The 57,671-nt window shown below is 48.7% G+C and carries 47 protein-coding genes and 1 tRNA gene (1 of these 48 only partly in view); 10 read left to right on the top strand and 38 right to left on the bottom strand.

Features of this window, described 5'->3' with window-relative positions; translation table 11 throughout:
* The first annotated feature begins 205 nt into the window (after positions 1-205).
* Both ACFYU8_RS14475 and ACFYU8_RS14470 read left to right on the top strand, forming a co-directional pair.
* Positions 206-1,918, top strand: a complete 1,713-nt coding sequence (locus tag ACFYU8_RS14475; RefSeq protein WP_390300355.1) for a LytS/YhcK type 5TM receptor domain-containing protein — start codon at positions 206-208, stop codon at positions 1,916-1,918.
* Positions 1,893-2,636 (top strand): LytR/AlgR family response regulator transcription factor, encoded by a 744-nt coding sequence (locus ACFYU8_RS14470; protein WP_390300357.1) that lies wholly within the window; start codon positions 1,893-1,895, stop codon positions 2,634-2,636. The genes ACFYU8_RS14475 and ACFYU8_RS14470 overlap by 26 nt, the downstream gene beginning before the upstream one ends.
* 125 nt (positions 2,637-2,761) lie before the next feature.
* Here the strand turns inward: ACFYU8_RS14470 and ACFYU8_RS14465 are convergent.
* Positions 2,762-2,837 (bottom strand) — tRNA-Ala (locus tag ACFYU8_RS14465).
* A 170-nt stretch (positions 2,838-3,007) separates the two neighbouring features.
* Positions 3,008-5,599, bottom strand: a complete 2,592-nt coding sequence (locus tag ACFYU8_RS14460) for an Ig-like domain-containing protein (protein WP_390300359.1) — start codon at positions 5,597-5,599, stop codon at positions 3,008-3,010.
* 183 nt (positions 5,600-5,782) lie between these two features.
* Here ACFYU8_RS14460 and ACFYU8_RS14455 point away from each other — a divergent pair, with 183 nt between their 5' ends.
* Positions 5,783-6,424 (top strand): YdcF family protein, encoded by a 642-nt coding sequence (locus ACFYU8_RS14455; RefSeq protein WP_390300361.1) that lies wholly within the window; start codon positions 5,783-5,785, stop codon positions 6,422-6,424.
* Here ACFYU8_RS14455 and dnaI read toward each other — a convergent pair.
* The 3 genes from dnaI to nrdR all read right to left on the bottom strand — a co-directional run bounded on the left by dnaI (position 6,401) and on the right by nrdR (position 9,422).
* On the bottom strand, positions 6,401-7,333 hold the full coding sequence (gene dnaI / locus ACFYU8_RS14450; protein ID WP_390300363.1) for a primosomal protein DnaI: 933 nt from the start codon (positions 7,331-7,333) through the stop codon (positions 6,401-6,403). The two genes, ACFYU8_RS14455 and dnaI, sit on opposite strands and share 24 nt — an antisense overlap.
* A gap of 15 nt (positions 7,334-7,348) precedes the next feature.
* The gene (locus ACFYU8_RS14445) at positions 7,349-8,788 is read right to left on the bottom strand and encodes a replication initiation and membrane attachment family protein (RefSeq protein WP_390300365.1); all 1,440 of its coding nucleotides are present in this window, start codon (positions 8,786-8,788) and stop codon (positions 7,349-7,351) included.
* Positions 8,789-8,942: 154 nt separating this feature from the next.
* Entirely contained in the window at positions 8,943-9,422 is a 480-nt protein-coding gene (gene nrdR / locus ACFYU8_RS14440; RefSeq protein ID WP_106841730.1) for a transcriptional regulator NrdR, read from the bottom strand.
* 137 nt (positions 9,423-9,559) lie between these two features.
* Here nrdR and ACFYU8_RS14435 point away from each other — a divergent pair, with 137 nt between their 5' ends.
* On the top strand, positions 9,560-10,693 hold the full coding sequence (locus tag ACFYU8_RS14435; RefSeq protein ID WP_390300367.1) for an HD-GYP domain-containing protein: 1,134 nt from the start codon (positions 9,560-9,562) through the stop codon (positions 10,691-10,693).
* A 61-nt stretch (positions 10,694-10,754) separates the two neighbouring features.
* On the opposite strand, the gene ACFYU8_RS14430 is transcribed toward ACFYU8_RS14435, so the two are convergent.
* The 5 genes from ACFYU8_RS14430 to polA form a co-directional block, all read right to left on the bottom strand.
* Entirely contained in the window at positions 10,755-11,801 is a 1,047-nt protein-coding gene (locus tag ACFYU8_RS14430; protein WP_390300369.1) for a glyceraldehyde-3-phosphate dehydrogenase, read from the bottom strand.
* A gap of 176 nt (positions 11,802-11,977) precedes the next feature.
* Positions 11,978-12,541 (bottom strand): lytic transglycosylase domain-containing protein, encoded by a 564-nt coding sequence (locus tag ACFYU8_RS14425; RefSeq protein WP_390300371.1) that lies wholly within the window; start codon positions 12,539-12,541, stop codon positions 11,978-11,980.
* Positions 12,538-13,146 carry a dephospho-CoA kinase gene (gene coaE / locus ACFYU8_RS14420; protein ID WP_390300373.1) on the bottom strand — a complete coding sequence of 203 codons (609 nt, stop codon included), beginning with the start codon at positions 13,144-13,146 and terminating at the stop codon, positions 12,538-12,540. Before coaE ends, ACFYU8_RS14425 begins: the two co-directional genes overlap by 4 nt.
* Positions 13,147-13,248: 102 nt before the next feature.
* Positions 13,249-14,079 (bottom strand): DNA-formamidopyrimidine glycosylase, encoded by an 831-nt coding sequence (mutM, locus tag ACFYU8_RS14415; protein WP_390300375.1) that lies wholly within the window; start codon positions 14,077-14,079, stop codon positions 13,249-13,251.
* A gap of 48 nt (positions 14,080-14,127) precedes the next feature.
* Positions 14,128-16,776, bottom strand: coding sequence for a DNA polymerase I (gene polA / locus ACFYU8_RS14410; RefSeq protein ID WP_390300377.1), 2,649 nt, complete (start codon positions 16,774-16,776; stop codon positions 14,128-14,130).
* Between the two features lie 111 nt (positions 16,777-16,887).
* On the opposite strand from polA, the gene ACFYU8_RS14405 reads away from it, so the two are divergent.
* Positions 16,888-17,700 carry a divergent polysaccharide deacetylase family protein gene (locus ACFYU8_RS14405; RefSeq protein WP_390300379.1) on the top strand — a complete coding sequence of 271 codons (813 nt, stop codon included), beginning with the start codon at positions 16,888-16,890 and terminating at the stop codon, positions 17,698-17,700.
* Here ACFYU8_RS14405 and ACFYU8_RS14400 read toward each other — a convergent pair.
* Complete coding sequence (locus tag ACFYU8_RS14400; RefSeq protein ID WP_390300381.1) at positions 17,671-18,414, bottom strand: N-acetylmuramoyl-L-alanine amidase family protein; 744 nt, start codon at positions 18,412-18,414, stop codon at positions 17,671-17,673. The genes ACFYU8_RS14405 and ACFYU8_RS14400 overlap by 30 nt on opposite strands.
* A 130-nt stretch (positions 18,415-18,544) precedes the next feature.
* On the opposite strand from ACFYU8_RS14400, the gene ACFYU8_RS14395 reads away from it, so the two are divergent.
* Positions 18,545-19,489 (top strand): DMT family transporter, encoded by a 945-nt coding sequence (locus ACFYU8_RS14395; protein ID WP_390300383.1) that lies wholly within the window; start codon positions 18,545-18,547, stop codon positions 19,487-19,489.
* Between the two features lie 168 nt (positions 19,490-19,657).
* Here the strand turns inward: ACFYU8_RS14395 and ACFYU8_RS14390 are convergent, their stop codons facing one another.
* The 12 genes from ACFYU8_RS14390 to citZ form a co-directional block, all read right to left on the bottom strand.
* Positions 19,658-21,232: a DHA2 family efflux MFS transporter permease subunit gene (locus ACFYU8_RS14390; RefSeq protein ID WP_390300385.1), complete on the bottom strand. Its 1,575-nt coding sequence runs from the start codon at positions 21,230-21,232 to the stop codon at positions 19,658-19,660.
* Between the two features lie 15 nt (positions 21,233-21,247).
* A complete protein-coding gene (locus ACFYU8_RS14385; RefSeq protein WP_390300387.1) occupies positions 21,248-22,477 on the bottom strand; it encodes an efflux RND transporter periplasmic adaptor subunit in 1,230 nt (409 codons plus the stop codon).
* Between the two features lie 6 nt (positions 22,478-22,483).
* Complete coding sequence (locus ACFYU8_RS14380; protein ID WP_390300389.1) at positions 22,484-23,143, bottom strand: HlyD family secretion protein; 660 nt, start codon at positions 23,141-23,143, stop codon at positions 22,484-22,486.
* A gap of 9 nt (positions 23,144-23,152) precedes the next feature.
* Complete coding sequence (locus ACFYU8_RS14375; protein WP_390300391.1) at positions 23,153-23,581, bottom strand: MarR family winged helix-turn-helix transcriptional regulator; 429 nt, start codon at positions 23,579-23,581, stop codon at positions 23,153-23,155.
* A gap of 671 nt (positions 23,582-24,252) precedes the next feature.
* Positions 24,253-25,197, bottom strand: a complete 945-nt coding sequence (locus ACFYU8_RS14370; RefSeq protein ID WP_390300393.1) for a VanW family protein — start codon at positions 25,195-25,197, stop codon at positions 24,253-24,255.
* Positions 25,198-25,289: 92 nt separating this feature from the next.
* On the bottom strand, positions 25,290-26,378 hold the full coding sequence (locus tag ACFYU8_RS14365; RefSeq protein ID WP_390300395.1) for a PRK06851 family protein: 1,089 nt from the start codon (positions 26,376-26,378) through the stop codon (positions 25,290-25,292).
* Between the two features lie 146 nt (positions 26,379-26,524).
* Positions 26,525-27,181, bottom strand: coding sequence for a phosphate signaling complex protein PhoU (gene phoU / locus ACFYU8_RS14360; RefSeq protein ID WP_390300398.1), 657 nt, complete (start codon positions 27,179-27,181; stop codon positions 26,525-26,527).
* 107 nt (positions 27,182-27,288) lie between these two features.
* Complete coding sequence (gene pnpS, locus ACFYU8_RS14355; RefSeq protein ID WP_390300400.1) at positions 27,289-29,052, bottom strand: two-component system histidine kinase PnpS; 1,764 nt, start codon at positions 29,050-29,052, stop codon at positions 27,289-27,291.
* A 13-nt stretch (positions 29,053-29,065) separates the two neighbouring features.
* Positions 29,066-29,761, bottom strand: a complete 696-nt coding sequence (locus tag ACFYU8_RS14350; protein WP_007725334.1) for a response regulator transcription factor — start codon at positions 29,759-29,761, stop codon at positions 29,066-29,068.
* Between the two features lie 709 nt (positions 29,762-30,470).
* Positions 30,471-31,409, bottom strand: a complete 939-nt coding sequence (mdh, locus tag ACFYU8_RS14345; RefSeq protein WP_390300402.1) for a malate dehydrogenase — start codon at positions 31,407-31,409, stop codon at positions 30,471-30,473.
* Positions 31,410-31,459: 50 nt separating this feature from the next.
* Complete coding sequence (gene icd / locus ACFYU8_RS14340) at positions 31,460-32,743, bottom strand: NADP-dependent isocitrate dehydrogenase (protein ID WP_390300404.1); 1,284 nt, start codon at positions 32,741-32,743, stop codon at positions 31,460-31,462.
* 151 nt (positions 32,744-32,894) lie between these two features.
* Positions 32,895-34,007, bottom strand: a complete 1,113-nt coding sequence (gene citZ / locus ACFYU8_RS14335) for a citrate synthase (RefSeq protein WP_390300406.1) — start codon at positions 34,005-34,007, stop codon at positions 32,895-32,897.
* A gap of 424 nt (positions 34,008-34,431) precedes the next feature.
* Between citZ and ytvI the strand changes: the two genes are divergently transcribed.
* Positions 34,432-35,562, top strand: coding sequence for a sporulation integral membrane protein YtvI (ytvI, locus tag ACFYU8_RS14330; protein ID WP_390300408.1), 1,131 nt, complete (start codon positions 34,432-34,434; stop codon positions 35,560-35,562).
* A gap of 77 nt (positions 35,563-35,639) precedes the next feature.
* Here the strand turns inward: ytvI and ACFYU8_RS14325 are convergent, their stop codons facing one another.
* The 11 genes from ACFYU8_RS14325 to ACFYU8_RS14275 all read right to left on the bottom strand — a co-directional run bounded on the left by ACFYU8_RS14325 (position 35,640) and on the right by ACFYU8_RS14275 (position 50,534).
* Positions 35,640-36,035 (bottom strand): FxsA family protein, encoded by a 396-nt coding sequence (locus ACFYU8_RS14325; protein ID WP_390300410.1) that lies wholly within the window; start codon positions 36,033-36,035, stop codon positions 35,640-35,642.
* 2 nt (positions 36,036-36,037) lie between these two features.
* On the bottom strand, positions 36,038-36,469 hold the full coding sequence (locus ACFYU8_RS14320) for an acyl-CoA thioesterase (protein ID WP_390300412.1): 432 nt from the start codon (positions 36,467-36,469) through the stop codon (positions 36,038-36,040).
* Positions 36,470-37,076: 607 nt separating this feature from the next.
* Positions 37,077-39,338: a ribonucleoside-triphosphate reductase, adenosylcobalamin-dependent gene (gene nrdJ, locus ACFYU8_RS14315; protein WP_390300414.1), complete on the bottom strand. Its 2,262-nt coding sequence runs from the start codon at positions 39,336-39,338 to the stop codon at positions 37,077-37,079.
* Between the two features lie 441 nt (positions 39,339-39,779).
* The gene (gene pyk, locus ACFYU8_RS14310) at positions 39,780-41,534 is read right to left on the bottom strand and encodes a pyruvate kinase (RefSeq protein ID WP_390300416.1); all 1,755 of its coding nucleotides are present in this window, start codon (positions 41,532-41,534) and stop codon (positions 39,780-39,782) included.
* 39 nt (positions 41,535-41,573) lie between these two features.
* Positions 41,574-42,533, bottom strand: a complete 960-nt coding sequence (pfkA, locus tag ACFYU8_RS14305) for a 6-phosphofructokinase (protein WP_390300418.1) — start codon at positions 42,531-42,533, stop codon at positions 41,574-41,576.
* A 222-nt stretch (positions 42,534-42,755) separates the two neighbouring features.
* Entirely contained in the window at positions 42,756-43,712 is a 957-nt protein-coding gene (accA, locus tag ACFYU8_RS14300) for an acetyl-CoA carboxylase carboxyl transferase subunit alpha (protein WP_390300420.1), read from the bottom strand.
* Positions 43,679-44,623 carry an acetyl-CoA carboxylase, carboxyltransferase subunit beta gene (gene accD, locus ACFYU8_RS14295; protein ID WP_390300422.1) on the bottom strand — a complete coding sequence of 315 codons (945 nt, stop codon included), beginning with the start codon at positions 44,621-44,623 and terminating at the stop codon, positions 43,679-43,681. The genes accA and accD overlap by 34 nt, the downstream gene beginning before the upstream one ends.
* Positions 44,624-44,643: 20 nt before the next feature.
* Entirely contained in the window at positions 44,644-44,826 is a 183-nt protein-coding gene (locus tag ACFYU8_RS14290) for a hypothetical protein (protein WP_007725347.1), read from the bottom strand.
* An 81-nt stretch (positions 44,827-44,907) separates the two neighbouring features.
* Complete coding sequence (locus ACFYU8_RS14285; RefSeq protein ID WP_390300424.1) at positions 44,908-45,579, bottom strand: FadR/GntR family transcriptional regulator; 672 nt, start codon at positions 45,577-45,579, stop codon at positions 44,908-44,910.
* Positions 45,580-45,685: 106 nt separating this feature from the next.
* A complete protein-coding gene (gene ystJ / locus ACFYU8_RS14280) occupies positions 45,686-46,930 on the bottom strand; it encodes an NADP-dependent malic enzyme (protein ID WP_390300426.1) in 1,245 nt (414 codons plus the stop codon).
* A 169-nt stretch (positions 46,931-47,099) separates the two neighbouring features.
* A complete protein-coding gene (locus ACFYU8_RS14275) occupies positions 47,100-50,534 on the bottom strand; it encodes a DNA polymerase III subunit alpha (protein ID WP_390300428.1) in 3,435 nt (1,144 codons plus the stop codon).
* Positions 50,535-50,701: 167 nt separating this feature from the next.
* Here ACFYU8_RS14275 and ACFYU8_RS14270 point away from each other — a divergent pair, with 167 nt between their 5' ends.
* A complete protein-coding gene (locus ACFYU8_RS14270; RefSeq protein ID WP_376894542.1) occupies positions 50,702-51,013 on the top strand; it encodes a YtpI family protein in 312 nt (103 codons plus the stop codon).
* A 244-nt stretch (positions 51,014-51,257) separates the two neighbouring features.
* On the opposite strand, the gene ACFYU8_RS14265 is transcribed toward ACFYU8_RS14270, so the two are convergent.
* The 4 genes from ACFYU8_RS14265 to ACFYU8_RS14250 all read right to left on the bottom strand — a co-directional run bounded on the left by ACFYU8_RS14265 (position 51,258) and on the right by ACFYU8_RS14250 (position 55,104).
* Positions 51,258-51,887, bottom strand: coding sequence for a DUF2087 domain-containing protein (locus ACFYU8_RS14265; protein WP_390300430.1), 630 nt, complete (start codon positions 51,885-51,887; stop codon positions 51,258-51,260).
* 80 nt (positions 51,888-51,967) lie between these two features.
* Positions 51,968-52,309: a hypothetical protein gene (locus ACFYU8_RS14260; RefSeq protein WP_390300432.1), complete on the bottom strand. Its 342-nt coding sequence runs from the start codon at positions 52,307-52,309 to the stop codon at positions 51,968-51,970.
* Positions 52,310-52,382: 73 nt separating this feature from the next.
* Entirely contained in the window at positions 52,383-53,693 is a 1,311-nt protein-coding gene (locus ACFYU8_RS14255; RefSeq protein WP_390300434.1) for a DRTGG domain-containing protein, read from the bottom strand.
* A gap of 253 nt (positions 53,694-53,946) precedes the next feature.
* Positions 53,947-55,104, bottom strand: a complete 1,158-nt coding sequence (locus ACFYU8_RS14250; RefSeq protein ID WP_390300436.1) for a DUF445 domain-containing protein — start codon at positions 55,102-55,104, stop codon at positions 53,947-53,949.
* 91 nt (positions 55,105-55,195) lie between these two features.
* Here ACFYU8_RS14250 and ACFYU8_RS14245 point away from each other — a divergent pair, with 91 nt between their 5' ends.
* A complete protein-coding gene (locus ACFYU8_RS14245; protein ID WP_390300438.1) occupies positions 55,196-56,641 on the top strand; it encodes a YheC/YheD family endospore coat-associated protein in 1,446 nt (481 codons plus the stop codon).
* Between the two features lie 5 nt (positions 56,642-56,646).
* Positions 56,647-57,671: the 5' portion of a YheC/YheD family endospore coat-associated protein gene (locus ACFYU8_RS14240; RefSeq protein ID WP_390300440.1), read on the top strand. 64 nt of this gene lie beyond the right edge of the window; the window shows 1,025 of its 1,089 coding nt (coding positions 1-1,025); it begins with the start codon at positions 56,647-56,649; its stop codon lies off the right edge, out of view.

Below are 57,671 nucleotides of genomic sequence, written 5' to 3'. Positions count from 1 at the left end.
GCATTGTTTGCTTTGAAAGGGGTTACATATTGACCCGGATGGATTCTCGAAGAACTGTTCTTATTCTAAGTTGTTTGTTTTGCTAGAATCTATTGAATACTTCCGAATATGCAAAAACGGCATCTGAACTGCCGAAAAACCCAGTTGAGTTACATTGATTTTTCGACCGGATCGGGCTACCCTTTTCCATAGGGAGGCGGCTGTTATGACAATCACTATGCTTCTGGGACTACTTGAAAACATCTCTGTAATCGCAGTCATCGCCCTTATCATCGGCCAACTAGATTACTTTCGGAACATCGTGTACGGGAAAAACAACTGGATGCGGATCGTCATCCTCTCTACGCTGTTCGGGTTTCTGTCGGTAATCGGTACGGAGAAGGGGGTACGGATCGATGACGCACTCGCCAATACGCGCATTGTCGGTGCCGTCGCGGGTGGGTTAATCGGGGGGCCTGTCGTCGGCTTTTTTGCCGGTCTTATCGGAGGTGTTCATCGCTATTCGATAGGCGGATTTACCGCATTCGCCTGTGCCATCTCCACCGTAATGAACGGCTTCTTGGCCGGGATCGTAAGTACGAAAATGAATATGCTGCGACTGAAATGGCAGCATATCGTACTGATTGGCGTTGCAGCCGAGCTCATTCAAAAAGTGTTGGTGCTTCTCATGGCCAAGCCTTTTTCTGCGGCACTCGAACTGGAAGTAAAAATCGCAATCCCGACCACCATTATGACCATTGCAGGACTGCTGCTCTTCACGCGCGTTTTCCAAAATCTCAAAATGATGCAAGACCAGTCCGGCGCATTGGGGGCAAACCTGGCCTTGTCAATTGCAAGCCAGACGTTGCCTCATCTGCGGACGGGGCTAAATGAATATTCTGCGAAAAAAACCGCTGAAATCATCCGTGAAATGGCCAGGGTGGATGCAGTCGCCATTACCGACCGTGAAAAACTGCTCTGTGCAAAAGGCCATGAACTGGAGAAACATTTGCAGAAAGAGACGCTGTGCGCACAAGTAGCAGAGGCTGTTTTGACCCACCCTACAGGGGTATGGCACGACAAAGATTTTGCTCTTCCGCGTCCGCCTCGCCTAAAATCGATCAGCGCCGCATCGTTGTATCATCAAAACCAGAAAATCGGGACGTTGCAATTCTACTATAAAACCTCTTCCTCCAAGACGTCCCAGACCAACGAGAAGTTAGTGGACGGCCTGGCCAAGCTGCTGTCGGTCCAAATCGAACTGGCGGAGATCGAGCATCAAGCGAAAATGCGGAAGCAGGCTGAAGTGAGCGCCCTGCAAGCACAAATCAACCCGCATTTTCTGTTCAACACCTTGGGGACAATTATGTCCTATTGTCGTACAGACCCTGATCAGGCGAGAAACTTGATCGGTCATTTAAGTGATATCTTCAGGCGCAATTTGAAAAGCAAGGGAAATCATCACAGCTTGCAAGAAGAACTGGACGGAATCAAGTCGTATTTGGAAATCGAGAAGGTCAGATTTAGTAACCGATTAAAGGTGAACATGGAGATCGACGAATCTCTGTTGGAGCGCAAATTGCCTGTCCTAACTTTGCAGCCGATCGTAGAAAATGCCATTCATCATGGACTTTTTCCAAAAATTAGCGATTGTCTACTCACGATTCGAGTGGAACCGTACGACCACGAAGTGAAGATCAGTATTGAAGACAATGGAGTTGGAATCAGTGAAGAGCGTTTGGCCGATATCTGGAACAGCCAATCGACAGGGATCGGCCTTGTCAATGTCCATTCACGACTTCGATCCGTTTATGGCAAAAAATATGGCCTCACGATTCAAAGCAAGCCTGGTTTGGGAACAGTTGTATCCTTTGTCGCTCCGCTATCCGAATATGAAAAGGATGTGCATCCAGATGCTCCTGAAGACGATCATCATTGATGACGAGCCAGCCATTTGTTCCGAATTGGAATATTTGCTGAAAAAATATATTGATATCCAGGTGGACGCAATCTATACCAATCCGCTGGAATCATTGCCCCATATTCTCAATTCCGAGCCTGATTTGCTTATGCTTGATATTCAGATGCCCGGGATGAATGGGCTTGAATTTGCCAAAACATTGAGTCAGATGTCCAAACCCCCAATGATCGTTTTTTCGACTGCCTATCATGAACACGCTCTGGAGGCTTTTTCCACGCTGGCTGTGGGGTACTTGACCAAACCGATCATGGAATCGAAATTGGACGATGTGATTCAAAAAGTGAGGACACTGAGGAACCGATCGGCCATGAATGACCGCACCCCGACGGTTCCCCCGATGGAAGAACATGTCTGTATCCGGAAGACCAACAAGATCATCCCGATCCCTGTAGGGCAGATTTTCTTTGCGTTTGTACGGGAGAAAGATTTATATGTTGCAACAAAAGAGAGTATCGACAAGTGCGACTTGTCCTTAAATGAGCTGGAGGAGATTTTGAACCGGTCCCGCTCTTTCTTTAGAAGTCATCGAAACTATATTTTGAACGTGAAGCATATTAAAGAAATCATTCCTTGGTTTAATAATACGTATTTGATTAAGATGAACGATGATAGTCAGACTGATATTCCTGTTAGCAGAGGGAAAATGAAAGCGTTTCGGGGTTTGATGAATTTGTGAGTTTGGGGGAAGAAGATTGATGGACGGAGCGGGGAGAGAGTATCTTTTCGCTCCTTTTTTCAGAGAAGCGCGGTATATTACAAAAAAGAAAAAACGGCATCTCTGCCGTTTCCGTTGTTATTATATGGTGGAGCATAGCGGGATCGAACCGCTGACCTCTACACTGCCAGTGTAGCGCTCTCCCAGCTGAGCTAATGCCCCATATGTATGTGACTTCCAGCGTTTACCGCCTCAGTGAAATCAGTATAGCACACGCCCGGCGTACACTGCAAGCGAAAAAATCTGATAAATCCCCGTCCCTGCTGAAAAAAACCGAAGAAAAAACCAACCGATCCCAACCGGTTGGCTTCCTCTTATTCCCTATCAATCTACTATCTCACCGTCACCACAATCGGTGTCTTCTTCCCACCATACTGTACATAAATCGTCGCTTTACCCGAACCTGTCGCCTTGATGACGCCGTCTTTCACATCGGCTACCAACAGGCGAGTAGTGGTCCAGAGAGCTGGCTTGGTGACATTTTGCTCAGAGCCATCCATGTACGTCGCGAAAGCGCTCACTTGCTTCACTTCGCCTTTGCTCATAACGAGCTGAACAACATCTGTCTTCAAGTACTTCAACGTATCGACATCGACTGGGATCGACACGCTCTTGTCGTTGTACTTCGCTATAATCGTCGCTTTTCCGTAGGCACGTCCTGTAATGAGGCCTTTGGTTACGTCTGCTATCTTGTAGTTGCCCGTCTTCCAGTCAGCCAGATTGGTTACATCCATGGTACGGCCATCGGAGAAGGTAGCTGTCAAGGTTACTTGTACGTTGCTGTTCGACTTCGTAGATACAAAGCGCTTGTTTGCTTCCAGCTTGCTCACGATTCCTACTTCTACCGGGATGCTGATCGATTTGCCGCCGTATTTCGCTGTGATCGTCGCACGTCCGTTTGAGAGACCTGTTACGCGGCCGTTTACCACATCCGCTACCTTAACCGAGGTCGAGGACCATTCTGCGTCGTTGGTTACATTGTCCGAGTTGCCAGCGGAGTCTGTTGCTGTCAGCTTGATCTCTTTTGATTCATTGATGTTCAGGATCAGTAGGCGAGGATCAACGGAGAGGTTGGTCGCTTGGTCTACTTCTACTGCAATCGTAACCGACTTGCCATCGAAGGTCCCTGTTACAGTTGTTTTCCCTGCTCCTGTCGCCGTGATCTTTCCGTTCATTACCTCTGCGACAGCAGCAGAAGCCGTGCTCCATGTCGCTGTATCTGTTACATCCTTAGTGGTTCCATCTGCGTAAGCTGCTGTCAGCTTCACGGTTTCGGACTTGCCATTGCCAAGCACGATCTTTTTCTTGTCTACCGTCAATGTCTGCATGACACCAACCGATACGGAAATGTTCACTGTGCGTGTTCCGTATGTAGCTGTCACAGTCGCTGCACCTGTTGACACACCAGTGATCAAGCCTTGACGCACGCTTGCTACGTTAGGTGCACTGGATGACCAAACGACTTTTTGCGTGACATCTTCAGCAGAGCCTCCATCTGGATACGAAGCCTTTACCGTCACCTGCTTTGCGCCACCCACTGGGATCGCTACTGTCGTGATATCTGCGGTCAAGTTTTGCGGTATATCTACATCGACAACCAGTGTCGCTGTTTTTCCGCCGTATTTAGCGGTTATATTCGCCGTTCCAGCCTTATAGGCGGATACGGTCTTGCCGCTTGCAAATACAACATCTGCATTGTCTGAAGACCACTCTACTTTTGAAGTGATATCTTCACTTTTACCATTCGCGAAGGACGCGTTTACAATTACGTCTTTCGTATCCCCGCTTTTCATCGGCAAGTAAGCAGGAACGATATACAAGGAACGGGGAACTTCTACATCCACTCGTACCTCAACGGATTTGTTTCCGTATTTCGCCGTAATCACGGCTTCACCGGACTTGACTGCGTGGATCTTACCATTGCTGTAATACGCAACATCCTCGCGATCAGAAGACCATTCAGCCTTGTCGTTCACGACAGTGGAAGCACCACCATTAGCGTAAGTCGCTTTCAGCTCGATGTCTTCTGTTTTGCCTACATTCAAGAAGATGTTTTGTTTGTTTACTTCCAGCTTTTGCGTCGTATCTACATCGACCTTGATCGTCGCTGTTTTTGTTCCATACTTCGCAGTAATCGTCGCTGTACCTGCTCCATAAGCCTTGATGTTTCCTTTGAGCGCATCGGCTACAGCTGTATTGTCTGAAGACCATTCTGCCTTGTCAGCAACGTCTTCCGTTACACTTCCATCCGGGAAAATGGCTTTGAGCTTGATTTTCTCTTCGCCGTTCAGCAAAAGTGAAACCTGGTTTTTGCTAGGCTCCAGTCTGTGTGCAATCTCGACATTGACAGAGATAGTCGTCGTCTGGCTACCGAATTTTGCTGTCACGGTACCTGATCCTGAATTCAGACCTTTGATTGCTCCATTTACTACTGTCGCAATCGCAGGCTTATCGATGGACCAGTCTGCTTTAGTCGTTACATCTTCTGTTGTCCCATCGCTGTATACAGCTGTCAGCTTTACGTTTTCCGTGCCGCCGATCCGTACGTTCAACATTTGATCTTCTGTTGTCAGTGCCTTTACCTTTTTCGTTACGGTTACACCTACTACAACAGGCTTACCCATGTAAGTAGCTGTAATGGTAGATTTCCCTACCGATTTGGCTGTGATCTGTCCGGCATAAACAGAAGCGATATTCGCATCCTGTGTCGTCCATTCTGTCTTGACGGTGACGTCTTCCGTTTTTCCGCTCACATAAATAGCGGTAGCCGTCAGGTTGGTAGAATCTCCATTTTCCAGTGTTACCTCGTTCTTGGACAGAACGAGTCGGCTGATTTCATCGGCAGCCAATCCTACCCCTGCGTTTCCAGTCCCCACTAATAGCAGGACGGCCAGAAACAAGAGCATCGTTTTTTTCCAGAACATTGCTAGCCTCCCTCGCAAGTATGAAATTTGCTGTTCTTCGAAACCATTCCACCATTACTATATCGGCACAGAGCAAGAAACAATTTACTAGTTTTTCGTGTCAGGCATGTGTCAAACTTTGTAACTTGCCCCCATTTCAAACGTCTAAAGTAAAGAGAGCGACTACGAGGGAGATTTCGAAGAATGAAAAATCGAACGACAAGTGTACAGCGTCCTTGCTGGCGCGGTATTTTGATAGGATTGGAGATTATCATGCTGCTCGGTCTAGTATGGTCGGGCTACAACTGGTACCGCATCGAACAGACGATTAAGGGGGCCAACGCCCGGCACGCAACTGTCGGCATTGTCCTCGGTGCAGCTGTCTGGGGTGAGGGGCCAAGTCCTGGTCTGCGCGAACGTCTCGAGCAGGCAGTGACTCTGTATGATGAAGGTTATGTATCGAAGCTGTTGGTCACAGGCGGCCTCGGTGAAGGCAAAACGATCACGGAAGCTGCTGTGAGCAGAAATTACTTGGTTGCCAAGGGAATTCCCGAAGAGGACATTTTGCTAGAAAGCAAGTCTACCAGCACATACGAAAACCTGCTGTACGGCCAGCAGGTCTTGGAGGAACATGATATACAAGACGCCCTGATCATCAGCCACGACTATCATTTGGCCCGTGCAATGGTCATGGCCGATTCACTGGGAATTGTCGCCTCTCCTGTAGGGACGACGTCACACGTCCTGTTTGGACCGTACCATAAGGCGAGAGAAGTACTCGCCCTTACGTATTGGGAGTTCTCTCGCCTCTGGAATCAAGCGCTAGGTACGGTGGTTCTCGCGTAAAATTTCATACACATCGACAAAATGGCGGATTCGCTCCATGATGCGAGCCGCTTTTGTTTGTTCGATCCGATTTCCGTTGGAGATAGACAAATGCTCTTGCAGTTCGTTCAGTGCGTAGTTGGAAGTAAACAACGTAGGCAAATGGTTGTTTGCACGCTGATTCAATATTACTCCCAAAATCTCGTCCCGCACCCATGGTGTCAGGTTCTCCGCACCGATATCATCGAGGATCAGTACAGGCACTTCTTTCAGTAGCCCCAGCTTCCCTGCGTACGATTGATCCGAGATCGAGTCCTTCATTTCCCGGATAAAGTCAGGCACATAAACTAACAAAGAAGCGACATTGCGCTCAGAGAGCTCGCGACCGATTGCACCCATGATATAGCTTTTTCCAACCCCAAACGGCCCGTGCAGATAAAGCCCTTTTACCCGCTCGCCTGTTCCGACTTTTTCACAGAACTGAATCGCGGCATCTACGATAGCCAGATTCCCGGAATCAATGACCAAGCCTTCGAAACTCGCGTTCAAGGTCTCTTCGGAAACGTAATAGCTGCGCATCAGTCGGCGGCGGCGAATCTCTTCCTCGTGCGACAGTTGCTTGGAACAGGGCGTAATCGAGGTGATAATATGATGGTGAGCCAGCTCCAAATGAGTGCTATGCCCCTTGACCAAATTCGGGCATTCGCCAAGACCCGGACAGCGCTCACACCAATACTGCTCCTTGACCGCCGTATAGATGTTGGAGAGCGAGCGAAGGTAATCGTCTCGAGTCAATTCGGGATGCTCTTGTTGAAATGCTTTTAAATACGCTGACGAACGGAACATTTTATCTAACTGCTGATCCGGTGTCAGCAACTGACGCGGTGTTCGTTTGGCGAGCTCTTGCATGAACTCACTGATAGATTCCACGTTCCCTCACACTCCTTATTTCCGTTTTCGCAAGGTTTCCAGTCTTTTCTGCAAGTCTGGAAAATCCTGAATGGACTGTTTCTTTTCAGCGTCCGATGCGGTTTTCTCCTGCGACAGCTGCCACTCGACAGATGCAGGCAGCTTGTCCTGCAAGATGGCTCGACCATTCCGTCTGACAGGGGCAGATTCCTTCTTGCCCGTTTTTGCCTTCTCAGCTGTTTGTGCCCGTTGATCCGCACGTTCGAGGATCTGCTTGACTGCCTCGTCGACTGTTGCGATCCGCTTGGCTTTCCAGCTGTCACGAATCGTCTCCATGTACGCTTTTGGCAGCTCCATTTGCATGCTCGCTAGCGTATGAAGCAGCAGCGCATTGACGACATCTGGCTGCATCCCATCTGCAAATACAAGCGTTTCAGCCCGTTCCAAAAACACCTTGCTGATTCTGCCACCAACGACCTTTTCTAACAGGGTCACCGGTGATAGCTGGCGACAAGCACGGATAAAGGCTTCACTGCCAGGCTCAGGCAAGCGACCAGGTCCCCAGCCTTCCTCTGCCGTGTCAGTTGCAGGCACCGTTCGGTACAGCTTGTCTTCCGTGTAGCGTTGTACCAAACGCTTGCGCAAAACTTCTCCGTCCAGACTCCGATCCGACTTGTACAGCGTCCAATCACGCAGCTCCTGCCCCATCCCCCAGCTGTCCAGCTGATAGAAATGGCAAAGCGAGAACAACAGCTCCATGCTCTTGCCTTCCAAAACTTTGGCCGAGTCGGCATTATCCGGCAAGTACAGGCGCAAGGATGATACACTCAACGAATGGTTGACTTGTGCCTCGTAGCCAGATTTCATCGGCGCTTGCGGGAAATTGGTGTCCATCTCGGTTAAAAACTGATCCCGCTCCGATCCTTTTTTCACTTCCAGCTCCGATGGTTTCAACGACTGGAAAACATCATGGAAGTCTTTCGTAACGTTTTCCACAATGGAGTATTCTTGATCCAACTGACTGCCAAGCGTATCTGCATAATGCTGGCGCAGTTGCGAATAGCGAACGTTTTCGATTTTGTTTAACAACATCAACGACAGTACATAGTCTGCAAAAAACTCACCCGGACTAAGCGGCGGTTTGATCAAGTACTCGTAATAATAGTCACGCTGCTGATTTTCCCTGCGGCGCACCTCGACTAGACCAATAGCCTCCAGGCGTTCACGCGCATTTAATAGCCGATCCAGAGAAAGCGAAGTCGTCAGCATCAAACTGCGATGGGTCCCCTCTGAGGAGGCTCCGCTCACCTCCTGCACGCCATGGACGAGCAGTTGGTAGAAAGCGTACGATTCGACACCGATGATCGGCAAGTATAGCTGCGTAACAAAGCCCATTTCGGCGAAGCCAATCGGTCTTGCCATCCGCACCAGATAACGATCCTTCGGCAACAACTCGTTCCAAACTAAACGACGCATCAGATCTTTCCTTCCTGACAAAATTCGATTCTTTTATTATAGCACGACTACCCATTCATTCGCGGAAAAATCAGCTGGAAAGCCAAAGAAGCCCTGGCGGATCGGCCGCAAGAGCGTGGGAGAGAAGTTGCGAGTCTGGCATCAAAAAGCTTATCTATTCTTTTGGAAACGAGCTGTTGCGCGCTTGAGCCAAAAGCTCCTCCAGCTCTTTCATAAATACATTGATATCTTTGAATTGGCGGTATACAGAGGCGAATCGCACATAGGCGACCTCATCGACATGGTATAAACGCTCCATGACCTTCTCCCCAACGTCATTGCTCGGGATCTCTGCTTGCCCGCAGCTGCGCAATTCTTTTTCAATGTCGTTCACTACATTTTCAAGCACTTCCAATGGTACGGGACGCTTCTCGCAAGCACGCACCAGCCCGCGCAATATCTTGTCTCGACTGAATTCCTCGCGCGTTCCTTCCTTTTTCACAATTAACAAAGGGGTTTCTTCTACCATTTCAAAGGTAGTAAAACGGCGCTCGCAGGCTTCGCACTCACGGCGACGACGAATGGATTTATTATGATTGAAAGGACGTGAATCCAGGACTCTAGTCCCATTATATTCGCAAAATGGACAACGCATATCAGAATCAACTCCAATACTGACAATACTTGTCTACAGTGTCCCTCATCTTCCCGTCATAAGTCAAGTCAATCCTTGTACCTATTTAAAGCATAAGTCGAATGGAGTACAATTATAGTACTGTTGGAGGGATAGTCATGCGTTTAGTATCTTTAAGACACCTACAGCCTGGAATGAAATTGGGACGTACGGTCTTCACAGAAGATGGAAAGGTGCTGCTTGGAACCGGTATGCAATTAACGGAACGACTCATTTCCGGATTAGAGCGAGCTGGTGTTGATTCGGTATATATCGATGATCCCCGTACCAATGACATCGTTGTGGAAGAAGTGATTCGCCCACAAACCAGGCAAATAGCTGTGGAAGCTATCGAGAAGACGATCAAACAAATTACAAACTCAAACAAGCTGGCCCGGAAAATCTCCTTAAAAGAAATGGGCCTTCATTTTCAGCGTGCCTTTAGTTCGATTTTGGACGACCTGATGCAAAACAAGCAAATGGTTGGGCATTTGACAACGATCTCCACTCATTCGCCATCCTTGTACCATCATTCTGTGAATGTGGCTGTGCTGGCGACTGCTGTGGGCATGTCACTGGGCTACAATCGCACACAGCTCATGAACTTAGGGATAGGTGCCATGCTACACGATATCGGCAAGGTAAATCTGCCAGAAGAGCTGTTGCTAAAAACAGAGCGTTGGACGGACGAAGAGAAGGAAATCGCCAAAGAGCATACGATGCTTGGCTTTAATTTGTTGCGAAAGCAGCATGACATCTCGCTTTTGTCCGCCCACGTCTGCTTGCAGCACCATGAACGGATAAATGGAAGCGGCTATCCACAGGGATTATCTGGCAAGCAAGTACACGAATTCGCACAAATCGTCGGCCTCTGTGATATCTATGACTCCTTGACTTCCCCGCGTCCATGGCGCAAGCGGTACATGCCACAGGATGCTGTGGAATACCTGTTTGGATCTGGCGGTACGCTGTTCGAGCATCATCTAGTAAATGCCTTTATCAAGCACATTGCCATCTTCCCAATCGGAAGCAGCGTCGTTTTGAATACCGGAGAAGTCGGGGTAGTGAGTCGGGTTGATCCAGACTATTCGCATCGTCCTACTGTACGTGTGATAAGAGACGGCCGAGGAAACAACGTCCCTAGCCCTTATGACCTCGATCTCAAGGCGAACATCCGTCTGTTTATTGTCGGCTTTGAAGATGATGATCTATTTAACGTGAACTCATTAGACGAATCTTCTTCCTCATCGTAACATACGAAGGAACGAAAAACCCCTTTGCTCGAAATCGGCAAAGGGGTTTTGTTTATGCTGCTTATTTTACACCAACGGCAGCTGCTTCTTTTAGTGCAGCTTGATTGTGCTGCTCAGATACGTGGCGAACCAGGTCTACGACACGGCAGGAGTAGCCCCACTCGTTATCGTACCAAGCAATCACTTTCACTTGATTGTCTCCCATTACCATCGTAGACAGACCGTCGATGATCGAGGAGTGATCGTTGCCATTGAAATCGCTGGATACCAGCGGCTCGTCGCAGAACTCGAGGTAGCCTTTCATGCTGCCTTCACTCGCTTCACGCAGGACGCGGTTTACTTCGTCCAATGTAACTGATTTCTTCGTATTGATTACCAAGTCTACTACCGAAACGTTTGGAGTTGGTACGCGCAAGGCAAAACCGTTCAGCTTGCCATTCAATTCTGGCAGCACTTTTCCTACTGCACGAGCAGCTCCTGTCGTCGTTGGAATGATGGACTCGCCAGCTGCACGCGCACGACGCAGGTCTTTGTGCGGGTTATCGATGTTCACTTGGTCGTTTGTGATCGAGTGAATGGTCGTCATGAGACCTTGCTCGATTCCGAATGCTTCATTGAGAACTTTCGCCACTGGAGCGAGACAGTTTGTCGTGCAAGAAGCATTGGAGATAATATGGTGGTTAGCATGGTCGTAGATGCCTTCGTTTACACCCATCACAATCGTGACGTCTTCTTCTTTCGCTGGTGCTGTAATGACAACTTTTTTCGCACCGCTTTGCAGGTGCTTGCCAGCGCCTTCGCGATTGTTGAATTTGCCTGTAGCTTCTACTACAATCTCAACTCCGAGGTCGCCCCAAGGCAGTTTCAGCGGATCACGGTCAGACAGTACGACCGTTGCTTTTCCGTCTACGATAATCTTGTTGTCTTGGACTTCTACTTTATTTTGCAGGCGTCCGTGAATGGTGTCATATTTCAACAAATGTGCAAGCGTTTCCGCTGGATAGCTGGCATTAATTGCAACGATTTCAATGTTGGGGTCCTGAATAGCGCGGCGGAATACCATGCGGCCAATACGTCCGAAACCATTAATACCGATTTTAATTGTCATATATAGAAACCCCTCTCGAATTGAGTTACGCTTATCTGATACTTTTATTATAATAAGTATGACACAATTATCAATGTGTTTTACTGAAAAATAAATATTTGGACGATTTCCCCTACCCAAAAAAAGAGGAAAAAGCCGCCCTCTTGTCAGCAAGAGAAGCGGCTTTTCAGGTTTTTTTAACGCAATTGAAAGTCGTAAATATTTTTGTAACGATCATGATAATAGAGCACTCGCTGAACATATTGACGGGTCTCTCCGTATGGAATGTCCTCAATCGTCTCTCGTTGTCCGTTCCATTGCTCACTCGCAAGCCATCCGTTTACTTTTCCCGGACCGGCGTTGTAGGCTGCAATGACTTTGACGATATCCCCATCATAGCGGGACAGCAAAAAATCGAGATACCATGTCCCAATCTCGATGTTCATGACAGGGTCGTACAAGTATTGACTGTCCTTAGGACGGAAGCCTGCCTCCTTGACGATCCACTCCGCTGTTTCCGGCATGATTTGCATGAGCCCTACTGCACCTTTTTTCGAAACGCGATCTGTCGCAAACCCACTCTCGGAACGAATGACTGCCAATACCAAATGAGGGTCCACCTTGTATTTCAGTGCAGCCGTCACAATCTGTTGCTCATATTTAATCGGGTACATCCATTTCCACACCAATGGCGTGTTTAGCAGCAGAAATACGCTCACCAAAACGAGCAGAATTAATGCTGCACGCTTGCCAAAACTCATGATTGACGCTCCGATCGAATCGCGGCTAATACCGCCTCCACTTGACGCTCGGTTTCTTCACGCGAACCAGAATTATCGATCAAAAAGTCTGCTTCCTGCTTCTTCTGATCAATGGGAAACTGCGCCCGCAGTCTTTTACGTCCTTGTTCTTCTTCCAATTCGTCGCGCTCCAGCATTCTCGCCAATTGCATCTCGTAGGGCGCATAGACGACCACGATTTTTTCTACCATATGTGTAAGCTTGCTCTCATACAGCAAAGGAATGTCCATAAAGACGATCTCGGCTCCATTCGCTTCCGCTGCTTCGGCCTCTTCCCGCATAACGCGGCGTACCTCGGGATGGACAATGGCGTTTAGCTTTTGACGCTCGGACTCGTCCGAAAACACGATCTCACCTAGCTTTTTCCGATCAATCTGACCGTCTTCCAATAGGATTTCTCGTCCAAAATGGCGCACGATCGCTTCATAGGCCAGTTTACCTGGTTCTACAACCTCTCTGGCAATCTGGTCGGCGTCAATGACAGGAATTCCGCGCTCTCTAAGCATACCTGTCACCGTGCTTTTCCCAGTGGCAATTCCGCCTGTTAACCCTAGTATCATGCCCATCCTCCTCCCTCGGTAGAAATGTTATATTTGCTTTGTGAAAAACTTCTCGAAGTTTTTCATGAAAATACGATGACCGCTTGCGGTCGCCAAAAGAAACGGTCACTACCGGTTCTTTTGGCACTGAGGACAAATATGTGTCCCTCTGCCGCCGACTACAAACCGAACGATTTCGGCCCCACACTTCGTGCACGCCTCATCTTTTCGTCCATAAACTAATAGAGATTGCTGGAACATTCCCATCTCGCCCTGTCCGTTCACATACGACTTGATGGAACTGCCCCCTTGTTCTACCGCTTCTTGCAAGGTAGAGACGATGCTTTCGTGCAGTCGAATGACTTCTTTATCTGTCAGCTTTCCTGCTGGTTTCTCCGGATGAATGCCTGCTTTAAAGAGTGACTCGTCCACATAAATATTCCCCAGTCCTACAATACATTCCTGGTTTAGGAGAAGCGGCTTAATTTTTGTTGACCGTCCTTTTAACAATTTCCCCAAAACTTCAGGAGTAAAACTCTTATCTAGCGGTTCTACTCCCAGCTTTGCCAAAGGTCCGACAGCTGTTTCCTTCCCCTTAGGGAACAGATCCATCGTCCCGAACTGGCGAACATCCCGGTAACGCAGCTCCGTTCCGTCCGTAAAATGGAAGACGACATGGGTGTGCTTCTCAACGGGATCATCCGCCTGATACATGCCATAGCGTCCTTCCATACGCAGATGGGACACGAGCACGTCCTCGTTTAAGAAAAACTGAATGAATTTTGCCCGCCGTTGGATATCCTGGATGGTTTGTCCCACCAAGAGAGCTTTGAAAGCTTCCACGTCATCTGGCTGACGCACAATACGCGCCAAATGTACACTTACTCTCTCAATCGTTTTTCCCATGACCAAGCCACGCAGAGTCCGTACGACGGTTTCTACCTCCGGCAATTCTGGCATATGCCCTCCTCCTCTCGCTGTCTATCCATCTTTATGTTCTAGGCATGCCTACTTCGCATCGTACCAGGTACGTCCGTCACTGACGTCCACCTTGAGCGGCACGTTGAGGGACAACGCACTCTCCATCACTTCTGGTACCAGCTTGCGCATGACCTCAAGCTCACTTTCTGGCACTTCAAATACAAGCTCATCGTGCACCTGCAAAAGCATGCGGCTAGCGAGACCTTTCTCCTCGATTGCCTCCTGCATGCGAATCATCGCCAGCTTGATCACATCGGCAGCAGTCCCCTGGATCGGCGTGTTCATCGCGGTACGCTCGGCGAACGAACGCAGGTTAAAGTTGCTGCTGCGAATATCAGGCAGGTAGCGGCGGCGGTTCAACAAGGTCGTCACATAACCATCCGCCTTCGCCTGCTGGACGATCTCATCCATCCAGCGCTTCACACCGGAGAAGACATCAAAGTAGCGCTCAATGAAGTCCCCTGCTTCTTTGCGGGTAATATTGAGGTTTTGCGACAGACCGTAGTCGCTGATGCCATATACGATCCCGAAGTTGACCGCTTTGGCCTGACGGCGCATCAGCGAGGTCACTTCTTCCTCACCCACACCAAATACGTCCATGGCGGTGCGGGTATGAATATCCATACCTTTTTGGAAGGCGTCAATCAAGTTCTCGTCTTGCGAAATGTGCGCCAAAATCCGCAGCTCAATCTGTGAATAGTCGGCCGCCAGCATGTACCAGCCGTCCTCTGACGGGATAAACGCCTCGCGAATCTTACGTCCTTCTTCCATGCGGATCGGGATATTTTGCAGATTCGGGTCCGTACTGGACAGGCGCCCTGTCGCCGTAGTCGCCTGGTTGTAAAGCGTGTGCACCTTGCTCGTCTTCGTATGGATTTCCTTGGTCAAGCCCTCAATATACGTAGAGCGGAGCTTACCGAGCTGACGGAAGGTCAGGATCGCATCGATGATCGGATGATACGGTGCCAGCTTCTCCAACACATCCGCACTGGTAGAAGGCCCTGTTTTGGTCTTTTTCAATACAGGCAGAGACAAGCGGTCAAACAAAATTTCACCCAATTGCTTCGGCGAGTTGATGTTGAATGTCCCTCCTGCCAGCTCGTAAATCTGATCTGTCAGACCCGCGAGCTTTTTGTCCAAGTCCTCCCCCATTTGCACGAGGCGCTCACTGTTTACCTTCACGCCTTGCTTTTCCATGAGAGCCAGGACCATACTCAGCGGGGCTTCCAATTCACCGAGCAGCTTTTCCATTTCGTTTTCCGCCAGCTGCTCGCGCAAGACAGGCACGCTCTGCCAAATTGCTGCCGCTTTATGTGCCACATGTTCGCTCAGCACGTCCATTTCAGGAACAAGCCGCTTGGCACCCTTGCCGTACACCTCTTCATCTGACAATACCCGTGTCTGTGCGTACTGTGCCGCAATACTATCCAAGGTCGGGTTGCTCTCAGTCGCATTCAGCAGGTAAGATGCGAGGTATACATCAAAGCTGATGCCTTTTATCGTCAAATCGTGCCAGGCGAGTCCAACCGTGTCTCTCTTGCCGTCAAATCCCCACTTCTCCTTCGCCGGATCAGCCAGCCACTCACAGAGTGCCTTCCATTCCTTGGCTACGTCCCACGGAACGAACATCACTGTATCTTCTACTGCCAGTCCAATCCCCAGGAATGGCGCATGATGATAGTTTTCCCCGTCCATTTCGATGTAGAGAGCCATCGGCGAAGTCAGCTTGGATTCGTATGCCGCTTTGTTTTCCGCTGAAATCATCTCAAACGAAAACGGCTTGGCATCTGCTTGTCCGCTTCCATCTGCTGGCTGTGCCACTTTGATCTTGGACAAGAGCGATTTGAACTCCATCTTTTTAAAGAACTCGCTGAGAGGCACGCCAGCATAGCCTTCATAACCAGTCTCTTGCACTTCCAGCTCCACAGGCGCTTCACGCAAAATAGTTGCCAAAGCTTTACTCATGTTCGCCTTGTCTACATTCTCACGCAGGTTCTCTTGCAACTTTTTGCCAGAGACTTTATCGATATTTTCCAGTACTTGCTCGACAGAACCATATTCGTGCAGCAGCTTCAAAGCTGTTTTCTCCCCGACACCAGGGACACCTGGAATGTTATCGGACGAATCGCCCATCAAGCCTTTCAGATCAATTATTTGCAGCGGCTTAAGGCCGTACTTTTCGTGAATTTCTTGCGGGGTGTACAGCTCGATTTCGCTGACTCCCTTGCGCGTCAAAGCGACGGATACATGCTCTGACACGAGCTGCAGCATATCTTTGTCTCCGGTAATGACAGTCGTTTTCCAAGCTTCCTCATCAGCCTGCTTCGTCAACGTACCGATAATGTCATCCGCCTCGTAACCTTCCAGCTCGAAGCGTTTGATTGAGAAGGCATCCAACAGCTCCCGAATCAGTGGAAACTGTTCAGACAGCTCCGGCGGAGTTTTGCTGCGTCCCCCTTTGTACTCTGCATACTCGCTATGGCGAAACACGACTTTTCCCGCGTCAAAAGCAACCATGATATGCGTTGGCTTCATTTCCTCCAACACTTTTAACAGCATAGTCGTAAAGCCCAGCACTGCGTTCGTATGCAGTCCTGCCGATGTGGACAACAAAGGGAGCGCATAAAACGCTCGGTTCGCAACACTGTTTCCATCAATCAACACAAAATGACTCAAGGAATTCGACCCCTCTCGTTACAAAACTACTATCTTTAATCGTAACATAGGGCAAACATCAAAGCCAAGCTGTAGATATGGCGGGTAAAGAACAAGGTGATTGAACAGACTATGAAAAAAATGGACAAGGAAGGTGATCCTTTGTATTGGAGGAAATTGATTCCGCTCTTGCTCACGCTATGTCTTTCCCTGGGAGCGATTCCAGTGACGGCAAACCCCGATCCAGCCCCCGCACCCGCCGTCAAAAAACTGATGGCATTTGTCATTGACGATTTCGGGAACAACATGCAGGGAACGGAAGAAATATTAACGATGCCAGTCCCACTAACTGTTGCCGTCATGCCGTTTCTGCCTAGCACGAAGCAGGATGCCGAGCTCGCCCATCAAAAAGGACATGATGTACTCGTTCACATGCCGATGGAGCCGATGAAAGGAAAACGCTCCTGGCTCGGTCCTGGAGCCATTACAGCTGATCTGTCCGACGATGAGATTCGTAGTCGCGTTGAGAAAGCGATTGACGATGTGCCACATGCGATTGGAATGAACAACCATATGGGCTCAAAAATTACGGCTGACGAGCGAATCATGCGCATCATCATGAAGGTCGTCAAAGAGCGTGGGCTCATTTACTTGGATAGCAAGACCACTGATAAAAGCGTGGCGGGGAAAGTCGCAGCTGAAATGGGCGTGCCCCATGCAGTGAATCAAATTTTTCTCGATGACGTATATTCTGTCCCGCATATCACGAAGCAAATGGAGCTCGTCTGCAAACGAATCCACAATCATCCCATCTGTATCGCAATTGGTCACGTTGGACCTCCTGGCAAGAAAACAGCCTCCGTTCTGCGCCAGTACATCCCGCGAATTCAGAAGGAGGCCGAATTTGTAACCATTTCAAAGCTTATCCAGCAAATTGCTCATTAATTTTCGCCACCAGCTCTCCTTCACACTAGCCCCCGTTTTCAGATTTCCCGACAGCTTTACGTATTCGCTCACGGCTTCTGTAATGGCCTGAGCGATTTTTTCTTGTGCTTTGGGATTCGTTAACATTTGGCGGTCATGCGCATTGCTGATAAAACCCATCTCCACGATGACAGACGGACAGTAGTTATGACGAAGCATGTAGTACGTCTTGCCCCTGACTGGTTGGTTGTTCGTCCCTGTCAGCTTGTTCAGGGAGTTTTGCAGCAGTTCTGCCAGCATATAGCTTTGTTCGGTATCCTGGTACAAAAGAATGGCACCCCGTCGCCGTGAATTAGACGCCCAGTTCACATGCAGGCTGAGCAACATCTGGGGACCAATCTCTTTCGCCAAATTCTTCCTCTGCGCTAGATCCCGAATATGCCTCGATCGGTTGTCCAACCACCGATTCTCATCGCTCAGTGCGATATCTTTGTTCCGATTCAAGGCCACCGTATAGCCAGCTTCTGTCAACTGTTGGTAGAGTTGTTTGGCAATTTGCAGATTGATATCTTTTTCGTACAAATCCCCATAAGAAGTGCCCGAATCTACACCCCCATGACCAACGTCAATCAAAATGTGAAAAGGGGTGAGCGGCAATGCTTCGCTTCGTGTCGGGATACAAATGAGGATAAGCATAAAAGCAGCGATGCGGAAAATAGTCAGTAAGTTTCTCATGCCAGTAGGATAACCGGATTGAAAAGAAACCTTTCAAGAGGCGAGGTACACATAACATTGTGAATTTTTTAATCCAACTGTACAATTACAATAGTGAAACATGACCTTACCCGCATAAGAAGGTGTACTGATGAATCAATCGTTGGAAAAACCGTTATTCCCCCCGTATTTGGCTCTCTTAATCGGGGTGATCGCCATTTCCTCTTCTGCGATCTTTGTGAAGCTATCGGATGCACCGGCTCCGATTATCGCTACGTATCGCCTGATTTTCTCCGTTCTCTTAACGCTTCCTTTTTTATTATGGAATCGTGGTGCCATCGCAGAGATTGGAAATATATCCAAAAAAGTATGGCTACTCTGTCTTTTATCCGGAGCCTTTTTGGCTAGCCACTTTCTCTTGTGGTTTGAATCGCTAAACTACACGTCTGTAGCCAGTTCTACTGTACTCGTTACGTTGCAGCCATTATTTGCATTCATCGGCGGCTACTTCTTTTTTGGTGAAAAAATTCGATTTCTGGCTCTATCCGGCGGCTTGCTGGCGGTTGCGGGAAGCTTCGTGATTGGCTGGGGAGATTTTCAAGTAGGTGGCATGGCACTGTGGGGAGATTTCCTTGCTTTGATGGGAGCAGTCACCGTGACGGGCTACTGGCTGGTCGGGCAATACGTTCGTCAGCATATGTCCTCCTTTTCCTATACACTCGTCGTCTATACGGCCACCAGCGTGATTCTGGTCGCCTATGATCTGGCTCTCGGGTATTCGCTCGTCGGTTACCCTACGGCGGATTGGGGATGGTTCTTCTGTCTCGCCCTGTTCCCGACCTTGCTCGGTCATTCTATTTTCAACTGGATCATTAAATGGCTCAATACGACGACAATATCTATGGGGATTTTGGGAGAACCGATCGGGACCGCGATTCTCGCTTACTTCATCTTGGGCGAAGTGGTAACGACTCCGCAATGGATCGGCGGATTGATCATTATCGCCGGTATTTATGTGTTCATTCGTTTTAACCAACCTACTAAAGGAGTGTCCTCCATTGAACAAGCAACCGGAGAACCGAAAAAGCTTACGTGAATTCGTCAAGGGACTGAGTATTTGGGCGAAGATTGGCTGGACAATTCTTCTTGGCTACATCGTAGGACGGATTTTGTACTGGTTATTTAAAGTAATGTCCTAACAGGCAAAAGGGGGCAATTCCAGAGAAGTCTTTGACAACAAGACTTACGGAATTGCCCCTTGCTATTAAGCTGTTGCCTTCTTGGTTGCTGGTACCTCTTGATTTTTTTTCGGCTTTTTATGCAGGAAGTACAGAAGTGGAATCGAGAGGACAATAGGGACAACCGATACGAGGAAAGTATCCCCGATGCCTTGTACCAACGATTCTTTTGCCATCATTCCATACAAAATCGCGCTAGCTCCCCCTGTCGCACTCGCCGCATCTACCCCTACTTGGGCATACATTCCTGAAATGCCACTGATAAACTGCATCGCCATATCCGTATTCAAGTTGTCAGAGATCGACGCCATGTGGAAATTTTGACGCGCCTGCATGATCACTGTCAAAATCGCAATGGCAAACGAACTCATGACCTGACGCAAAACGTTGGACAGCGGAGAGGCATCCCCTACACTGGTACGCGGGACGGCGTTCATCCCGACTGTAGACAGCGTCATCATGCACAATCCGATTCCAATCCCACGAATGGTCAAGATCATATCGATCCACGAGTGCATACTGTCAGCAGATAGATTGTGCAGTTCATACGTCGTGGTGCTCATGATGGTTAAGCCGATCAACCCAATCGGTCCGATCCCGTATTTATCCATCAGCTTTCCGCTGATTGGCATCATGATCGCCATGGCAATCGATTGCGGCATGAGTAGGATTCCGGACTCCATCGCCGTCAATCCCTGAATGTTCTGGAGGAAAATCGGCATCAGGAAGATACCGCCCATCATCCCCATCATAACGAAGCCGGAAGTCAAAATACTAATAGTGAAGGTAGGAATCTTCAAAAGCCGCAAATCGAGCAGCGGACTTTCCTTACCGAGCTCCACCCAAACAAACAGGATCAAACTCATCACGGCAGTGAAAAACAGACTGACGATGAAAAAGGAGGTCCAGCCCTCTGCTTGCCCTTTACTTAAGGCGAGCAGCAGCGTTCCGAAGCCGACAATGGCGAGAAATGCTCCCAAGAAGTCGAACTTCAACTCTGGCTTTTTCGGTGTTTCCTTGAGCAGAACGATACTCATGATCACCGCAAAAATACCAAAGGGTACACCGACCAGAAAAAGAAATTGCCAGCTTAAAAATTCGATGAGATACCCACCCAATGTCGGGCCCAACGCCGGGGCTGTCATGGAAGCAATCCCGAATATCCCCAATGCCATTCCGATCTTTTCACGTGGAACGATCATGTAAATCATCGACATCCCGATTGGCATGATCATCCCCCCACTTACACCTTGCACGACGCGAAAGGCAATGAGCGAAGAGTCACTCCACGCCAAGGCGCAAAGGATAGATGAAAAAGTAAACGCGGATAAGGAGAATACAAATATTTTTTTCGCCCCGAATTTGGCGGACAATGAGCCACTCATCGGAATCATGACGGCGTTTGCCAGCATATATCCGGTCAATACCCACTGCATGGTCTCTGTGGTCGAACCAAAAATATTGACCATGGCTGGCAGGGCAACGTTAATCAAACTATTGTTCAGAATCGCAACGAAGGTTCCTGAGAGGATTGCGAGAAGAGACAGCCACATGCCGCTGTTCCCGCTTTTCTCCTCTCGGTGTGCCACCGCTTCCGCCATGTGTCATCACCCCCGTTAGTTTGCGATCACCTTACTGCCCTCGGACAGTTTGTCTGTCGGGTTCAGCACAATTTGATCATTGTCTTTGACGCCATTCGTGACAGTTGTCCAGTCGCCGCTTGCATTGTCCACCGCAACTTCCACCTGATGTACAACGTTGTCGTTTACAGTATAGACGTAATGCTTGCTGTCTTTCTCCAGCACGGCTGATGTCGGCAATTTTGTTCCTGTCGTTGCCTGGCCTTGGAGCATGACCTCTGCTACCATCCCTGCGCGCAGCAAGCCGTCCTGATTACTTACCTTCACTTTAACTGGGAAAGAACTGCTGTTGGCATCCGAAATCGGGGAGACAAATTCAACGGTACCTTTCAGCACTTTCCCACCCAGACTGCCTACCTTCACATCAACGGTAGAGCCGACCTTCACTTGGTTGATTTGGTTTTCAGGTACACTTGCTTCTACTTTGACATCCACCATATTCACAAGCACCATCAGAGGTGTCCCGGCTGCTGCCATTTCTCCCGGATCAACCGAGCGCTTGGCGACGATACCTGTGATTGGCGCACGAATAATGGTATTGTCATAATTGCTTTTCGCCAGCTCCAGATTGGAGCCCAAACGGCTTACTTCTGCTTGCAGAGCCGCTACCGTGTCAGCAGTTGGGCCTGCTTTTGCCAGATCGTACTGGGCTTGCGCCTGTTCAAGACCTGTGCGTGCCTTTTCCAAATCCAGCGAAGATTTCTCCAACTCCGCTTGGGACAATGCGCCTGCATCAAACAACGCTTTCATCCGATTGTAGTTGCTCTCGACCACCTTCAGGCTGGCTTCTGCCTGCGTGACAATACTTGAAAGCTGCGTCAGTTGCTCATTGCGTGCACCTGCCTTCGTATCTCTCAGCTTTGCCTGAGCGCCTGCAATGGCTGCCTGTGCCTGATTGATCTGCTGCTGATAGTCGGCTGCCTCCAGCGTGACCAGAACATCGCCTTGCTTGACGTTTGCGCCTTCTTTTACGTTCACGCTAGCTGCTTTTCCAGATACTTTAGAGACGACTTGGATTTCCTCAGATGCTGCCACCTTACCATTGGCGATGACACCTGTAGAGGCAGAGGTCACCTTCCACGTCTTCACGACAGGGACGTTCTCGCTCGCTTGCGATGCAGAAGATGTCTCGCTACAGCCCGCCGTAATCAGCGAAACGGCCGCCATGACTGCAGCGATTGTTTTCCATTGTGCTGTCTTTTTCATGCTTGATTACATCTCCTTCACGTGCACTTTGATCTCGGCATTCAATCCGGCAACGAGGTCCAGACCTGCTTTATCATCTATGGCGATTTTAATCGGGATACGCTGGGTTACCTTGGTGAAGTTCCCGCTCGTGTTGGCAGCTGGCATCAAGGAAAATGTAGAATTCGTCGCTTTTCCGATCTCCATCAAATGACCGCCCAATTTCTTACCTGGGTAAGCGTCAATCGTAAAATCGACTTTTTGGCCGAGCTTCAACCGTTCGATCTCAGTCTCTTCCAAATTGGCGGAGATGTACAATTTGCTTTCGTCGATCACAAGAGCTACCGATTGCCCTGTCGAAACAATCTCTCCCTCTTTTGCTTGCGTTTTAATCACGGTACCTGTAATGGGGGAACGCAACACGCTGTTTTCCAGCATCGTCGTTGCTACGTTGGCTGTATCTTGCTGCCCTACGATTTGGTCCGCTATAACGGTATCGCCTTCTTTGACAGCGAGTCCGGTCAGTTTGCCTGTCATTTTGGGCATGATCCGATAAATGTCTCCCGCAATCCGAGCATCTTGTGTGGTCACATAATGTGCACCTTGATACCAATAGTAGTAACCGATTCCTCCACCACCTGCCACGAACAGGAGCAAAATGACATACAAAACCAGTTTTCGCTTCATGGTTTCTCCTCAACTTTCTCGTTCTTCTAGTTTCACAATCAATGTTTCCATTGATTGAATAATGATGTCTAAATCCTCATCGGAAAGTCCATGGAAAATACGCTTGTAAAAGTTCTCTGAGAAAAAATCAACCTTTTCGAACAGCTCTTTAATCTTCTCTGTTTTGCGAATCCAGACAACACGGCGGTCGTTCTCATCACGCACGCGCTCTACGAGTTGCTCTCTTTCCAAACGATCAATGATCCCAGAGACAGTACTGTACGATAAATCTACGGCCTTGCTTATTTGACCAATCGTCTTCGGATCAGGATGTATTTCTCGAATGACCATTAGCTGCGGGACAGTTACACCATATTGGGACAGTTCTTTTGTGGCCATTGAACCAAATGTCTTGTTCAGCCGCTTCAACAAGTCCCGAATATGTAATGGTTTATTCATAACGCACTCCTTTCTTAAGTAATATTTCGTGCACGAAATTTTAGCACATGAAAACTATACGACGTTTTTCTATCCTTGACAACTATTTCTTCAGGTTAAACTTTAACTAGGCAACCTTTTAAAAGCAGTCGTTAGTCGGACTGTCGTGGTGGGGAGGAAACAGGAGAAAACGCTCAGATTCTAGGTCCACCTGCTGTGGGATTGACTGCCCGGCTCCATGAAAAAAAGCGAAACCCGCGTCCAAAGTGGTCTATTCATGGGGTGTCTCAGAGGTGGACGCTAAGAGCTTGTTTCTCTTTTTTTCATTGCGCCTCGGGCGGTGTCCCTAAGATCTTCGCTTTTTTCTCCTGTTTCCTCTACGAGCTTTCCGTTTGATCCGATTTTTTAATGCCTAAAAAGATGGAAGAATGTAATCAGTTACGACAGAGAAGAATATTTCCAGACGTAGCGACTTGTGGAGTCCTACCGAGCGGAGAAGTGATTTGCGGGCAACAGAAACGCAACGTGCCCATGCTACGAAGCGGCTACCACTTTTGCGTTTCCCCGCAAATCACTTCGGAGCGGGCAGTCTAAACATCCCCGAGGGACGGAGCCTGGAGCCTAGACTGGAAATATTCTTCTCCCCACCGCAGCCTCGTACTAAAAAAGAAAAACCGACACCCCCTTTACCATCAAGGGATTGTCGGTTCATTTTCATTCAAAATAGATGGCGCATCCGGTGCTTCCTCAGGAGTTGTGCGGCGAACACTTGGTACATTACGCGGTTCATGCTCAATCTCAGGAAAAGAGTGAACGGTCACGTACATGCTTCCGTTGCTCGCGATCGCACGGATCAAGACAGGATAGGCGTATTTGTTTTGAAATACAAAATCAGGGCCGTACCAGCTCACCGTTGCATCTCGGCCTGGGGGTACGTACGCTACGTTTCGGCTATGCGAATAGCGCTGCATAATGTGCAAACCTGCCTGGTCTACCGCATTGAACAAAGTAGACGATACTTGGCAGATTCCTCCCCCGATGCCTTCTGACAGCTCTCCTCTGACAATGATGGGCGCCTGCAAATACCCTTTTTCTTTCGTACGCTGGCCCACTACCTTATTAAAAGAAAAAATTTCTCCTGGCAGTACGACGTTATTGTTAATCGCCTGCGAAGCGAGCTTAATGTTGTGTACACGATTTCGGTTACCCGCATTGAAATAGGTCGCATATTGTCCGATCCGTTTTTTCCGAACCTGACTCATGAGAGCCTTGTCTACCTTCGGGAATACCTCTTTGTAGCTGACATTCATGCTTGCGGCTCCCGTACCGTAAAAATAATCGTAAAAACGTTCGCGAAATACCGCGTCATCTAACCTTCTTCCCTTGGTTTCTGGAACAATAGCCCCGGCGTTATTAATCGTCGCATTGATGGGCTCGATGTGGGCTTTTTTCGCCATCTCTTCCACCATGCGCGCAAGCTTGCTTTCATCAACCAAAGGAACGCCATCAAAGGGAAGAGAATAATCAGCCCGATTGAGAATAGCTACCGTCCTGTCCTCCATCTCTATCTGCAAAAAGTTGGTTGGGTCGAGCGGATTGATTAACAGTAACAGAGCCAACGTCATAGCAAAACCCATCCGGCTGCTCACCTCCATTCTCCAACAACGATCATCTTCCGTTATTGTAGTATGAGCAGTCGAACGGGTTTCATTCTACGATCCGAATACGATTAGCCCATCTTTGTCAGTCTGCTTACGAGCGCTTGTGAGACAGCCTTTAAACGCTGCTGGTCAACAGCTTCCTGATACGTGTTGTTTAACTGGTCACGCAGCTCCTTGGCCGCGACAAGATTGGCTGTGGCCTCTTTTATTTTTTGAGTATACCTTACCTTGATATCCATTAATTCCTCATCATATTTCTCATCGGTTCCTGGGGTAATTGCGCGTGCGTACATATCAATGACCTCATCCGTATCTTTGCTCGGAAAATACTCATGCGGAGCGGTGCTGTCAAAAATAGCGAGGCTCTTCTCGGGTACAATCACCATATCGAGGCTGTGTGGATCCAAACCACAGTGGTACACTTCCACATCAAAACCACGTGTTTGGGCCTCTTTCACTAGCTTTTTCAGCATAGTTGACTTGCCAGAGCCTGGTCTGCCCTTGATGAAGTAACGCTTCTCCAATTGGTCTGTCAGCTTCATGATATGATCGACAGGTCCCTGTGGAGTGGCTGCCCCCAAGTACATACGCCGAACTTTTGCTTTCTTCTCTAGCTGCTCCTCCCCGAAGAATAACGCGACGACTTCTTCCGTGACGCGATTGGCTTCTTCCCTGTTCAGGTTTTCAATATAAGGGGCTTCCCACTCATCATGGATGTGCAGTGCTTCGCCAAAAGCTTGATAAGCCTCTTCACTCTTGCTAAAAATCTCTTCGTACCAGGCGGCGATCCGGTCTTTGTAATTCACGAGCTGATCAACATCTACCATTGCCTGTAGATTGACCTGAATTTCAGTTACGCCAGGGGAAGCCGGTCTCCACATGCGCGGATAGCTTCCATCCATGATTGCTACTTTATATTGAGGAAATATGACACCATCAAACTGTCCGTTCACAAAAGGGGAATGAATCCACTCCACTTCGTCTGTTTTTCGTGCCATTTGATTGCCAATCGACTCGATCAGTGGCGATGTAATTCCTTCCACTGTTCCTGTCAAAATATAAACGCGCTCCAAACCTTCCAATACGGAGTCATAAAACGTCTTGTATCCTCGCGCAGTGTTCCCTGCGGCGTATATATGGCGCACTTTTTTCGTCATTGCCTTTCCCTCCTGTACATCTTCTCGCTGCGGTTGAAACGATGTATTGTATGCACAACAGGAGAAATAGGCGTCTGTCTACAAGGATAGAAAAACCGCTGCAAGCTATTATTCGTAGCTCACAGCGGCTTTTTGTCATTCGGGTATTATTTATTCAAATCCGTCATTTTACCAGTAGACATATAAATAATCCATTCGCAGATGTTCGTGACATGATCGGCAATCCGTTCCAAATATTGCGCGACCAAGAGCAAATGCGTACCTTGTGAAATGGCCTGACTGTTTTTCGTCATCAACTCAATCAGATCATGGAAAATCGTAGAGTACAGCTTATCAACAATGTCGTCGCGTGCAGCAATCTCTTCTGCCGCGTCTTTGTTGCGTGCAATATACGCATTTAAACAATCACGCACCATAGCCTTGACGTGATCAGCCATCATCGGAATATCGATGAGAGGTTTCACGTACGGGTCCGCCATCAAGCGTCGGGTCGTCTTGGCAATGGAAACGGCATGATCACCCATTCGCTCCAAATCCGTCACCAGCTTCAACATTGTTCCCAGGCGTCGCAAGTCACCTCCGACTGGCTGCTGCAGTGCAATGAGACGAAAGCAATCGCTCTGTATTTCTTGCTCCAACTCATTGATCACTGGATCGTTTGCGATAACCTGTTCAGCTAGCCCAGCATCCCGCTCGACCAGACTCTTAATAGATTTATGAATGGCTTCTTCCACCAATGTGCCCATCGTCATGAGCTTGCGGTGCAGTACATCCTGCTGTTCTTCAAAAGCTTGCCGTGACATTTCCCTCTTCCCCCTTCTTTTGTCTGACATGTCAAATGGTACAAGGCGATTGTATCGTAGAAGTAAAGCTACTATTTTGTTTGTGTAAATGTTTCAGCAGTTGTTTTTTAGGTAAGGGGGAGTGTAACTGTGAAGGTTGTCCCTCTTTCTTCCTTGCTCTCCACACTGATATGTCCGTGCAAATTTTCCACGAGATGCTTCACAATTGCGAGGCCCAGACCTGTTCCACCTGAATCGCGACTACGCGCTTTGTCTACACGATAAAACCGCTCAAAAATACGCGTGAGTTCCTTTTCCGGTATGCCGAGCCCGGTATCCATGACTTGAATCGTGATGTTTTCGCTGTCTGCTTGTGTCTTGACGCTGATTTTTCCACCTTCTGGCGTGTAGACGATCGCATTCGTCAACAGATTCAAGATGATCTGCTGCAAGCAATCCTTATCCGTCATCAGCCATATATCAGGCTTCGGTGAAGGGAGTGTGATCGTCAATTCCTTGCGTTGTGCCTGGTCATGCATGATGGCAACCGCTGAACTGACCAGATCCTGCAAATGAACCTGACTCAGCTGCAATGGGATTCGCTTCTGCTCGATTTTGGACAGGTCCAAAATATCGCGAATCATGCGGTAGAGCCGCTCGCTTTCATCCGAGATGATTTGCAGGAAGTTACGACATGTTTCCTCGTCCTGCATCGCCCCTTCTAGCAAGGTCTCCGTGAAGCCCTTGATCGAGGTAATCGGCGTTCGTAGCTCATGCGATACGTTTGCTACGAAGTCACTGCGCATCTTCTCCAGACGGCGAATGTCGGTTATGTCATGCAGCACCACGACCACGCCTTTTGATTCCCCCTTGAAGTTAATATAGGGAGCAAAATTCACGTCAAGAATGCGTTCCTGCGGGTAATAGATGTGTACCTCTTGGCGGAATTTCTCACTTCTATCGAGGCACCTGTCGATGTATTGGCTGAGCCCAAAGCTCTTCCCTGCCTCGATATGCAGCTTCCCTACGATCTCATGTCCAGCGGTCCCCAACAGCTTTTCAACAGCTGGATTGACCAGCATGATCCGACGCTGCTCTGAAATGAAAATCACACCACTCGTCATATTGGTCAGCACACCTGCCAAGCGCTGCTGATTCTCCGAGATTTCGTACATCTGCTGCTCCAGACTCGATGCCATGAAGTTGATCGCACCTGCAAGCTGACCGATCTCATCCTTGGCTTTGATTCTCACACGGCTCTCGTATTGGCGCTGTGTAATGTTGCGGGCTACCCGGGTAATCTCCTCGATCGGACGAATAATGGAAAAGGAAATGCGGGAAACGACAATCGATCCGACTACCAAAGTAACCAATAATCCGGTGAGCAAGCTGTACCACATTTTGTAGATCGTATCTGTAATATCTTTCATCGACATCGCTGAACGAACAACACCGAATATTTCATTGTTCAGTTCAACAGGTACTGCTACATACATCATGTCATAGCCAAGCGTCTCACTGTAACGGCGGGAAACTCCTATTTCCCCTTTTAGCGCTGCCATCATCTCCGGTCTGTCTTGGTGATTTTCCATCTCTTCTGCGTGAGAGGAGTTGTCGTACATCACCTGACCTTCTTTGTTGATGATGGTAATCCGTACTTCATCTGTTGGCGCTACTTGTGTGACCCGCTCGGCTAACGTCGCCTCATCGGTAAAGACGTCCGGGAAACGGACCGCCTGAGCGATGAGCTTTGACTCGCGAGACAATAGTTCATTCAGTGATTGGAGGTAGGAATTCTCCAGCACCTTGGCAAAATACATCCCCATCACCAACAGGACGAGGGAGATTAAACCCAAAATAGTCAAAGTGAGTTTGATTCGAAAGCGAGTCAAGGTAAATCCTCCGTTATCCTTCCAGTTTGTATCCTAATCCGCGTACTGTTTTGATGTATTTCGGGTTCTTCGTGTCATCTTCAAGTTTTTCACGCAAATGGCTGACATGCACGTCCACGATTCGAGAGTCCCCGATGAAATCGTAGTTCCAAACAGCATTCAACAATTGATCCCGCGTCAGTACACGCCCTTGGTGGCTCGCCAAATAGTTGAGCAACTCGAATTCCTTTGGCGTCAGCTCGACCTTCACATCTTTACAGAACACCTCGTACTTCTCTGGGTAGATGCGAATATCCCCAAATTGGAGCAACACCTCTTGAGGCGCTGTAGTCGCCTCTGGCGTGTTCTGAAACCGCCGAAGAATGGCTTTCACGCGAGCAATGACTTCTCTCGGGCTAAAAGGCTTTGTCAAATAATCATCGGCACCAAGCTCAAGCCCCAAAATCTTGTCGAGCTCATCATCTTTAGCTGTAAGCATCAAGATCGGTGTATTATTGCGTTCCTGGCGCAAGGTTTTGCATACGTCCATTCCATCCATCTTGGGAAGCATCAAATCGAGAATGATAAAATCAGGCTGCTCGCTTTTAACCATTTCCAATGCCTGTTTACCGTCAAAAGCAGTTACGACTTGGAATCCTGATTTTTCAAGATTAAATTGCAATAGCTTAACAATGGAAGCTTCGTCATCCACTACCAATACTTTAATCATCTGTCTGTTTCCCCCTAGCGTTGCCATGCTTGCGCTCGATTTTCTAACCTACGTCCCCTGAAAAATGCTTCTCTCTACAATACTCAGTCTGCCAAGGCTCATTGCGGAAAACAAGTAATTTTTTTGTAAAGACATACTGAATGGGCACATAGAACTTGCTTGGCAGTAGTATTCCTCTTTTAGGTAAAGGTATCTATATCAAAAACGCCTTCTAACTGTAGTGGTCGGGGTGAAACCCTGCCACATGTTTTCCAGTCGCCTGTATCCTCTCTTCGTTCGGGCGGTCTCCTTCCAAACATGTGACAGTGCTTCCGTCCAGCTGTGGATGATTTTCGGCTTTTAGAACGTCTTGCAAGGTTAGCTCAAAGAAGTTATTTAGAGATTAAACGTAGTGCTAACTCGCTTTTTCCTTGAGCACTTTATAATAACAGCTGCGTAGAAGAAGCGAATTTCCAGTCCAAGCGCCTCTGGAGCCCACCCCAGCGTAGGAAAAAATGGCGGGGAATTTAAGCTTCACTTATGAACTACCTCCTCGAAACTTCTACGTTTGAAGCGCTCCCGCCATTTATTCCGAAGCGGACAGTCAATCCCACCTTGCGGGGCGGAGGCCGAAGCGTAAGACTGGAAATTCGCTTCTTCCCCCCACTAAAGCCACTTAAACAAGTAAAAAGACGCCTTCCCAAAGAAAGGCGTCTTACATGTATGGATCTTATTTCAAAACAGCCATTACGCTGCGTACGGAGTCAGCAGATTTGTCGAGCGCTGCTTTCTCTTCGGCAGTCAAATCCAATTCGATGATTTTCTCGATACCGTTTGCGCCGAGCAGAGTCGGTACACCCAGGTAGAGATCGTTGTAGCCGTACTCGCCTTGCAGAAGAGCAATGGATGGCAGAATGCGTTTTTTGTCCTTGATGATGGCTTCAGCCATTTGTACCAAGGAAGCCGCAGGTGCATAGTACGCGGAACCGTTCCCCAACAGGTTTACGATCTCGCCGCCGCCTTTGCGGGTACGCTCTACGATCGCATCCAGACGGTCTTTCGGGATCAATTTTTCCAATGGGATACCACCAGCATAGGAGTATCGAACCAATGGAACCATGTCATCACCGTGACCGCCCAAAACGAAGCCCGTTACGTCTTCTACAGATACGTTCAACTCCATAGCCACGAAAGTACGGAAACGAGCCGTATCCAGAACACCGGATTGACCGATTACGCGCTCTTTCGGGAAGCCAGACGTCTTGAAGAAGGTGTACGTCATCGCATCAACTGGGTTGGACAGTACGAGCACGATAGAGTTAGGTGCATATGTTTTTACTTGCTCTGCAACAGATTTCATAATGCCAGCATTGGTGTTAACCAGATCATCGCGGGACATGCCTGGCTTGCGGGCAATACCTGCTGTGATGATGACTAGATCAGCATCTTTGATATCTTCATAGTTCGCAGTACCTGTGATGTTCGCATCAAAGCCTAATACTGGCGAGGATTCCATCATGTCCAGCGCTTTACCTTTTGTTGGGTTCTCCAGTTGCGGAATGTCAACCAATACTACGTCGCCCAGCTCTTTTTGCCCCAAAATGAATGCAGTTGTTGCACCAGTGAAGCCACTACCGATAACAGCGATTTTTTTACGGTTGAATGCCATGAACGATTCCCCTCCAAAATGTAAGTGTAAAATTTGTACCCAAATCTATCTTACATGTTTTGAATCAGAGCGTCAGCAAACTCGGAGCATTTCAGTTCTTGTGCACCTTCCATCAGACGAGCGAAATCGTATGTTACTGTTTTCGCAGAGATGGTTTTTTCCATGGAGTTGATGATCAGATCAGCTGCTTCGTTCCAACCCAGGTGACGCAGCATCATTTCTCCGGACAGGATCACGGAGGATGGGTTTACTTTGTCCAGACCAGCGTATTTCGGAGCTGTACCATGAGTAGCTTCGAAGATCGCATGACCAGTCAGGTAGTTGATGTTTGCACCTGGAGCGATACCGATACCGCCTACTTGAGCAGCCAAAGCATCGGATACATAGTCACCGTTCAGGTTGAGTGTTGCTACTACATCATACTCAGCTGGACGAGTCAGGATTTGTTGCAGGAACGCGTCAGCAATCACGTCTTTTACGATGATTTTGCCAGCTGCTTCTGCTTCTTTTTGTGCTTTGTCAGCGTCGCCGCCTTCAGCTTTGATACGATCGTATTGTGCCCATGTGAACACTTTGTCGCCGTATTCTGCTTCAGCCAGTGCATATCCCCAGCTTTTGAACGCGCCTTCGGTGAACTTCATGATGTTGCCTTTGTGTACGAGGGTAACGGATTTGCGCTTGTTTTCGATTGCATAGTCGATTGCTGCACGAACCAGACGCTCAGTACCATCTTTGGAAACAGGCTTGATACCGATACCAGAAGTTTCTGGGAAGCGGATTTTCTTCACGCCCATTTCGTTTTGCAGGAAGTCGATTACTTTTTTCACTTCTGGAGTACCTTCAGCCCACTCTACACCAGCGTAGATGTCTTCAGTGTTCTCACGGAAGATTACCATATCAGTCAATTCAGGATGTTTCACTGGGGATGGAACGCCATCGAAGTATTGAACAGGACGTATGCAAGCATACAGATCCAGCTCTTGACGCAGTGCTACGTTGATAGAACGGATACCGCCGCCTACTGGTGTAGTCAGAGGACCTTTGATTGCGATCAGGTATTCACGAACAGCAGTCAATGTATCTTCTGGCAGCCACTCGCTGTATTGGTTGAAGGATTTTTCACCTGCGAATACTTCGAACCAAGCGATTTTTTTCTCGCCTTTGTAAGCTTTTTCTACAGCTGCATCCAGAACGCGAACAGAAGCATTCCAGATATCAGGGCCAGTACCGTCACCCTCGATGAAAGGAATGATCGGATTGTTTGGAACTACCAGTTTACCGTTATCGACAGTAATTTTTTCGCCTGCAGTTGGTTGCGTCAGGTTTTTAAACACAAAAATCCCTCCAGTGTTATATATAATCGGTGATTATGAATATTTCCAGACGTAGGAGAACTACCACTCACTCGTGGTAGTTCTCAAGCTTGCGCTCAGGAGCGATCAGCTTGGCTGACCACCTGCCCCCACGCTCGAAAATAGCGAGTTCTTAGCGGCGGTCAATTGGAACGTAGTGTTGGTTGACCGGACCGGTGTAATCCGCGCGAGGACGGATCAGGCGATTATTTTCATACTGTTCCATGATGTGTGCCGTCCAACCGGACATACGGCTGATGGCAAAGATCGGTGTGAACAGGTCCGTTTCAAGACCGAGTGAAATGTAAACAGATGCGGAGTAGAAGTCAACGTTTGGCTTCAATCCTTTTTCTCCGGAAATCATCTCATCGATTTTGACAGACATCTCATACAGCTCAGGGCGACCGATTTGCGCAGTCAGTGCTTTAGACATTTCTTTCAACCATTTCGCACGTGGGTCACCGTCTTTGTATACACGGTGTCCGAAGCCCATGATTTTATCCTTGTTATCCAGCTTGGTGCGGATGTAGGATTCTACATTGGACATGCCGCCGATTTCGTTCAGCATCTTCGCTACTGCCTCATTAGCGCCGCCATGCAGAGGGCCTTTGAGCGTGCCGATTGCAGACACGATACCGGAATAAATATCAGTCAGGGTCGCAACAGATACGCGAGCAGAGAATGTAGATGCATTAAACTCATGGTCAGCATGCAGGATCAGAGCAACGTCAAACGCTTTTACTGCCGTTTCTGTTGGCTCTTGGCCTGTGAGCATGTACAGGAAGTTTTGTGCAATCGTAAAATCTGCACGTGGAGCTACTGGCTCCAGACCTTTGCGCATGCGCTCGTAAGCTGCGATCAAGGTAGGAGTTTGTGCCATCAAACGGATGGATTTCCGATAGTTGGCTTCAGGAGACATATCTTGCGCTTCTGTGTCGTAGAGCGCTAGCGAAGAGACAGCTGTGCGCAACGCCGCCATTGGGTGCACGCCTTTTGGATAGTGGCGAATGCTTTCCAGCACTTCTTGGGCCACTGCTGCATTTTCACCCAATTGTTTTTTCAAAGCGTCTAGCTGATCACGCTTCGGTAACGCTCCATGCCAGAGCAAATATACAACCTCTTCAAAAGTTGCATGTTCTGCCAGCTCATCGATGTTGATCCCGCCATAGCAAAGAACCCCATCGACGATCGAACAGATGGATGATTGAGCGGCAACAACGCCTTCAAGTCCACGAGTAGTTGTCATAGAACTCCCTCTCCTTTTCCACTCAAGTAGTAGTGCTTATCAAGTCTTCGCTTGTCCGCCATGACCGATAAACGCCCTGATCAAGTTCAAAAAGACGACTTTTTGAACATCCTATCTATGAAATTGTAAGCAGCGGTTTCTTTCATCCACCACTCTTGACAGGGAATGTATCCACGCAAATCCTCACAAGGTCATACTTGAAAATGACGCTCGTGAAAGGGGAGAGGCGAGAGAAAAGAATCCACTAAGACGACCCAATTATAAAAGATTATTGCGATTTTGTGAATAAGGTTGGCGAAAAAATGTTTCGAAGGGTGAAACGGAGTTTTGTTTTTTCGCGATTCTTGCTCCACCTATCGGGCATGCTGCATAATAGAAACATCAGTAATTTGTTCGCACCTTCGCGGCGGAAAGGAGAAATCGTTTGAATCAGGAAAACTGGGTAGAGCGCCTCTTTCAGATCATTCGCTTGTTATGGGTTTGCCTGCTTGTCTATGTAGGGATTTGGGTATTTCAACATGCAACACCCTTACTGTACCCATTTATAATCGCTTTAGTCATTGCGCTCATCATCAACAAGCCAGTTACGTTCATGACTAGAAAGTTCAGGATTCCACGCTGGCTTTCCGTCATTATCGCGCTCTTGGTTTTGATGCTGCTCGCTGGTGGAGTGGTCACACTGATCATCACGGAAACGGTCGTGGAAATCGGAGAGCTGGCCAAACGTTTGCCAGTCGTTTCACAGGAGCTGGCCCATTATTTGCAAAATACGATTTCTCAAGACTTCTTGATGGGCATCTACAATCAGATTCAGTGGTTTTACGAACAGCTTGACCCAGGTTATAAGGATAAGCTTGCCAGTACAGTAGGCAGCGCGATCTCGACCATCACGAATGTCGGACAGAACTTGATCGTCAAATTCCTGGATGGATTGAAAAACCTGCTGGTCTCACTCCCGAATATGGCGACAGTTTCCGTCATTTCCATCATGGGTGCCTTCTTTATCTCCAAAGATTTTGCTCTTTGGGAAGCACGAGCTCGCCGACTTTTGCCAAAAGGAGTAAACAGCCGTCTCGATCAAATCTTTATCGATTTGCGCAATGCGTTGTTCGGTTTTGTCAAGGCACAGCTGACTCTCATCTCCTTAACTGCTGCCATCGTGATTATTGGTCTGTTGATCATGCGTGTGGAATACGCGATTACGATTGGCTTGATCACGGGCTTGGTCGATCTCTTGCCTTACCTTGGCACAGGAACCGTCTTTGTCCCTTGGATCATCTACATGTTTTTCAAAGGCAATTACACGATGGTCATCGGCTTGTCCATTTTGTACGGGATCGTCTTGATTTTCCGTCAAATTATCGAGCCAAAAGTCGTTGCGGAAAACGTCGGTCTCGATCCGCTCCTCACGCTGGTCGCGCTGTTTGTCGGCCTCCAGCTGTTCGGATTCTTGGGCTTGATCATCGGACCTGTTTCCCTCGTCATGATCAATGCTCTGGTAAAAGCCAACGTCTTCGTCGATGTTTGGGGCTACATCCGTGGGAAGAAAACCTGACTTAACGTAAAAAGAACCGCTTGCGAGCAGCTTGTCACACAGCTCGAAGCGGTTCTTTTTTATATGGAGTATCTGTACTAGCGGCGAAAAAACAATTGAACACGACCGGACGAGATGAGGTTCCACAGCCAGCGCTTCAGCAGATGACGGATAATCATCCGTGTGTACGGGATGAGGAAGACCAGTCCGATCACATCCGTGACGAATCCAGGCAACAACAGCAAAATACCACCGATTAAAATCAAAACACCGTCAATGAGCGAATCTGTAGGCATTTGCCCACGTGCCAGCTGGTGTTGGACCATCCGGAATACTCGCATCCCCTGCTGCCTCGCGAGCCAAGCTCCCAAGATCCCCGTGAGAATGACTAGTACGACTGTATTCCAACCACCGATCCACGAACCAATGGTAATAAGCCCCCAAAGCTCTAATCCAAACGCAACGACAAACAGAATGGCAAAAAAGCGGAACATGCCTATTCCCCTCCTTTATGCTGGGAGTCCAACCAATCGTATATGTCAGGCACCGTTCGCGACAAGCGAATCGGCCTCAGAGCTGTGTTGGTAAATACGTGCATTGTCTCTCCTGACACCAGCAGCTGTTGGTCAGATACTCTAACAATCTCGTAGGCAAAAGTAAGACGGACAGGGCTAATCTCTTTTACTCTCGTCCGTATTTCTACCTCATCGTCATAGCGGGCGGGCTGTTTGTAAGAGATGTTGGCATCTGTGACAGGCAGAAGTACGCCTTTTTCTTCCAGCTCTCGATAGGTGATCCCTGCATGGCGAATCAATTCTGTTCTTCCTACTTCAAACCAGTTCAAATAATTCGTATGGTAGACCACACCCATCTGATCGGTTTCGCCATAGCGGACACGCAATCGATGGGAATGAATAATGGGAGTCAATTTGAATCGCTCCTTTCTCTATAAAATGATTGTACCATAGTCTCCCTACGTGGCTGTAGTGGTGGGAGGAAATAGGAGAAAACGCATTCTTGTCCCACCCGCTGAGGGATTCACTGCCCGCCTCCATGCAAAAAGCGAAACCGCGTCCAAAGTGGTCCACTCAGGATGTATTTCAGAGGTGCCGCTTAAGGGCGTGTTTCGCTTTTTGCATTACGTCTCGGTCGGTGTACCAAAGATCTTCGCTTTTTTCTCCTGTTTCCTCTACGAGCTTTCCATGATTAAACGGGTTTTAAAAGACTTAAAACAATGAAGAATGCCCAGCAGTTACGCTAGAGAAGAATATTTCCAGACGTAGCGACTTGTGGAGTCCTACCAAGCGGAGAAGTGATTAGCGGGCAAAAGAAACGCAACCGTGCCCGTGCGACTAAGCGGCCACCACTTTTGCGTTTCCCCGCTAATCCCTTCGGAGCGGGCAGTCTTAGCCCCAGCAGGACGGAGCCTGGAGCCTAGACTGGAAATATTCTTCTCTTCACTACAGCCGCATACAACAAAACAGGGACAGACTGTTTCTTCCAGTCTCCCCCTGTCTCCTATTTATTCGGTTCGCTTAACGAATCGGGCAAGCCCCGCCTTCGCAAGATTCAGCCGTGGATAGATCAGCCTCTCCGCCGGTTTCATACTGCTGCAAAATCGCAGGATCAAACGGCTTCATGGACTGCTTCAATGCCTCGTACTGTTCTTCGGTGCACTCTTCATACGGAGCCAATTGGTAGTTTCCGCCATCCAATTGCAAGAAGGATACACCTACGAAATTATCCCAGTTGTCGTAAACGATTTCTTCTACTTCTACCCACTCTTCCTTGCGTACCGTAATGGTATTGGAAGAGTTGTGCTCTGTATATTCTTTTTGGAAACGGAAGTACGTATCGAATTGGCGTTTTGCACTTACTTCGTTCTTCGTTTCTTCTGCACCTGATGCTACAGGGAAATCGATAACGAGTGTACGTGCATTTGCCATGCGTTCTTCATACGTATCTCCTGGCGATCCTACCTCTGGGTTGACTGTCCAGCCGAGAGCTTGTACCGCTTTTGCCAATGGGTCCTCGGCATTGATACGAATGCGACGGATGTAGTACGGCGAATGTGACCAGTGCAGACCGCTGGACACACCACCAGCTACCTGAGACAGCGTACCTTCCGGCTTCACGGTCGTTACCAAGAGTGGAGAGTTCACACGCAGCTCATACGCATAACGGTTCGCCTCGTCACGAGCAGCATCGCCAAGCTGGCGCAGCAGTTCGAGCTCTTGCTCTTCTGTATAGCCAAGGGATGCCAGCGCATCCTTCACACCAGTAAGGGAGGTTCCGAGCAGACGGTCACGCTGTTGAACGGTATCCCAATGCGGCAGCTCCAACGTAACCAGCGTCATACGCAGACCGGCACGAGCAGATTTGCGCTGTGCTTCCAGCAAGCCATCGAGATCCAGATACTTGGAGCCATCCTCGCGATCCTTCACGAATTCAACCAGATTGACTGTTGTTAGGTTGCAGACGCCATAAGAATCGAGCAGGATTTCTGCACAAGGGTTCAAGCCCTCTGCATTTGGACGACGACGGTTCGCTTCTTCCAGATTGATGAAGCCTGGTTCCCCTTCCAATTGCATCAGCGTAAACACGAGGTTCAGGAATGGCTTGGACGGTTGTTTCCTAAACGCTATGGAGTTGTTGGACATGCGGCGGTGATCCAGACCGGAGCGTCCGTCTCCTACATTTTGGATGCTGTCAAACCATACAGGCTTGTGCTCTCCCAACAGCTCGCCCACACGACGGTGATGGTTCAGCTGATCCTCTGTCCAGAAGCCGTTGATACCGTATTTCGCCAGCATGCACTCGTAATCATCGTGATCGAACAGGAAAATTTCCGCTGTACGGCGCACACCACCTACAACGACGTTTGCCCCGATGAGGTTTCCAATGTCGAGAATATGTATCGGACGGATTTTGCCGTATCCTTTTTCATCACTCTTGATTGATGCCAAATGCTGGTCGATTTGGTTTTTCAACACTTTGTCGATACCTTCAAACATTTCGCGAAGCGGTTCATGACCACTAGCTGTGCCGCCAAAACGCTTCAGTCGCTCGCCTTTCGGGCGCACACTGTTATAAGAGATTTTCACGGTGTGAATGTGTTCGTAAGTGGTATCTGTCAAAATTTGCAGGTAGAGACGAAGGGATTCTACCCAGCCTTCTTTACTATCGCCCACATAAATTTTGGCAAAGCCATTATCCAGTACATTCAGTTCAGAACGCTCCAGGCGTTGATGCTTTGGTAGCGGTCTGTATTCAGAAGAAAGCAGCGAAACATTCGTACGAATTGGGCCCAGTCCAGCAGCCATTTCCTTCGTGCATTTGAAGCCTACGCCCGTTCCTACCAAGAGAAGATAGAACAGATCGCCCAAGTCATCCCAAGACTTGATGTTCAAGAAGGAGCAGTTGAAGTTCGCCAACGGATACAAATCGGCTACGCCGTTGTCCGCACCGCCAACCCACAAGGTACGACCAGACAAAAACTGGCGAAGGTTAAACATGTTGTCAAACAGACCTTCTGCCTCTTTTTCCATCGCGCGTGAATCGGCGTACATTCCGATTTTGTTCAAATGCTGATAAGCCAGCTTAATATTGTAATCCACCGAGCGGCGGCACGTTTCTTTCCACGTTTCCCGTCTTCCTTTTTCCGGTACAAAGCGAGAATAAGTACGGTAGTAAACAAATTGTCCCAGAGGACTCATATGGATCGGAAAATCAGGATATTGATCTAAGAATTCATCCCGCAAAAATTGGGTACGGGATACGGTTTCGGTCGCCAGCATATCGTTCCTCCTTCGAATCTTTCCTCTCTAGTTTACCTATCTTTATCTATAAAACTCAATAGTTTTACCTATATATTGTGCGAAATAATTTTCGACAATACTAGATGTTGTGTTTTTCTCAAAAAAACACTTGACACAAAATCCCGAACATTGAACGAGAAAACAAAGACTTTTATCCTCAGCCTTCTTTTCTCTATAGGGACAAAACGAACATTCTGTCATGGTTTGGAAATTCCGAACGTATGGATTTTACCCGTCCCGATACAAAGCCACCGACCGATTTTAACAGATTCCCACTCGCTTTGCACCACCTAATAATCGCCGTTATCTGGTAAAACTTATCAGGTAGTTCGTCGGCTAATCTTATTTACACCAACCCAAAAAAGGGTGACGCTTGGTCACCCTTCCGAGGCATTCTATGTTAAAGATGAATAGTATTACCTACAAAACCCGAGCATGTCCTGAGTAAATATGCCCGCGTTCGGAATCCACCGTTACAATTTGTCCTTCCTTCAATACATCCGTAGCAAATTGCACTCCTACGATGACTGGAACGCCGAGATTCAGGCCTACGATGGCTGCGTGAGAGGTAAGTCCGCCCTCTTCGCAAATCACCGCTCCAGCCTTGCCAAACGCTTCAATCATATCGGAGTCAGTACCGATGGTTACCAGGATCGCTCCTTCTTCTACCTTTGCCAGCGCCTCTTCAGCGGATCTAGCAATCACTACTTTGTTCGTGACAACTTTTCGACCGATTCCTTGTCCTTTTGCTACCACATCGCCAATGACGTGAATTTTCATCAGGTTCGTTGTCCCAACTTCACGCACGGGTACGCCTGCTGTGATCACGACGAGATCGCCATGACGAACGAAGCCTGCATCGAGTGCCTCCTGGACAGACATCTCCAGCATTTCGTCGGTTGTATTCGCCATTTCGCCCTTCACTGGATACACGCCATTTACGAGTGCAAGTCGGCGAATAATCGCTTCATGCGGCGTTACAGCCACGATTGGTGCTTTTGGACGGAACTTCGATACCATGCGAGCTGTGTGTCCGCTTTCGGTCGCTGTAATGATTGCCGCTGCGTCCAGATCCAGTGCTGCATTGGATACAGCTTGGCTGATAGCATCAGTAATCGTCACTTGTTTGAGCTGTGCTTGTGCGTACAAGATCTCGCGATAATTCAGCTCTTGTTCTGCACGTACAGCAATCCGCACCATGGTTTCGACAGACTCAACCGGATATTTACCCGCAGCCGTCTCTCCGGAGAGCATGATGGCATCTGTACCATCGAAAATGGCGTTCGCAACGTCACTCGCTTCTGCACGTGTCGGGCGTGGGTTGCGCTGCATAGAATCGAGCATTTGTGTCGCCGTAATGACTGGCTTCGCGAGTTCGTTACACTTCTTGATCAGCTTCTTCTGAACAAGTGGTACTTCTTCTGCCGGAATCTCTACGCCCAAATCACCGCGCGCAACCATGATTCCATCTGTTACGACCAGAATATCGTCTACGTTATCGACGCCTTCCTGGTTTTCGATTTTGGCGATAATATCGATTCGCACGTTATGGCGCTCCAAGATTTTGCGAATCTCCAAGATATCCGATGCTTTTCGGACAAAGGAAGCCGCAATGAAATCGACACCTTGTTCAATACCGAATTCGATATCCTGCGCATCCTTTTCTGTGATACCTGGCAAGTTGATTTTGACACCAGGAACATTGACGCCTTTCTTGCTCTTCAGTGTTCCACCGTTTTTGATCAAGCAGATGATTTCGGTGTCACGCACTTCTTGTACAGTCAACCCGATCAGGCCGTCGTCGATCAAGATCGTATCGTCGATTTTTACATCACGAGGCAATTCCGGATACGTAATGGAGACGCGCTCAGCGGTACCCGCTACTTCCTCAATGGTGAGGATCAGCGTATTTCCTTCTACGAGCTCAACTGCATCTACTGCAAGCGTACCCGTACGGATTTCAGGACCTTTTGTATCCAACAGGATCGCAACAGGTTTCCCCGTTTCTTTCGATGCCTGACGAATGTTCACAATACGAGCCGCATGCTCCTCATGAGAACCGTGCGAAAAATTCAAACGCGCTACGTTCATTCCTGCTTCGATCAGTTTTTTCAGTGTTTCAACCGATTCACTCGCCGGTCCGATGGTACACACGATTTTTGCTTTCCTTAACATAGGATGTAAGCCTCCTCTACACTCCGAAAACTGTCAGTATTATATAGATAGCGTGCGCGCCAATTGATAAATGGATAAATCCAATTGGTGCTTTTTCGCCAATGCTTCTTGAAAATCAACATCAACGATCTCGTTGTTCTGAATTCCAACCATACGGTCCTGCTTGCCTTCCAGCAATAAATCGACCGCTGCGGCCCCCATTCGGCTCGCCAGCATTCGATCCATCGCAGTCGGGGAACCACCGCGCTGGATATAACCCAGTACCGTCACGCGAGTCTCCCAGCCTGTCTCTTTCGTGATGGCTTCGGCATACGAAGCTGCGCTTCCTACCCCTTCCGCCACAATGATGATGGAATGCTTTTTACCACGGCGTTGTCCAGCATGCAGACGGTCAATAATGTCGTCCATCTCCTGCGACGCTTCCGGGATAATGATCGACTCGGCACCAGCTGCCAGCCCTGCCCACAATGCCAGGTCACCAGCATCTCGCCCCATCACTTCAATAATGTAGGTGCGTTCATGCGAAGTGGCCGTATCGCGGATTTTATCGATCGCTTCCACAACAGTATTCAATGCCGTATCAAATCCGATCGTGAAATCGGTGCACGGAATATCATTATCAATCGTGCCCGGTACGCCAATGGTCGGGAAGCCTCTTTCAGTCAGCTTCTGCGCACCGCGAAACGAACCGTCTCCCCCAATCACAATCAGACCCTCAATTCCATGATCACGTAATTGCTCCACCGCTCTTTGCTGTCCGGCTTCCGTCTTGAATGCTTCACTGCGGGCCGAATAGAGAATGGTTCCTCCCCGTTGGATAATGTCCCCAACAGAGCCCAGTGACATTTCCTTGATATCTCCCCGCATCAGTCCTTCATATCCGTGGTATACGCCAAACATTTGTACCTCGTGATAATGAGCACGACGGACTGCCGCCCGGACAGCAGCATTCATTCCAGGAGAATCTCCACCGCTGGTGAGAACTGCAAGTTTTCGCATGGAATCCACCTCTCCAATCATATCGTCTTTAGCATGTCATTTAACGGAAACAGTATGTACCATACTTTGTATGAAACATGCTGTATCACTCAAATCAACATATCTGTTATACAATCGATAGATATGTGCCATACTTTTCGAAAGCTCTGATAACTCTTTCATTCGACTTCGATTGTAGCAGATTATCTCCACGGAAAACAAGAAAAAAACGCCCCCTGATTCTTACAGGGAGGCGAATTCTCCGATCTGTCTAAACTTATCGTAACGGTCCTGTATCAATTCATCTGGAGTTAAACGACCCAACTGTTCTAGTTGTTCCGAGATGACCGCCTTGACCATCCCTGCCTGCGCGATCAAATCACGATGGGCTCCTCCGAATGGTTCATCAATAATTCCGTCAATGACCCCTAATTCCAACAAGTCAGGAGCCGTAATTTTCATCGTCTCCGCTGCACGCATACCCAAGCTGGAATCTCTCCAGAGGATCGCGGCGGCACTCTCAGGAGCAATCACGGAGTAATAGGAATTCTCCAACATATAGATGCGGTTGCCTACGCTGATCGCCAAGGCTCCACCGCTTCCGCCTTCCCCGATGACAATACAAATAATCGGCACGCGAAACATTGCCATTTCACGCAGATTGCGGGCAATCGCTTCACTCTGACCGCGCTCTTCTGCCGCTTTCCCAGGAAATGCCCCAGATGTATTGATAAAGCAAATAATCGGGCGACCGAACTTATCCGCCTGCTGCATAATGCGCAATGCCTTCCGGTAGCCTTCTGGATGAGCCATTCCGAAATTGCGCTTGATGTTGTCTTTTGTATCTTTCCCTTTTTGGTGACCGATGATCGTAACCGGACGTCCGTCCAGCTTGGCAATTCCACCTACAATCGAATGGTCGTCTCCGAACAAACGGTCTCCATGAACCTCGATAAAATCAGTAAAAAGTAGTTGTATATAGTCCAAAGTCGTTGGCCGTTCCGGATGACGAGCCAGCTGTACGCGTTGCCATGGCGTCAGGTTGCCGTAAATTTGCACAGCAAGCTCTTTTGATTTTTGTTCGAGACGCTGTATTTCGTCAGAGAAATCAATTCCCTTTTCCTCAGTAAAACGGCGCAATTCCTTAATCTTGTCTTGTAATTCTACTAATGGCTTTTCAAAGGAGAGCTCGCCTGCCATGTTTCTACTCCTTCCCGAGACGTGTGCATCTCTACCAGTTTGGACAGCGTATTTCGCATATCCTTACGGTGTACCACCATGTCGAGTTGCCCGTTTTTTAACAAGAATTCCGCTGTTTGGAAGTCTTTTGGCAACTCCTGACGGATCGTTTGCTCAATGACTCGACGCCCGGCAAAACCGATCATAGCTCCTGGTTCTGCAATATTATAATCTCCTAACGAAGAAAAGCTGGCCGATACGCCACCATATGTAGGATTCGTCATGACCGAGACGAACAGCAAGCGTTCGCGGTCCAAGCGAGACAACGCTGCGCTGGTTTTCGCCATTTGCATCAGGCTCAATACACCTTCTTGCATGCGTGCTCCACCAGATGCACTGAACAGAATGAAAGGCAAACGCCGTTCGATCGCTTGCTCAATTGCGCGCGTAATTTTTTCCCCGACAACCGATCCCATACTCGCCATACGGAAACGAGAATCCATGACCCCAATCACGATGCGGTTCCCACTCAGGATACCTTCCCCTGTAATGATCGCCTCGTTCAAATTGGTGTTGGTCATATCTTTTTCCAGTTTTTCCAAATAACCAGGAAAACCGAGTGGATTGGCTGTAATCAAATTAGCATCAAATTCTTCAGTTAGAACCCCATCATCCAGAAGCGCTTGCAGACGCTCTGGAGCGGACATGGAGTAGTGGAACTGGCAGCCTTTGCAGACGCGCAAGTTCTTCTCCAAATCCTTCGAGTAGTGAATCGTCCCACAATGTGGACATTTATTCATTAATCCCTCAGGGACTTCCTTTTCTCTCGTACCCGCTTCCTTGCTAGTGTCGGTGGAAGCAGGGACACGTGCTAGTGTCTCTGAAGGAACTGTAGCGAATTTGCGCTTTTTCCCAAAAAGATCTTTAAGCACAGGTACACCCACCTTTCTCTTCAGTGAAGGATCGTGCCGAGTACATCCCGGACTTCGTTTAGTTCGCTCTCAGGCACGAGAATCTCGTATTGCTTCGAGACCTTACCTTCGCGAACCTTTACCAAAAACCCTTCATCTGTCAAACGTTGCTGTATCCGTTCTGCAATTCTAGCGCTAGGAGCGATGTAGATGACCGTCCACATGCTGGCTTCCTCCTCAATCGTCCAATACAGGTCTGCATCATCATATCACAGCGCCAACGCCCCTCGCAAATTGGAGGAAAACTAAAGCTTGCTGTTCTCCAAATGCTTCTTCATTCTCTCTAATGCGACGTTCACATCGCCTTCGCGAATGGCTTCCATAATCTGTCGATGCTCTACGAGAGCTGCACTCGCTCTGCCTTCGCGTGACAGTGATTCAATTCGGATACTGTTGCTGTACTCAACCAAAGGCGTCCAGATCCGATGCAGAATCGAGTTGCGACTGGAGCGACATATGACGCGATGAAACTGATAGTCTTCCTCCGCTGGTACTTCGCCTCTTGCTACTCTTTCCTCTGCGATGGCCAGAATGCGTTCCATTTCATCAAAATGCTTGTCAGTCGCCCGTCTACAGGCTAAGCGGACAGCATCCAGCTCTAGCATTCGTCGCATTTCGATCAAGTCCTTCTTGGTTTTGGTATCCCGTAGGATAAAAAAGCCAAGAATATCGATCAGCCGATTGTGTCGGTAATGCTTGAGGAAGGTGCCTTCCCCGCGACGCGTCTCAATGAGTCCGAGTAGCTCCAAAGCCCGAAGAGCCTCGCGTACAGAGGAACGACCTGCTCCCAGTTGTTCGGACAGCTCTCGCTCAGACGGTAGCTTGTCACCTGGCCGCAAGTTTTGATCCTGTATGATTTCATGAAGTTGTAGGAGAATTCCTTCGTATACCTTTCGATCTTGGGAAGAGTCGAGCACGATTATCCTCCTTACTCGTAGCTGTAACAAGAAGCACCCTCCACGTTTGTAAAAAGTCTACTGGTTTTTCGCGGAGGGTGTCGTCGGTACCTCGATAAAGGTTTTCTTACGCTTCTTGATAAGAGATAGCTGTCAATTTCGTTGTCTTTTGTTTTACTTCTTCTGGATCTACTGTGATGCGAGCAACACCAGTCTCCATCGCTGCTTTAGCTACTGCCGCAGCAACGTTTGGTGCTACACGTGGATCGAATGCGGAAGGGATCACTTTATCTGCATTCAACTCTTCTGCTGTAATCAGGTCAGCGATAGCATAAACAGCAGCCAGCTTCATTTCTTCGTTGATTTCAGTCGCACGTACATCTAACGCGCCGCGGAAAATTCCCGGGAACGCCAATACGTTGTTTACTTGGTTCGGGAAGTCGGAACGGCCTGTACCGATTACTGCTGCACCTGCTTCTTTTGCTTCTTGCGGCATGATCTCTGGTACTGGGTTTGCCATTGCGAAAATGATCGGATCGCGGTTCATCGAACGAACCATGTCCTGTGTAACAGCGCCAGCTACGGATACACCGACGAACACGTCAGCGCCCTTCATTGCATCAGCCAGGTCACCTTGCAGCATGGTGCGGTTCGTGATTTTCGCCATTTGTTCCTTCACTGGGTTCATACCGAATGGACGGCCTTCGTACACGATTCCTTTTGTATCCACCATGATCACTTCTTTAACGCCCATGGAAATCAAAAGCTTCATGATCGCGATACCAGCTGCACCTGCACCGTTCGCTACTACGCGGATATCTTCCAGCTTTTTGTCAACCACGCGCAGAGCATTGATCAGACCTGCTGCTGTAACGATTGCTGTACCATGTTGGTCATCGTGGAAAATCGGGATGTTTGTTTCGCGCTTCAGACGCTCTTCGATTTCGAAGCATGCAGGAGCTGCAATATCTTCCAAGTTAACGCCACCAAAAGTAGGCTCGAGCAGTTTTACTGTCTCTACGATTTTATCTACATCCGTTGTATTCAAGCAGATCGGGAATGCATCTACGCCTGCGAAGGATTTGAACAGAACTGCTTTTCCTTCCATAACCGGCATTGCTGCTTCTGGTCCGATGTTGCCGAGACCCAGTACAGCAGTACCGTCGCTGACTACTGCAACCAGATTGCCTTTCATCGTGTAATCGTACACTTTGGACTTGTCATCAAAAATATCTTTGCAAGGTTCAGCAACCCCTGGAGAATAAGCAAGACTCAGATCGTAAGCATTGCGAACGGGTACCTTGGTCACTGCCTCCAATTTTCCTTGATGTTTTCTGTGAAGCTCCAGCGCTTCCTCTCTCAGGTTGGACATGAGATCCCACTCCATTTCACGATAATAGTTTCTATGATTGCTTGTAGGCAGTAAAAAATGCCTGGGTTATCCCAAGTGGTCTGACCACTTATTGAGTTATGATCTCAATATAATAAAAAACTGTTCTCCTGTAAACCTGCCGAAAACGGCGAAAAAGGGAGGACATTCCTCATCCTCCCCAATTTATAGGCATTTCTTTCCGAATTACGCTGTCAGGACCCACAATTTCTCGCGCTTGCTCCAAAAATGACTCATCTACGTCCACCCAATTTGCTTCTGGGAGGCGAATTGTCTGTCTTTTTCCTTCGTAGAAAAGGATGACAGGAATCGTTCCTTTTTTTTCGACAAACAAGCGTGAAAGCTTTTGAAGCGTCGAATCGTGCTCTTGCTCTGCCGAAATTTTGACAAATAATACGGTCTCGGACTTCGGCTGTGGCAGCGATAGCGATTGTGCATCCCAGAAACGGGAAGCCAAGAGCTTGACCATGTCGTCTTGGTGATCGACTCGGGCTTCTGCCACGACGATTTGTTCGCGCTCGAGCAGTGGCGCATACTTCGCATACACCTGTGGGAAGACGACCAGCTCTACTGGCGCCGTTTTGTCCTCTAGCGTAATAAACGCCATCGGGTCCCCTTTTTTCGTTTGGATGCGTTTGGCTTCCGTTATCATCCCAAATACTTTTACCGTCTTGTCACGCGGCACATCCCCCAATGAAGAGATGACCGCTACTTCCGGGCGACTGGCGACATGGGCAAACTGATCAAGTGGATGACCGGAGATATATACCCCAATCAAGTCTCGCTCTTCTTTTAGTTGCTGCGTATGTGAGAGCGGCGGTACCTCGGGATATTCTACCGGCTCTCGCAATGGTGCCGTGTCCACTTCACCCGCGAATAAATTAAGCTGGTTAGCGTCTCGTTCTATACGCTTGCTATTTGCCTTCCCTACCGCTTCATCCAGCAATAGCAAAAGCTGACTGCGATGTCCTGGCAACGAGTCCAATGCGCCGCACAAGGTGAGCGACTCTACCACTCTTCGGTTAACTAACCGCGCATCCACGCGAGCACAAAAATCAAAGACGTCGCGATATGGTCTGCCTTTGCGCTCTTTTACGATTGATTCAATCGCACCGTAGCCGACGTTTTTCACTGCGGCCAGACCTAAGCGAATCGCATCCTGCTCCACTGTAAAGTAGGCCAGGCTCTTATTCACGTCAGGGCCGAGCACGGTAAGCCGCAACCGCCGCGCTTCTTCCGTGTACTCGGCAATTCTAGTCTGACTGCCGATCGATAAGGAGAGCAGCGCTGCCATGAACGCAAGCGGATAAGTTGCTTTCAAATAAGCCATCTGATAGGCGATGACCGCGTAAGCAACCGAGTGGGCTTTGTTGAAGCCGTAATCAGCAAAGCGCACGATCAAATCGTAGACTTGATTGCCCAGCTCTTCTCCGTAGCCTTGTCGTACACAACCAGCCACGAACTTCTCCCGCTGCTCCGCCAATAGTTCCCGTTTCTTTTTCCCGACTGCTCGGCGCAAAATATCTGCCTCACCAAGACTGAAGCCTGCGAGTGTCGATGAAATCTGCATGATTTGCTCCTGATAAATCATAAAACCGTGTGTTTCCCGCAAAATCGGCTCCAGCACAGGATGAGCGTACTGTACTTTGCTCTGTCCGTGCTTGGCAGCGATGTACTGCGGGATGATCTCCATCGGCCCCGGACGATACAGTGCCAGAACTGCAATGATGTCATCGAGGCTGCTCGGCTTCAAATCTCGCAGCACATTGCGCATCCCCGAAGATTCCAGTTGGAATATGCCGGTTGTCTCCCCACGAGAGAGCATGCGAAATGTTTTCTCATCGTCTGTCGGCAGCTGATCCAGCTCAAGTGAAATTCCCTGCTCCTGCAAATGACGCAACGTCTCCTGAATGATGGTCAAATTGCGCAAGCCGAGGAAGTCCATCTTCAACAGACCGACTTCTTCGAGAATTTCCATCGGATACTGCGTGAGCGCCAAGCCTTCGTTGCCTGTCTGTAATGGAACGTAATTCGTCAGCGGTTCACGCGAAATGACGACACCCGCTGCATGTGTGGAGGCGTGTCGAGGCAAGCCTTCTACGCCCTTTGCCGTTTCGATCAGTTGCGCTGCCTGTTTGTTTTCCGCACACAGCTTGCCGATATCCGGGTTGATCTGCATCGCCCGCTCAATCGTCATGCCTGGCGATTGCTGAATCATTTTGGCGACGCGATCCACGATGCCCAAAGACAAGCCTAGCGCCCGTCCAACGTCACGCACTGCTGCACGTGCCGCCATCGTTCCAAAGGTAATGATCTGGGCGACACGATCATGACCGTACTTGCTCGCAACATAGTGAATCACTTCGTCACGGCGCTCTACGGAAAAATCGATATCAATATCGGGCATCGTCACCCGCTCCGGGTTGAGAAAGCGTTCAAAGAGCAACTGAAAGCGGAGCGGATCGACATTCGTGATTTTCAAAACATACGCGACTAAGCTACCTGCCGCAGATCCCCGGCCAGGTCCAGTCGGTATCCCGTGTTCGTGAGCATACCTCATGAAATCCCATACAATCAGGAAGTAATCAGTGAAGCCCGTCCCTGTAATAATCGCCAGCTCGTGATCCAGACGCGCTTGCGCCTCTGGTGTAATCTCACCGTATCGCTCCCGGCAGCCCTTTTCACACAGTTCACGCAAATACTGCGTCGAATCTTGTCCCTCTGCCACAGGAAATTCCGGTAAAATATGCGCGCCAAAGGTAAGGTCCAGCTTGCACCTGTCTGCAACGGCTACCGTATTGGCTATCGCCTGAGGAGCAAAGGCAAAGAGCGTCGCCATCTCTTCGGCACTTTTCAAATAGTACTGATCCGTCTCGTAACGGAAACGGTTTTCTTCGCCAATCGTCTTGCCTTCTTTGATCGCCAGCAATATATCATGCTGCTGGTGATCCTCCCTGTGGAGGTAGTGTACGTTGTTCGTCGCAATCAGCGGAATCCCCGTCTCCTGGCTCAGTTTCACGAGACGAGTATTGAGCCTGCGCTCCACTTCCAGTCCGTGATCAGCCAGTTCCAAATAAAAATGCTGTTCACCAAACATTCGCTGATACTTGCGGGCTGCTTCTTTTGCAGCATCTGCTTCTCCAGCCAGTAGCAGCTTGGCTACTTCCCCTTGCTGGCAACCGCTCAGTGCAATGATGCCGTCTGTATGCTTTGCCAACACCTCTTTGTTGAGACGCGGAAGGATGTAGTTGCCGTCTGTATTCGCGATTGTCGCTAGCTTCAGGAGATTCCGGTAGCCCGTTTCATTTTCAGCAAGAACGATCAGATGACTAGGCGGCGGGGCATTTCGCACGCGATCTTGAAGATTTCCTTCTATTACGTATATTTCCATCCCGATAATCGGTTGGATGCCTGCTTCCAGACAAGCTTTATAAAACGGGATTGCCCCGTACAGATTGGCATGGTCTGTCATAGCCAGTGCATGCATGCCCAATTCGCGGGCTTGTTTGACTAGCGCATCGATACGTGCTGCTCCGTCCAGCAGACTGTACTCCGTATGAACATGCAAATGGACAAAGGAGGTCATGATATTACCCCTCTCACTTTTCACGATTGAAACTATCTCTTACATTATACCGGAAGTATAGCGCATACGGACGTTAAGAACAAACGTTCCCGCTCGTATTTGACCGTTCTCCCCTGATTTTGGTAGGATGGGTAATACCAGAATGGCTAGAAAGGATGAATCCATCTATGTGGTTTGCCTTTTACATGACCGGTATTCTCGCTTCCCTGGTAGCCAGCGTCTACTATAGTATCCATGCGCGCAGACGAGGCATCCATCCGCTTGAATCGCGTATGTTGCTGGGGAAAATGAATGTGTCATTGGGGATACTCGTTTCTTTATTCGGCATCAATCAGTTTACGTTTGATTCTCTCGATACGATCCGCATTGTCGTTGCATTGATCATGCTGATTGTAGGGGCAATGAATTTATTTTTGGGAACTCGCAATTATTTCCGTTATCGTACAGCTTGGCAGGCAGAACTGAAAAAAGGGGTATAAGTGCTCAAAAAGCGCTATAAGCCAAAAAGGCATGAGAACAAATTTGCGTTCACATGCCTTTTTCTTTTTTGGAAGAATGATGACTGGAAATACTTTTCCTCTATTCCCAGCTGTTTATCATGGCAAACCTAATAGGGCTCTCGGTATAATCAATTTGTGTGACATTCTATTGCTTCGACAACCTGAGCGGCAGTGCCCGAGGTTGTCCTTTTTTCTGTTCAATTCGAAAGGAAACGATTTCCTGCTATTGCAGGTCTTCGGCTTTTGCCCACAATTCCTCCGGGTTCAGCTCATAGATGCCCTCTTCTCGATACATATAATGATTCATGATGAATTCCCGGCGAATGGTAGCATAATCCTCGTGGAATTGGCGAATGTATTCGTTGATCTCTTGTTCCTTGTATTTGCGGCTTTTTTCTAACCCTCGCACCATGTGTTCAAAGACGATCAGCTTTTTCTTACGCTGGGACGGGATTTGTTTCAGCTTGCCATCTGGAGTAATGAAGCTGCGAATGACCTGCGTTTTTTCCGCTGCCATCTGGTGCCTCCTCTGAACATGTAAGTTGTCTTGCGTAAAAATGTCCTCAGCTGGCGAATCCTTTGCTTTTTCCATGACGTTCACGATCGCTTGCGACTGGCGTTTTACATTAGCTTCGTGCACATAAAAGTAAATGGTGTTTTTATCACGACGTTCGTAAACGACACCTGCCTCTCGAAGCTTTGCCATATGGTGGGTAATGGTTGGGGGTGTCACGCCGAGCTTGCCTGCCAACGCTTGTCCATGCAGGGGACCATTTGCCAAAATCGCGAGAATGCGTACACGAGTCGGGTCTCCGAGTGCTTTGTAAAAGGCGACGAGTTGGTCTAATTGCAAAATGGGGCACTCCTTTCTTTGATTAATCGTTCTGATTAGATGATATTCTAATTAGATGATAAGTTTCATTTCTTTGTCTGTCAATTCGAGGGTGCCCAAATACCTCTATCGTTGCTGTCGGTGGCAGCGGAAAAAGGAGAAAACGCTCGAGCTTCTTGGGCCCCCTGCATGGGGGTCATTCCTGCACGGCTCCATGGAAAAAGGGAAACCGCGTCCAAAGTAGTCCTCCCAGGAAGCGTGTTCAGAGGTGGACGCTTAAAGGCGTGTTTCCCTTTTTCCACTGCGCCTCGGCTGGTGTCCCAAAGAGCCTCGCTTATTTCTCCTTTTTCCTTGAAGCGGCTGTTTACTTCGTTGTAGCTGGTTTGAAAGTGTATCAGGATGATTTTAACTGCTTGAATGAACTTACAAAATGATTTTGCCAATGCTTCTTCTCCCACCACTGCCACTTTTTCAACACACAAAAAAGAACAGTCCATAAAAGACTGTTCCTTGCTTCTAACGCTCAATAATTTGCGCAGTAATCATGGCCTGCCCTACGAGCTGTTCACCGTGGAATACGGATACTTCGACTTTTCCGAAGCGGCGGCTGATATCCAATAGGCGCGGCTTAACTTCGATATGACTTTCCATCTGAACTGGCTTTAGGAAATAGACGGTGATATTTTCCGGTACCATGTCGCCTCGACGATGATGTCGCAACAGGTTGCAAGCAGCCTCGACCATGACCGTCGTCATGATTCCGCTGGCAATCGTACCGAGATGGTTAGTCATTTGTGGACTCACATCACCCAGATAGACCATCTCATCTGCCTGTCGCTCCTCACGGAAATGCGACATGATCAGATTCGGGAAAGTTTCACTCATCTGCGGTTGCTTGGCTGTAAATTGCAGCGCTTTTAACACGTCGTTGCGGCTTAAGACACCGACGAACTTGCGATGGTTGTCTACGACAGGCAATAGCTCGATTCCTTCCCACACCATGGTGTGCGCAGATGACGCTACGGATACCCTCGGCGAGGTTGTAATCGGGTTCTTCGTCATGACCTTGTCGATCGTCGCGGTTTCCTCATGCCCGATAATGTCTTTGGAGGTAACAATCCCGATCAGGCGCATCTGCTCGTCAACGACAGGGAATCTTGTGTCCTGATACAGCTCCGTATACTGGTGCCACTTGGCTACAGAATCTGATGTCAATAATACAGGCGTTTCTGCAAGCGGCTTCAAAATATCTTCTACCATGACGATTTCTTTTTTGATCAGGCGATCGTAAATGGCGCGGTTAATCATCGACGCTACCGTAAAGGAGTCGTAGCTGGAGGAGATGATCGGCAGCGCTAAACGGTCAGCCAGCTGTTTGATTTCCTCGCTTGTATCGAATCCCCCGGTAATTAATACAGCAGCCCCTTGCTGCAAAGCGATTTTGTGAGCCTGATAGCGATTACCGACAATTAAGAGACTCCCGGCATCGATATAGCGCATCATGGCTTCGAGCTGCATGGCCCCTATTACAAATTTATTCAAGGTCTTGTGTAAGCCTTCACGTCCGGCCTGCACATGACCATCGACGATGTTCACAACCTCCGCAAAGGTCAAACGTTCAATATTTTCCTTTTGCTTCTTCTCGATTCTCACCGTACCGACACGCTCAATCGTGCTGACGTATCCTTGCGTTTCCGCTTCCTTGATCGCACGATATGCAGTCCCTTCACTCACATCCAGGTCTTTCGCGATCTGCCGCACGGAAATCTTCGAACCGATCGGAAGGCGATCAATATGTTGCAAGATTTGTTCATGCTTCGTTGCCATATTGCTTTTCCCCCTTCCTTTTCTCCCACCCGTTCCATGTACGTGCGCTCCTTCGACCAATATACCCGAAGGCGGGGCAAAAAAAAAGGGTAGCTTTTTTGAAAGCTACCGACCAGAAAGTATATCATTAAGGGGGTTTTCATCGTGCTTTTATCATACCCAAGGAATATTACAGGATTATTACAACACAGTTACAGTTTCTTTTCAGTTTTACAACGTGATCAAAAAGTCGACTTTTTGAACTTCCTTTTCATTAACCAATGAAGTTTGCCAATAATCCTTGGAAAAGCCCTATAATCCCGCCAAGGATAAATCCGAGAACGGTAATCATGCGGAATTCCTTGCCTGAGATTCCGACTACCATCTCTTCAATCCTTTCAATCGGGAAACCCTCTACTTGCCGTGTAACAATATCCCGAATGGCCAGGCGCGAAAATACTCTCTCTACGTTTTGTTGCAGCGTCTCCACCATCCACTTTGCCAAACGAGGAACGAGTTCAGTTGTTACCGTCTCAGAAATAGGCGCAGTCAAACGAGACAGAGGCTCGTCCACGATGCGCAGACTTTGCTCCTCTAGCTTGGCAAAAAGCTTCCGCGCCCAATCGTCCACTTGATCTCGCCCAATCCAAGCAACCACTTCGCCCACATTTTTGTCCAAGAGCTTGTCCGCTTCCTTATGTAAAAAGTAGTGTACGCGCTCCGAAAGCTCTCTGCTTTGTAAAAGCTCATCGAGATACGGGAGAATCTTGCCCAAAATCTTGTCATCCCCAAGAAACATCCCGACCAAGCCACCAAACATACCTCCGCCTCCACCGAGCAATCCGCGAACCATGTTCTGCAAGGTTTGCTGGCCTTCTGGGGAATGCAAATACTCGCGGAAACGTTTCAAGAGCAGTTCGCTCACACTGCCAAGCGCAGCATCCAGACGCTGGCGTCCATTGTCCGTCACTAGCTCTCGTAGTTTTTTCTCTTCATATTGAGTAAGAACCTGTTCGACAAAGGTACCCCATTTCGCCTCGATAGGCGCGCGGACACCCTCACTCCACGTTCCGTCTTCCTTAAACAATTGTGGCATCACTGTGAGCAATGCTTGACGTAGACTACGCTCATCAGTCATCCAGTCGCGTGCAATGGTGTTCATCCATCCCGTCAGTGTGCTCTCCAAACCACTCTGATTCAGTGCACGCTTGACCCCCTCAGTCGTCAGCAAATGTTCTTCGACGAGTCTGCCCATTTGTATCGCGATATCGTCTCGCCTTCTCGGGATCAATCCCGGGGTAAAAGGCACTTTCCACCTGCCTATATACCACGGTTTCACTGGTTTAAACAGCATTCTGATGGCTAAATCATTCGTCACTCCACCGATGACAGAGCCTACTGCAATATTCACTAATAGTATCCAAGCGTTCATAAATCCTTACAACCTCTCTTCTCTGCATGGCACCAAACGTTTTGGATGCTCATACCATAGACTAACTTTGCCTGATGGGAAGGGGATACTCATGTCCTACGTTCCAACAATCGTTGTCGAAAACGAGATAATATCGGAAGTAGACCTTAACCTGCCCCAGGCGCACTTGCGCAAATGGAATCTTTCAACACCGTCCACCATTGCGGTTCAATTTGGGAGCAAGACCGTTTCCGCCCGTGTAGGCGGTTGGGAACGGGGAGGCAAAACCTCGGGTAAAACCTTCATACGACCATCTTTAGCTCAATCTTTGCATCTGCCCAGGAGCGTTCCACTCTTAGTCCGTTATGATGCGAGTCAGAAAACAATCGTTTTCGGACCGTATGTAGGTGTTCTTGTTTCGAGCTACAATGCAGCGTTCTCGCAAGCACCGTTTGGAAACCTAAACTCTTTCTTCCAGGAGATGTCTGATATCACCCGTAAACGCGGAGGTATCCTTTGCGCATTTCGGCTTCAGGATGTCAACTGGGATGCAGGAATTGTGCGCGGTCTCGTACGAAGAGGAGGCGTCTGGAGACAAACCCTACTTCCGCTACCTCAATGCATTTACAACCGGCTCGTATCCCGCCAACGCGAACGAAGTGAACAGATGGCCAACTGGGTTCAACGCTGCAAGGACGCTTCCATTCCCTTTTTTAATGAGCGTTTTTTGAATAAGTGGCATGTACACGCCGCTCTCGAAAATCAACCGACTGCCTCCGAACATCTTCCCAGCATGGTTCGTTATCTGAAGCTGGAAGACCTACGGCAAATGCTATCTACGTATCGCACCGTTTATGCAAAACCAGCTAACGGCAGCATGGGGCGCGGGATCATTCGCATTCGCAGTTCGCCCGAGGGATACCAGCTCGCGTTCCCCGGAGGATTGCGCAAATCATTTGCTAGCATGCAAGGCTTACATCAGTATTTGCAAAAAAGGACAAAAGGCACATCCTATTTGCTGCAACAAGGGTTACCGTTAATCGGCATCCAAGGACGACCGACAGATTTTCGTGTATTGGTACAAAAAGACCGAAAAGGTGAATGGTCCGTCACTTCCATGGTAGCTCGCCTGGGATTAAACCATATTGTTTCTAATATATCCAGGGGCGGGCAGATGATGACTCCCCTTCAAGCTCTGCGAGTTTGTGGACCACGGGCGAGCAGGATTCGTCCAGCCCCTCAAACGTTACGCGCAGTAGCACTTAAGCACGCGATCCTTTTAGAAGAATCACTGCCTGGGCAGTACGCAGAATTCGGAATTGATCTGGGAGTCGATGTCCATGGACAGGTGTGGCTTTTGGAGGTCAACAGTAAGCCATCCAAGTCAGCCAAAACAGTTCCATTGCCTGAGGGTGCCGAAGAACTGCCTCGGCGTGCACGCCCTTCTGTCCTTCGCATGCTGGATTATTCCGCCTTTCTAAGTGGTTTTCCCCGGACCATTCAACCACGAAAGACGATAAAAAGAAGACCGAAGCGCAACAAAAACAGGCGAAGGTGACCTACATGACAGCAACCGAGAGAAGTCTTGGCATCATGGCCCGATGCCAAGGCTCCCACTTTGTAGACAAAGGGTACTACAAAAAGCTTACGCTCTATGGACGCAAGCACGGCATTCGCGTCTTCGTTTTTTCACCACGTCAGGTTAACTTCTCCACCCGTATGGTAAAAGGCTTCGAGTATCGCAATGGGTCCTGGCACGCAAAAGACTTCCCAATCCCCGCCTTTATCTATGATCGTTGCTTTGTGGGCCCATCTTATCGCCACTATAAACCATTTGTGGAAAAGTTGCAAAACGATCGCAACATTACGTTTTTGGGGCATGGTCTGTCTGGAAAATGGCAGGTGCACCAGATGCTCGCTAAGTCCTCTCTCCTCGCCCCGCTGCTACCGCCTACTGAAATATTCTCATATCCTGTACTCCATGCAACCTTGCAAAAATACGGGGCAGCTATCATCAAGCCGATGGCGGGAACTCACGGTATTGGCGTCGTGAGAATCAAAGAAGTGCGCAGTGGATATGAAGCTTCTGGACGAAACCGAGACAATAAGCCTTTTACCAGGCGAATCCGCGACACTGCCGGATTAAAAAGTTTTGTGTCTGTCTTTACTGCCGGCCGCAAGTTCCTGGCACAGCCCTATTTGGAGTTGCATACCCCGGATGGAACTCCATTCGATGTCCGTGTTCTGGTTCAAAAAAACGGGTTGGGCAAATGGGGGACAACTGGCAAAGCTGTGCGCCTGGGAGACAAACGCAGTATTACCTCCAATTTGCACGGAGGAGGGAAAGCAACACCTCTGGCCTCTTTCCTGCCCATTCACTTCACATCCGCAAAAGCAGCACGCATCGAGCAAACAATCAACCGAGTGGCGGAAGAACTTCCCCGTTTTTTGGAAGAGTCACACGGCAGACTCGTTGAGCTGGGAATCGATATCGGCATCGACACCGCAGGTAATGTTTGGATCATCGAGGTAAACAGCAGACCAGGGCGAACTGTTTTTCGCATGATTGACGACCCGACTGCTCAACT

The sequence above is a fragment of the Brevibacillus sp. NPDC003359 genome (assembly GCF_042878995.1).
Lineage (GTDB): Bacteria > Bacillota > Bacilli > Brevibacillales > Brevibacillaceae > Brevibacillus.
This window is presented reverse-complemented; position numbering and strand designations above follow the sequence as displayed.

Excerpts from the sequence above, each read along its gene's own strand:
- ACFYU8_RS14475 (WP_390300355.1), top strand. The coding sequence starts at position 206 with ATGACAATCACTATGCTTCTGGGACTACTTGAAAACATCTCTGTAATC.
- ACFYU8_RS14470 (WP_390300357.1), top strand. The coding sequence starts at position 1,893 with ATGCTCCTGAAGACGATCATCATTGATGACGAGCCAGCCATTTGTTCC.
- ACFYU8_RS14460 (WP_390300359.1), bottom strand. The coding sequence starts at position 5,599 with ATGTTCTGGAAAAAAACGATGCTCTTGTTTCTGGCCGTCCTGCTATTA.
- ACFYU8_RS14455 (WP_390300361.1), top strand. The coding sequence starts at position 5,783 with ATGAAAAATCGAACGACAAGTGTACAGCGTCCTTGCTGGCGCGGTATT.
- ACFYU8_RS14445 (WP_390300365.1), bottom strand. The coding sequence starts at position 8,788 with ATGCGTCGTTTAGTTTGGAACGAGTTGTTGCCGAAGGATCGTTATCTG.
- nrdR (WP_106841730.1), bottom strand. The coding sequence starts at position 9,422 with ATGCGTTGTCCATTTTGCGAATATAATGGGACTAGAGTCCTGGATTCA.
- ACFYU8_RS14435 (WP_390300367.1), top strand. The coding sequence starts at position 9,560 with ATGCGTTTAGTATCTTTAAGACACCTACAGCCTGGAATGAAATTGGGA.
- ACFYU8_RS14430 (WP_390300369.1), bottom strand. The coding sequence starts at position 11,801 with ATGACAATTAAAATCGGTATTAATGGTTTCGGACGTATTGGCCGCATG.
- ACFYU8_RS14425 (WP_390300371.1), bottom strand. The coding sequence starts at position 12,541 with ATGAGTTTTGGCAAGCGTGCAGCATTAATTCTGCTCGTTTTGGTGAGC.
- coaE (WP_390300373.1), bottom strand. The coding sequence starts at position 13,146 with ATGGGCATGATACTAGGGTTAACAGGCGGAATTGCCACTGGGAAAAGC.
- mutM (WP_390300375.1), bottom strand. The coding sequence starts at position 14,079 with ATGCCAGAATTGCCGGAGGTAGAAACCGTCGTACGGACTCTGCGTGGC.
- ACFYU8_RS14405 (WP_390300379.1), top strand. The coding sequence starts at position 16,888 with ATGAAAAAAATGGACAAGGAAGGTGATCCTTTGTATTGGAGGAAATTG.
- ACFYU8_RS14400 (WP_390300381.1), bottom strand. The coding sequence starts at position 18,414 with ATGAGAAACTTACTGACTATTTTCCGCATCGCTGCTTTTATGCTTATC.
- ACFYU8_RS14395 (WP_390300383.1), top strand. The coding sequence starts at position 18,545 with ATGAATCAATCGTTGGAAAAACCGTTATTCCCCCCGTATTTGGCTCTC.
- ACFYU8_RS14390 (WP_390300385.1), bottom strand. The coding sequence starts at position 21,232 with ATGGCGGAAGCGGTGGCACACCGAGAGGAGAAAAGCGGGAACAGCGGC.
- ACFYU8_RS14385 (WP_390300387.1), bottom strand. The coding sequence starts at position 22,477 with ATGAAAAAGACAGCACAATGGAAAACAATCGCTGCAGTCATGGCGGCC.
- ACFYU8_RS14380 (WP_390300389.1), bottom strand. The coding sequence starts at position 23,143 with ATGAAGCGAAAACTGGTTTTGTATGTCATTTTGCTCCTGTTCGTGGCA.
- ACFYU8_RS14375 (WP_390300391.1), bottom strand. The coding sequence starts at position 23,581 with ATGAATAAACCATTACATATTCGGGACTTGTTGAAGCGGCTGAACAAG.
- ACFYU8_RS14370 (WP_390300393.1), bottom strand. The coding sequence starts at position 25,197 with ATGGGTTTTGCTATGACGTTGGCTCTGTTACTGTTAATCAATCCGCTC.
- ACFYU8_RS14365 (WP_390300395.1), bottom strand. The coding sequence starts at position 26,378 with ATGACGAAAAAAGTGCGCCATATATACGCCGCAGGGAACACTGCGCGA.
- phoU (WP_390300398.1), bottom strand. The coding sequence starts at position 27,181 with ATGTCACGGCAAGCTTTTGAAGAACAGCAGGATGTACTGCACCGCAAG.
- ACFYU8_RS14350 (WP_007725334.1), bottom strand. The coding sequence starts at position 29,761 with ATGATTAAAGTATTGGTAGTGGATGACGAAGCTTCCATTGTTAAGCTA.
- mdh (WP_390300402.1), bottom strand. The coding sequence starts at position 31,409 with ATGGCATTCAACCGTAAAAAAATCGCTGTTATCGGTAGTGGCTTCACT.
- citZ (WP_390300406.1), bottom strand. The coding sequence starts at position 34,007 with ATGACAACTACTCGTGGACTTGAAGGCGTTGTTGCCGCTCAATCATCC.
- ACFYU8_RS14325 (WP_390300410.1), bottom strand. The coding sequence starts at position 36,035 with ATGTTCCGCTTTTTTGCCATTCTGTTTGTCGTTGCGTTTGGATTAGAG.
- nrdJ (WP_390300414.1), bottom strand. The coding sequence starts at position 39,338 with ATGCTGGCGACCGAAACCGTATCCCGTACCCAATTTTTGCGGGATGAA.
- pyk (WP_390300416.1), bottom strand. The coding sequence starts at position 41,534 with ATGTTAAGGAAAGCAAAAATCGTGTGTACCATCGGACCGGCGAGTGAA.
- pfkA (WP_390300418.1), bottom strand. The coding sequence starts at position 42,533 with ATGCGAAAACTTGCAGTTCTCACCAGCGGTGGAGATTCTCCTGGAATG.
- accA (WP_390300420.1), bottom strand. The coding sequence starts at position 43,712 with ATGGCAGGCGAGCTCTCCTTTGAAAAGCCATTAGTAGAATTACAAGAC.
- ACFYU8_RS14290 (WP_007725347.1), bottom strand. The coding sequence starts at position 44,826 with ATGTGGACGGTCATCTACATCGCTCCTAGCGCTAGAATTGCAGAACGG.
- ystJ (WP_390300426.1), bottom strand. The coding sequence starts at position 46,930 with ATGTCCAACCTGAGAGAGGAAGCGCTGGAGCTTCACAGAAAACATCAA.
- ACFYU8_RS14275 (WP_390300428.1), bottom strand. The coding sequence starts at position 50,534 with ATGACCTCCTTTGTCCATTTGCATGTTCATACGGAGTACAGTCTGCTG.
- ACFYU8_RS14270 (WP_376894542.1), top strand. The coding sequence starts at position 50,702 with ATGTGGTTTGCCTTTTACATGACCGGTATTCTCGCTTCCCTGGTAGCC.
- ACFYU8_RS14255 (WP_390300434.1), bottom strand. The coding sequence starts at position 53,693 with ATGGCAACGAAGCATGAACAAATCTTGCAACATATTGATCGCCTTCCG.
- ACFYU8_RS14250 (WP_390300436.1), bottom strand. The coding sequence starts at position 55,104 with ATGAACGCTTGGATACTATTAGTGAATATTGCAGTAGGCTCTGTCATC.
- ACFYU8_RS14245 (WP_390300438.1), top strand. The coding sequence starts at position 55,196 with ATGTCCTACGTTCCAACAATCGTTGTCGAAAACGAGATAATATCGGAA.